We start from the raw sequence: 41,234 nt of genomic DNA on the forward strand, positions 1-41,234 counted from the left end.
CAGCAGCGGGGTCGGGTGCTTCATGCATGTGTCCGGTGGGTCCGGCGCTGGTGAGGACATCCACCAGAACATCGGCCCTGAGCTGGGTGAGAGTCCTGGCCTCGTCGGGGCCCTGCAAGGCCCGGGCTGCGGTATCGACCCGGTGGAAGATCCCGGCCGCGTGTTCGGTGGGTAGGTACGCGGCGAGCCAGGCCATCCCGTCGTGGGCGCCGTTCAGGACCACCTCGCGTTCCCGGAGAGCTTTCCGGTGCCGGCTACTGATGGGTTCGGGGTGAAGTTTTTCGCGTAACCGGTGGGCCTGGCGGCAGAACTTCGCCACCGTGGTCTGACCGGCCAACGCGATCAGCCTGGTTTCATAGGCGGCGGCCAGAGCGGGGTCGGTGTCGGGCATGTCTGTGGCCTCTTCGACAACAGCCCAGGCATGGCGGCGTGAGAGTCTGCCGTCCTCTAACGCGTTCAACGTGGCCGGGTAGTGGCGGGTCAGCAGGGTGCTGTGTTCGACCAGGAACCCGGCGGTCCGCTCCGGCAGGTGCAACGTGGCGCCGATCTCGGCTGCGGCCAGGGTTTTCTCGAACCCGAACGCCCCGCGGCCGCAACGGGTTTGCTCGGTTTGCAGGTCCAGGATCCGGGTGACCAGTTTCGCTTCCTGGGCATCGAGCCATGACCGCGCCTCGGCGACGTCATTCAACGCATCTACCACCTGGGCAGAGTCAAGGCCGGCCGGGGCGGCGAGCCCGAGCTGGCCGGTCAGGGCGGGAGGTTCGTCGCTGGAGCGCACCCGCTCGCCGGGCACGAAGGCCATTCCCCAAAAATCCGATGCCTCATCATCCGAATCGGTCGAACCCGCAGCCTCAGCCTCCGACTCCGGCGGTTCAACAGCGAAAGTTTCAACAGTGGAGGTTTCAACAGGGTGAGGTTCAACAGAGGGTGCTGTCCACACCGCGTCCACACCTAGCGGTCCCTCCGGACCATATCCAGCAGAAGCCCCGGCGTGAGTTCCAGCGGAAGACCCAGCAGAAGCGCCGGCGGGAGTTCCCGCAGTAGACCCCGTGGCCGTGTTCGCGGGCCCGCTGGTCGAGGCGGAATCCGCGCCGGATTCGGGAGGGATTCCCGATCCGGGAGCAGAAGCTGCACTGCTTTTCATACCCCAATTCCATCATCGAGCACCGACAGTATGAGGGGAAAATAGGGGTCCCGGAAAAAACTTTTTCGAAGTTTTTTTGCAGGCTGATTCTTCGCGGCCAGCGTGATGTGTCGAGGTCATAGGGGCCAAGGCTATGCAGGTGAGGCGGGCCCCTCGTAGGTTCCGAAACCCTGAACTCATGAAAAAGCCGCCCGGCGTCGCTGGGCGGCTTTTCACGGGTTCAGCTAGCCGACGTGATCCCGCCAACTGTGCTGAGGATCGAAGCCGAGCACGCTGCGGGCATGATCAATGGACAGCAACGTCTCGTGCTCGCCCACGTCCTTGACCACCTCGACGTCCGGGAACACCTCGGCAGCGAGTGATGCGCTGGAGCGGCTCATCACCGTGTCAGCTGCGGCGATGATGAACGTGTCGAAGCCCGGCCCTGCGTTTTCCAACGCCCGTTGCACGGCCTGCGCGCCGTCGCGACCGTCAATGTACCCCCAGAGATTCCACTTCCGAGCCATAGCGTCGGCATCGAAAGAAGGGAACTTCGCATAATCCTCGGGGTCCATGACGTTCGAGAACCGCAGCGCTGTAATGCTCAACTCGGGATCCCACCGCGTCAGCTGGATCGCCATCTGCTCTTCTAGGTGTTTGACCAGCGAGTAGGTGCTTTCCGGCCGTGCGGTGTACTTCTCGTCGACGGGGATGTAGGGCGGGTCCTCGTCGAAGGGTAGCCCCAGTACGGTCTCGCTGGACGCGTACACAACCTTCTTGATTCCAGCCCGGCGGCAGGCCTGGAACACGTTGTAGGTGGCCGGCATGTTGTTGTGGAAGGTCGCAGCATCTGCGTAGATGCCGGGAGCGGGAATGGCCGCCAGATGAACGACGGCGTCGAAGCCGGTATGTTGATCGTCGACACCCATGAAGGCATCAATGACGTGTCCGTAGTTGGTCAGGTCGATCTTCACGAAGCCAGGACCACGTTCCCCCTGCACGTCCATACCAATAACCTCATGCCCCGCGGCTCTCAGAACCGAGGTGACCGTGCGGCCCAATTTGCCGGTGGCACCGGTTACCGCGAGCCTCATACGGGCCGCTGCTCAGGCGAAACAGTTTTCGCCGGTTCGGTCTCCGCCATCGAACCAACCGCATCGTCAATCTTGGCCATTACAGCAGCGTCGAGGGTCACTCCCGATGCCACAGCATTTGACTTGACCTGCTCAGGCTTCGACGCGCCGATGATCGCTGCAGCAACGTTCTTGTTTTGCAGCACCCAGGCGATAGCCAGTTGTGCCATGGTGAGCCCAACCTCATCGGCGATCGGCTGGAGCTTCTGCACTCCGGTGAGTGTCTCGTCGGACATCCACCGCTCGATCATGTTCGAGCCACCCTTGTCATCGGCGGCCCGCGATCCTTCCTCGGGGGTGCCACCTGGCTGGTACTTGCCGGTCAACACGCCCTGCGCCACCGGTGACCAGACAATCTGGGACAACCCCAGCTCCTCGGACACGGGAACCACTTCCTCCTCAATGACCCGCCACAGCATCGAATACTGAGGCTGGTTGGAGATCAGCTGGAAGCCGAGTTCCTTGGCCAGCGCATGCCCGGCGCGGATCTGGCGCGCATCCCATTCGCTGACACCGATGTACAGGGCCTTGCCCTGGCGAACGATGTCCGCGAACGCCTGCATCGTCTCTTCCAGCGGCGTCTGGTAGTCGTAACGGTGCGCCTGGTACAAGTCCACATAGTCGGTCTGCAGGCGCTCCAGCGAACCGTTGATTGACTCCATGATGTGCTTACGGGAGAGCCCGACGTCGTTTGGCCCCTTCGGCCCGGTGGGCCCCCACACCTTGGTGAAGATCTCCAGGGACTGGCGCCGCTCGCCCTTCAGGGCTTCGCCGAGCACCGTTTCGGCGGCGGTGTTGGCGTACACATCTGCCGTGTCGAAACTGGTGATGCCCACATCCAGGGCCGCGCGCACACACTGGGTGGCGACGTCGTTCTCCACCTGCGAGCCGTGGGTCAACCAGTTGCCGTAGGTGATTTCCGAGATCTTGAATCCACTGTTTCCGAGGTATCGATAGTCCATACATTCGATGCTAGGGCACCACTCGAGAAATGAGGTGGATCACACTGCAGTGTCGTTGCCTAAGGTGACGATTTGCGGCGCGGTGGCCAGACAGTAGCGAAGCTGACCGAGGCAAACAGGGCCAACCGGTACACTGAATTGTCTTTGTTTCACCACCACTGATTGAGGGATTTTGGTTAAGTTCACCGCGCGTCTAGCCACGGCCGAGGAGCGGGACAACTGGGACGCGTTGGTGACGTCGAACCCTAACGGGGGAAACATGCTCCAGTCGGCATCCTTCGCCGATGTGAAGTCTCAGCACGGCTGGACTCCCCGGTTCCTGGTCTTTGAAAGCGCCGAGTACACCACCTACAACCTGGTGATCGAAAAGCGGCTGCCTCTGCTGGGCGCCCTCTGGTATCTCATCAAGGGCCCTGACGTTGCCGATCCTGCCCATGTGCCGGCGGTGCTTGACGCTTGCCGGGAACTGGTCCGTACCGGGCGTCACAACGTGTTCGCAGTGAAGGTGGAGCCCGACATCCCTGCCGACCACGACGTCGACCGGCTGTTTCTCAACGCGGGCCTGATCAAAACGTTCGATCTGCAGCCCAACGACCACACTGCGATCCTGGACACTACCCCCGAGCCGAACCAACTGCTGCGCAACCTGCATTCGCGCGGCCGCAACGCTGTACGTCGTGCCAGCCGTGAAGGCGTCGAAGTGCGCCGGATGGAACCCACTGACGAAAACTTTCGCCAGATGTACCAGCTGATGGCCCACATCGAGGATCGATCGGCCGCCAAGCTCCGCTCGTACCAGTACTACAGCCGGTTTTGGCGGAACTTCGCCGACGCCGGCCAGGGCCGCCTGTACTTCGTCTACGAAGATGGCAAACCCGCCGTTGGCGCGTTCGTCATCAACTACGGGCTCAAAGGCACTTACAAGGACGGCGGATCCAAGCCCAAACGATCCCAGTATGGTGACTCCCATTTGGTGCAGTGGCAGGCGATCACTGACCTCAAGGAAGAGTTCGGGATAGTTGAATACGATTTCTGCGGCACTCCGCCCAGCGACCGGCTCAAGGACCCCACCCATCAGCACCATGGGTTGGGTCTGTTCAAGACCAGCTTCACCAAGACTGTGACGGACTTCGTCGGCTGTTATGACCTACCGCTCAGCGCGTGGAAGTATCGACTCTGGAACGTGATCGGCGAGAAGGTCGCTCGACAAATCTACTGGCGCCGACACCAGCAACCGTTCTACTAAACAAACACTCCCGCTCCCTGCGGGCGCACCGGATGAAGGGGTGAATTCCATGGGAGAGAAGACCGAGGCCGACGACGGCCGCAACCCCAACACCAACCCTGCGCCGGTAGCCGAACAGCTGCCGATCGTTCCCACCGCGGGGACCCCGGCCAGCGTTGCCCAGCCCGCAGCACGTCCGGTTCATTCGCTGCCCGGCACCCCTGGGGGCCCGGGATACGCAGGCCGCTCCGGATCGGCCGGCAAGCCTGGCAGGTCTTCCGGAGCCAAGCCCAAGTCCCGCCCACGTCCGGCAAATAACAAGCCGGATCGCAGGACCTACTCGACGCCCACCGATGCGCTGCCGACCACGCCCCGTTCGGTGCGCCCCGACCGCTCGAATGCCGCAGCCAGGAAGGTACTCCGCCGACTGGTGCAGGGGGAGACTCCGCCCACCCAGGCGATGAGCATCGTTGAACGGCTGGCTGGCAGCCCCTATGCGAATCCCACCATCCAGGTTTCCGGGCCGGACATCAACGCGCGAAGAACCCTCGATTTCGCGCTGAGCCTGGCCGAAACGATGTTCCGGTACGGCGCCGGCGCCCTTGAGGTCGAAACCAGCATCATCGCGGTCACCGCAGCCTTTGGGCTGGACAACATCGAAGTGGACATCACCAACCAGTCGGTCATCCTGAACTATTCGGCCAAGGACCAGACCCCAGTCACCGTGCTGCGGGTGGTTCGTTCCTGGACCAATAACTACGCCGGCCTGCTGAAGGTGCATCAGTTGGTGACCGACGTCGTCAACGGCGGAACCTCGCGGATCGAAGCTGCGGCTCGGCTCGACGAGATCACCCACAAGCCGAAACCCTTTCCCCGGTGGATGGTGACGGCTGCCTTCGGTGTCTTCGGGGCTGCCATCGTGAGTTTCATTGGTGGCGGACCGTTGGAGTCGCTGATCAGCTTTGCCAGCTGCATCGGCGTCGACCTCCTCTTGCGTCAGTTGGGGAAGTGGCGGGTTCCTGAGTTCTTCTCGGTAGCTACAGCCTCGGGTATGGTCACGATCATCGCGATGTTTTTCTGGTGGCTCGATATCGGCATTGCGCCGTCGTTCGTGGTGGTGGGCGGAATCCTGCTACTGCTGCCGACTGGCCGGCTCGTCTCCGCAACCCAGGACGCGATCAACGGATTCCCGGTCACCGCGGCGGGCAGGTATCTATCAGCGTTCCTCGTGTTTGCCGCGATCATCTCCGGGATCGCCGTCGCGTTGGTCGTTGGCGCACTGGTGGGGGTGCCAGAGCTGGCGCTGACGACCGAAGGGTCAATGTATCCGCTGCCGGTGGCGGCAGCCCTGGTGCTGATCGCCGTCGCCATGATCGGAGTCGCAGAACAGACCGACATGAAACTCCTGCTCCCCACGGCCCTGATCGGTGTCACCGGTTTCCTGCTGTACTCGCTGGTGGTCAGCCTGGGCGTGGGCTACCGCCTAGCCCCGGCGATTGCCGCAGTGCTGATCGGGATGCTCGCGAGAATGGTGGCGTTGCGGATGGGCGCGCCCCAGTTGGTCGTGGCAGTTCCGGCGGTCATGTTCCTCTACCCGGGCCTGATGGTGTTCAGGTCGATGTACGGCTTGACGATCGAAACCGAGCTGATTGGGGCTGGCACCAACAGCCTGTTCAATGCGTTGACGATCATTCTTGCCATTGCCGGCGGCGTGGTGCTGGGTGACAACCTCGCCCGTCCGCTGACCAAGGGAGTCAGTAGTAACGAACGCCGGAACCGGCGCCGGTAAGTCAGCGCAACTGCCAGTCCACCGGTTCGGCGCCCTGCTCCGCCAGGAACTTGTTGACCCGGGTGAAGGGCCGGCTGCCGAAGAACCCTCGCGACGCCGACAGCGGGCTCGGGTGCACTGACTCGATCACCGGAGTGCTGCCGAGCAGCGGCTTGATCTGCTGGGCGTCCCTGCCCCACAGCACCGCAACCAGAGGTAGGTTTCTGGCCACCAGGGCTTCCACCGCTGCATCGGTCACTACGTCCCAGCCCAGTCTGCGGTGTGACGCCGCGCCGCCGGCCCGCACCGTCAGGACCCGGTTCAGCAGCAACACTCCCTGCTCGGCCCACCCCGACAGGTCGCCGTGCGCAGGAACCGACGTGCCGGTGTCGGCAGCGAGTTCCCGATAGATATTGGCGAGGCTCCGTGGAAGCGGCCGGGTGCTTCCCGCTACCGAGAAGGACAGCCCGACGGCGTGCCCCGGCGTCGGGTACGGGTCCTGACCCAGGATCAACACCTTGACCTGATCCATCGGGTAACTGAACGCCCGGAGGATGTGCTCGGCTGGCGGCAGGATCTCGTGTCCGCCGTCGACTTCCGTGCGGAGCCGATCGGCGAGCAGGTGCAGTTGCGGCTCGATCGGCGCCAGCGCAGCAGCCCAGGACGGATGGACGACGTCGGCCACCGGAACGGGGGCGGCGAACGGGAATTCCGAGCCGTCCAGAATCGGGGACGCCGTGGGGGAGGGGGCTGGCTCAGGGAAGAGGGCGCTCTGGTATTCGGACACCCTCCCATCCTTGTGCCCGAGCCCGCCAAATGACAACCGTGTTATTCCCAATTACCATGAAGGTCAACGGCAGCGTTCCACTAAGCTGCCTTCAACTAAGGGGCGATAGGCAGTGACTGATGCGGTGCGCGCTGACAGTGCGGTACACCCTGATCCGGAGGGTCACCGTCAGGCGTCTGTGCTGGGAGACCGCGAGCAGCAAATGCTCGCCCTTGAACGCCAGTGGTGGAAGTACTCAGGGGCCAAGGAACAAGCCATCCGCGAACTGTTCGACCTGTCGGCTACCCACTACTACCAAATCCTCAACGCCATGATCGACACCGAGGCAGCATTGGCTCACGATCCGATGCTGGTCAAGCGACTGCGTAGACTACGTACATCGCGTCAGCGCGCGCGCTCAGCCCGCCGCCTCGGCGCTGACATCTGAACGCTCCCGGCGAACCCTTTACAGCGCCAAAACCCAAGGATGACGCATAACTATGAGCCAGTACCCCCGGGACGAGTTCGACAAGATCCCTGAATCCGCATCGCGGCAGGGCGTTCACCGGGAAAGACTGGTTCCTCCGCGGTCCAGTGGGCTGGCGTTGAAAATCCTGGTTGGGGTACTCGCGCTCGCCGTCGGGCTGGCCGCCTACTTTATTCTTCCCCGTCTTGGCATTGGCCAGACGGAGTCATCCGCCAGCCAGACCACCACCGCGCCGGTCTCCGAGACCACCTCGAACGCGTCGCCTGCCCCGGCCGACGACGACGCTTCCGAGCCCGAGCCGACCCCGTCCAATCCGGCGACCCAAGCCCCAACGGGGGCTCCCGCTGATGAGCCCACCGAGGCTGAACCCACTCCCAGCGAGGAACCGGCAGCGATCGACCGGGCCCAGGCAGTAAACGTCTACAACTCAACGGGCATCGGCGGATTGGCCAGTTCGGCAGCCGGCCGGGTCACGGCTGGTGGCTGGACTGTGGGCCAGATCGCAGACTGGGGTGGAGCGCCGCCCCAGACCTCAGTGATCTTCTACAACAACGCCTCCCAGCTGGCGGCGGCACAGGAAGTAGCTGGCATCCTCGGCATCCCAACCCTGGTCGAAACCACCGAAGTGTCTTCGAGCATCACAGTGGTTGTCGGCCCCGGATTCCAATAGGCATTGAGTAGGAAGCACGGTTCCGCGACGCACGAGTGGTCCGTGGTGCCATTTATGACTCAGTGGTGTACGGCGTCACCCGTGCCCAGTGGGAGGGTCTTCACTTGCACTCAGGCAGCCAGAGTGCTAATTATTGAGTTAGCACTCTAAGCCGCTGACTGCTAATTGTTGGCGGGGTTGGATGTGACAAGCACACCACTGTGGTGAGGGTCGTGGCGGGACGTAAAGAGATCGTCCTGCTGATACCCGTCCGTCGCGGGCACCGCAGCCGGTGAGCATAAGTTTGCTGATAAGCAGTACTGTCCCCGAAAGGACCTAAGCCACTATGGCCAAGATCATTTCTTTTGATGAAGAGGCACGCCGCGGCCTTGAGCGCGGACTCAACATCCTCGCCGACGCCGTCAAGGTAACGCTGGGCCCACGTGGCCGCAACGTCGTCCTGGAAAAGAAGTGGGGCGCCCCCACGATCACCAACGATGGTGTATCCATCGCCAAGGAGATCGAACTGGACGACCCGTTCGAAAAGATCGGCGCAGAGCTGGTTAAGGAAGTCGCCAAAAAGACTGACGACGTCGCCGGCGACGGTACCACCACCGCCACCGTCCTTGCACAGGCACTGGTCAAGGAAGGCCTGCGGAACGTTGCTGCTGGCGCCGATCCACTGAGCCTGAAGCGCGGCATCGAGAAGGCTGTTGAAGCCGTCACACGCGAGCTGCTGGCTTCCGCCAAGGAAATCGAAACCAAGGAAGAGATCGCTGCAACGGCTTCCATCTCTGCTGGTGACCAGCAAATCGGCGATCTGATCGCTGAAGCGCTGGACAAGGTCGGCAAAGAAGGCGTTATCACCGTTGAAGAATCCAACACCTTCGGCCTTGAGCTCGAGCTCACCGAGGGCATGCGGTTCGACAAGGGCTACATCTCCGGCTACTTCGTTACCGACGCAGAGCGCCAGGAAACGGTACTTGAAGATCCGTACATCCTGATCGTCAACTCCAAGATCTCCAACGTCAAGGACCTCGTAGCGGTTCTTGAGAAGGTCATGCAGTCAGGCAAGCCCCTGCTGATCATCGCCGAAGACATCGAAGGCGAAGCGCTGGCTACCCTGGTGGTCAACAAGATCCGTGGCACGTTCAAGTCGGTAGCCGTCAAGGCTCCAGGTTTCGGTGACCGCCGCAAGGCCCAGCTGGCTGACATCGCCATCCTCACCGGTGGCCAGGTTATCGCCGAAGAAGTTGGCCTCAAGCTTGAGAACGCCACCCTCGACCTCCTGGGTAGCGCACGCAAGGTTGTTGTCACCAAGGACGAGACCACCATCGTCGAAGGTGCAGGCAACGCCGAAGAGATCGCCGGACGCGTCAGCCAGATCCGCGCCGAGATCGAGAACTCCGACTCCGACTACGACCGCGAGAAGCTGCAGGAACGTCTAGCCAAGCTGGCCGGCGGCGTTGCAGTCATCAAGGCCGGAGCTGCAACCGAGGTTGAGCTCAAGGAGCGCAAGCACCGCATTGAGGACGCAGTCCGCAACGCCAAGGCAGCAGTCGAAGAGGGAATCGTCGCCGGTGGCGGCGTTGCTCTCATCCAGGCCGGCGCCAAGGCTTTCGCATCACTGCAGCTCGAAGGCGACGAGGCAACCGGCGCGAACATAGTTCGCGTTGCCATCGACGCTCCTCTGAAGCAGATCGCCTTCAACGCCGGCCTTGAGCCAGGCGTCGTTGTCGACAAGGTCCGCGGACTGCCTGCAGGCCACGGCCTGAACGCAGCAACCGGCGTGTACGAAGACCTGCTGGCAGCCGGAGTCAACGACCCCGTAAAGGTCACCCGCTCTGCACTGCAGAACGCGGCATCCATCGCTGGTCTGTTCCTCACCACCGAAGCCGTAGTAGCTGACAAGCCTGAAAAGGCTCCAGCCGGCGGCGGCGGCGGCGACGAAATGGGCGGCATGGGCGGTATGGGCGGCTTCTAGTCCCCACCGGCGAGGTGTCACCACCTCGCCTTGCTGAATCTGGAAGGACGGTACCCTCACGGGGTGCCGTCCTTCCGGCGTTAACCGGGAAGCTCGGCCTGCCGGTCACCGTGGGCAGGAGGGTAGTCCAGGCTCAGTACAGGAACATCCGCGCATTGCTCAGTTCGGCGTCGGCGTATTGCTGGGTGGCCACCGTCAGGGCATGATTGATCTCCGCCAACGACTCCTCTACCCGGGCCTGGGTGGCACGCCATTGAGCCACAGCCTGCTGGAAATTCGCGGCGGCCTGCCCCTTCCACAGCATCTCCAGTTCCAGCAGGCCCGCCTGCATCGTATTCACCTCGGACTGCAGCCGGCCGATGGTTCCCTGCACTTCGCTGCCCTTTGCAGCGAGTGCATCTGTGTCGACCTGAAAGTTTGCCATGTGCTTCCTCCTCATTGACGGCCACTCCCGGACCATTGCTGGTTAGCTTCGACCCTAGGCCGGACGCTCAGGGGTTCCGGGAGGGAAAGCCGGAAAAGTGGGCAGCGCCCATGCCTAAAAGGCTGTGGAGGAGGAGTCATCCGATTCGAGGGCGCTATACCGCAGCCGGATGGACAGGGTGGCTCCGCCGCCGGAGGTCTCCTCCAACCGCACAGAGCCGTCATGCTGGGCCACCAGGGCAGCAACAATCGCCAGCCCCAGGCCGGTGCCGCCGGTCTCGCGGTAGCGGGATGAGTCGGCGCGGTAGAACCGCTCGAAAACCCGCGCCGCGTCTTCCTCGGAGATACCCGGGCCGTGGTCCCTGACCTCGATCACCGAGTCCATCCGACCGTGGATCACCGGCGCCACACCAATCGCGACTTCGATCGGGGTGCCATCGGGGGTGTACCGCAAAGCATTGGTCATGAGGTTGGCCACGACCTGACGGAGCCTGGCCTCGTCCCCAACGGTTGGTGCCGAATGCGCAGGACCGCCGTCCAGACCAATGACGGTGATTTCACGATCAGGGGCAATCGCACGGGCATCGAGCGCTGCATCGTTGCCGAGAATGACCAGGTCCAGTGGTTCGGATTCCAGCGGGCGCTGTTCGTCGATCCTGGCGAGCGTCAGCAGGTCCTCAACCAGCTCACCCATCCGCTTGGCTTCACTTTCGATCCGGCCCATCGCCGCCCGCACGTCGTCGTCGTTCTGCAGCGCTCCGTGCCGGTACAGTTCCGAGAACCCTCTGATAGTTACGAGCGGGGTGCGCAGTTCGTGGGACGCGTCAGCGACGAAACGACGCATCTTGCGTTCGGATTCCGTTCGGGCCGAGAACGCTGTCTCGATATGGGCGAGCATGGCGTTGAGTGAACGCGACAACCTCCCCACCTCAGTGGCCGGCCGTTCCACCTCGACGCGTCGGGAAAGGTCGCCGGCGGCGATCGCCGCAGCAGTCCGTTCCACCCGACCCAGTGGCCTGAACTGACGGGTCACGGCAACGAAGGCGATACCGCTGGCCACCATCGTCGCCCCGAGGCCGACGAAGAAGATGATCTGCCCGGCCTCCTCCAGTGATTTGTTGACCGTAGCCAGGCTCGAAGCAATGGCCACGCTGCCCTGGCCGTTGCTCAGTGCATAGAGCTTCACCCGCCAGCCAGGGCTGCCGGGAGCGCTCCCTGGCACCGTAAAGCCCTTCTGCTCCCGGGCGGACACTTCCTCGACCGGAATTTCGGGGATGACCGGAAAGTCCGCCGATTCCTCGGACAGGGTTCCCCTGAGCTTCTGGCCGTCCACGTCCCTGAGCTCGCCGTAGAACCGTAGCAAGGTTCCATCGGTGGCACCGTCGGGAAGGATGTTTTGCGCCACGGCGTCGGCGTTGGCCCGGATATCCAGATCCATTTGCTCAATCAGGCTGCCGCGCAGCATCGAGACCGTGACAATGCCGGTAATCGCAACAGTGACCACCATGAGCAGAGTCATGGTGGCCACCAGTTGGGTGCGCAGCGATGCGGCTTTCCACCGATCAATCACGTGGGCCGGCACCTACCGCTTGTCAGAGGTACGCAGCAGATAGCCGACGCCCCTCTTGGTCTGGATCAGGGCCACCGCGTCAGGGTTCTTGTCGATCTTGCGCCGCAGATAGGAGATGTAGGACTCGACAATCGAGGCATCCCCGTTGAAGTCGTACTCCCACACATGATCGAGGATCTGGGCCTTTGAGAGCACCCGGTTAGGGTTCATCATCAGGTAGCGCAGCAGCTTGAACTCGGTGGGGGAGAGATCGATGACCTCACCCGCCCGGCGTACCTCGTGGGCGTCGTCGTCGAGCTCCAGATCGTCCACGCGGATCACGGCGTCGTCATCGTCCATGGGCTGGGTGCGGCGGAGGACGGCACGGATCCGGGCCACCACCTCATCGAGGCTGAACGGTTTGGTGACGTAATCGTCGCCGCCCACGGTCAGCCCGGTGACCTTATCGTCGGTGTCGTCTCGAGCGGTGAGAAACACAACGGGGAAGTGCCGTCCGGCGGCACGAAGCCGGCGGGTCACTGTGAAACCATCCATGTCCGGCAACATGACATCGAGTACTGCCAGGTCGGGGTTATGGGTCTCGGCAGCGGCCAGCGCTTCGCGGCCGTTGGCGGCAGCGACGACGTCGAAACCCGCGAAACGCAGGGAGGTGGAGAGGAGCTCACGAATGTTTGGCTCGTCATCCACTACGAGGAGTTTTGCTTCAGGTCCAGTCTTTTTCACAGTTCCCAGTATCCTCCCAGACACTGGGAGTTGTCTGGATAGTGCGTGAAAGCTTCCCGTATGTCAGCCCTGAGGAATGTCCGCGGCGTCCATGATCCGGTAGGCATAGCCCTGCTCGGCCAGGAACCGTTGCCGTTTTGCGGCGAAGTCCTGGTCAATCGTGTCCCGCGCGACCACGGTGTAGAACCTTGCGGCCCGACCATCGGCCTTGGGGCGCAGCAGGCGACCCAGTCGTTGAGCTTCCTCCTGCCGGGATCCAAAGGACCCGGACACCTGGATGGCGACCGAGGCCTCGGGGAGGTCGATGGAAAAGTTGGCTACCTTCGACACCACAAGAGTGTGGATTTCCCCGTTGCGGAACTCGCCAAACAGCCGCTGCCGTTCCTTCACGGAAGTGTCCCCCTTGATCACCGGGGCATTCAGGCGCTCGCCGAGCTCGTCCAACTGGTCGATGTACTGGCCGATCACCAGCAGCTGCTCGCCCTGGTGCGAGGCGACCAGCTTTTCGACCACGCCGCTCTTGGTCTCCGACGTGGCGCACAGGCGGTACTTGTCGCCGTCCTCGGCCATCGCGTAGGCAACCCGCTCGTCGCGCGGCAGATCCACTCGCACCTCCACACAGTCGGCCGGCGCGATGTAGCCCTGCGCCTCGATGTCCTTCCAGGGGGCGTCATAGCGTTTGGGGCCGATGAGGGAGAACACTTCGCCCTCCCGGCCATCCTCCCTGACCAGGGTCGCGGTCAGGCCGAGTCGGCGTCGTGCCTGCAGATCGGCTGTAATGCGGAAGATTGGGGCAGGCAACAGGTGCACCTCGTCATAGACGATCAGCCCCCAGTCATTCGCGTCGAGGAGTTCGAGGTGCGGGTAGAGGCCACCCCGCCGCAACGTCAGCACCTGATAGGTGGCTATGGTGACCGGCCGAATCTCCTTGACCGCGCCCGAGTACTCACCGATCTCGTCCTCGGTCAGGGACGTGCGCTTCAGCAGCTCATCCTTCCACTGGCGGGCGGAGACGGTGTTGGTGACCAGGATCAACGTGGTGGTCTGGGAGGTCGCCATCGCTGCAGCGCCCACCAGGGTTTTGCCCGCACCGCAGGGGAGTACGACGACGCCCGAGCCGCCCGACCAGAAGTTTTCCATGGCCAGCTTCTGATAGGGGCGCAGCGTCCACCCGTCCTCGAGCAGGGCGATGGGGTGGGGTTTGCCATCCACATAGCCGGCAAAGTCCTCCGCCGGCCAGCCCAGCTTCAGAAGCAACTGTTTGAGCTGACCGCGCTGGGAGGAGTGCACCACCACCGTTTCTCCGTCGATACGCGGGCCCAGCAGGGGCTGGATCTTCTTGGCGTGCAGCACCTCTTCAAGGACCGGGTAGTCGTTGGTGCGCAGGACCAGCCCATGCTGGTCGTCCTTCTCAAGGCGGAGCCGTCCGTACCGAGACATGGTCTCTTCGATGTCCACCAGCAGCGCGTGGGGTACCGGGAACCGTGAGTATTTCAGCAGGGTGTCGAGGACATGCTCGGCGTCGAGCCCTGCCGCACGGGCATTCCACAGCCCGAGCGGAGTCAGCCGATAGCTGTGGACGTGTTCAGGGGCGCGTTCCAGCTCAGCGAACGCCGCGATCGCGTGCCGTGCTTCGGTGGATTGTTCGTGGTCCACCTCAAGCAGGATGGTTTTGTCGCTTTGGACGATCAGCGGGCCGTCAGGCATCAGTTACTGCCCCTTCATCGATGGAAAGTAGTTCAACGTCCATGATCCGGTGGATCGAGACGACTTTTTCGACCTCGTTGGCCGGGTCAATGACCCGGACCCTGCCGCCGGATACAGATAGTGGAACAAGGACCTGCCGGGTGGAATTCCCTTGGCTGTCGGCGAACCCGAGCCGGACCGGGCGTCGCAGCCGGATTGCCTTGCGGAGGGTCTCGAGCCCCAGCAGGGTGTCACTCTCAGTGGTCGACATTCCGTCCGCAGGTGCCACCCCGGCACCGCGAAGCACTGCCACCTGGTTGGCGATGTCCTCCGATGAGAGGGTCCAGGGGTTCAGCGTCACCCGCGACGACGCCGCCGTCACGCTTCCCGGCCCGCCTGCGGGGCCGGACCGTCCGGGACTGGATGGCACAGCCAAGCCCTCGAGGGCGGGGGCGTACCCCAGGTCACGCAGGACCGCCGCGAGCTCTGGCCCGGACGCCTGGGAAATCACGACTGTCGGCGCGAGCTGCACCAGGCCAAGTGCTGCGGCCCGGGGATCGGTCAGGAGGGCTGAAAGCGCCGCATCATCGTCGCTGCGAACATAGCTGCTGGCCCTGCCCACCCGGAGACGGCCGTACCTCGACGCGGTGTCGTCGACCAAATACTTCAACGGCTGTGGAACGTCGGTGGCCGAATGGCGTGCCAGGAACGACAGAATCGTCGAGGCATCCTGGCCGTCGTCGAACGCGCGGCGCAGCGACTCCGCCGAGAACCGGTAGATGCTGGCCGGCCCCTGGCCCTCGGGGGTGGAGAGGAGGGCCAGTTCGGTGGCGACCTCGGGCTCGAGATATCCGGGGGCAACAGCGGTCAGGTCTGCCTGCAACATGAAGTGCCGCAGCGGGGCGGGCAGGGCGCCGCGCAGGACGGCGGCGGCGTCGTCGTGCCTGCTGGCTGCGGTCAGGGAGCCTAGCTCAGTCAATGCGCCGGACCCCATCAGGCCAAGGCGGGACGCCTCCGTGAGCATGCCCGGAACCAGCCGGGCAAAGCGCCGCTGCAGGCGCGGCTGGCTCCACGTAAGCCACTCGACGACGTCGCGGGTCTGCAATACGGCCGACATGGCGCCGTCAATTGGGTGCCCGCTGGCGTCGTCGCTGAGGGCAGCCAGCGCCGCCAGCATCCGGGACCGGATGTGGGGGGCGTCGGGTCGGCCGGCCTCGGCCGCCAAAGCGTTCACCGTGGCACCGGCGGTGAGCTGGGTTCCTACCAACGACGGCGCGCGTTGCGCATCCAGCCACGTGGTCGCCAGACGGTGCCACTGCTCCACCCGGTCCTGCGCCAGCCAGAGAGTGCCTGGTTCAATGCGCCAACGGGAGGTGTCGACGTCGAGTACCAGCAGGCCGGCGAGGGCCGCGAGCTCCACCAGCCAGGCAGCCTGCTCGGTGTCGACCCGCAGGGCATCGGCGAGCCGCCGGATTTCCCGGACGCCCACCCCGCCGGACCGCAACGTGGTGATCGGGAAAACCTCGACGGCTGCGACGAGATCGGTGACCAGACGGAGGGTTTCGGCGACCGCGCTGTGCGCGGCGTTATCCCGCAGACTGTTCCGGATGGTTCGAAGCTCGGGAACCGGGGGGTCACAGCGCAGCTGCTCGATGATGGAATGACCACGCGCTGCCCGTCCCACGGCGCGGGGGAGCTCAACATGGCTCGCATCCAGGCGGGCGAGGAGCCCGTGGGTGAGTAACCACTGAATCGGTGAACCCGGGTCCTCAGCGCTCACCGGGGAGGCACCGACCGCCGAGACACTGAATTTGCCGAGCAGGTCCCTGGTGCGTTCGGGTGCCAGGGACAGCAGGGCCTCCCAGCCAGCGGGAGTCGAAACGACGTCGTGGAGGACCTCGGCTGCGGCGTCGGCTGTGGTGGCCTCGCCGATCTCCAGCCCGAGCTTGCGGAGCCGGTCGACGCCGACGGGCAGCTGTTTGGCGTACCCGGGGAGAAGCCGGACCAGCTGGGTGATCTCCCGGCCCAGTCCGGCAGGGTAGGGGCCCAGGGCCTCGGCCAGGGAGGCAACGGGAAGGTAGAACCGGCGGTTCTGGTCAGCGGCCGAAGCCTCCGGCGGGGCCGGGGCGCGGCGGAGCAGAGCGAGCGCATGTAAATGGGCCAGGAATCCGTCCAGGATCTTCACGGTCGACCCCTTGATGTCCGACCGGAGCCAGGCCGCAGTGGTGCTTTGCCCGGTGTCACCATGAGTTGAAAGCTGCACGGCAGTGAGCACGTCCAGCTGGGGTTCGCTCAGGTTTTCCAGCGCCCGCTGGACGCTGACCCGGGTGGAAGCGCGGGCGGCGAGGGCGGCGAAATCGGGGACCGGTGGGAGAACGAGGTCCGGGCGCGCTGTGAGAAGGTCACGGAGCCGTGCGTCGCTGCGTGCAGCCAAATCGGTGGCCAGATCGCGGATAGCGGACATTATGACAACGTTACCCCGTTTGCCTGTGCTCGCCCCGCCCGATCACCCGGTGGGAGCCCGCGGCAGGAGCTGGAGTCAGGCCCGCCTGCGGGTCCGAAATCCCGAGATCACCATGAGGATCATGAGGATAAAGGCCACCGGAAGGCAGATGTAGGCTCCGGCAACAAAGCCTGGCCACACGGTGCCCTGGAAAAAGGCAGTGATCAGCACGGCAGTAAGCGAAAGCAAGCCGATGATCGCCAGGGCCACTGCTGTCACCATCAGGATCAGGCGCGGCAGGTTCCGCTCCGGAGTGCTGGATCCGTGGTCTGGAAGGGGGCGGGGTGAGGTATTTGCCATAACGCTAACAGCGTACAAGGTGTGCCCCTTTCATGAAGCACACTGGTAGAGAGGATATTCTGGAAGGCAGAGACTTTCCCGACGAGACGCTGGCCCCGCCGCAAGGACATGGGCACCAGATCCTTTTCCAAGGATCGGCACGGTCACAGCAGTGTCCGACGCAGCACCTACAGAACGAGGTAACGACGTGCCTATTGGCAAGGTCAAGTGGTTTGACGCTGAAAAGGGTTTTGGTTTCCTGGCTACCGACGACGGTCAGGAGGTCTTCCTTCATGCCTCGGCGCTGCCCGCAGGAGTGACCGAGGTGAAGGTGGGCACCAAACTGGAGTTCGGCGTCGCCGACGGCCGCAAGGGACTTCAGGCGCTCTCCGCCCGCATCCTCGAGGCGCCGGCCTCGGTTGCGAAGGCAACACGTAAAAGCGCCGATGATATGGCCGTGATCACCGAGGACCTCATCAAGTTGCTCGACGACGTCTCCAATGGGCTGCGCCGTGGCCGGTACCCCGACAAGTCGCACGCCGGCAAGGTCGCAGCGGTCCTCCGCGCGGTCGCGGACGATCTGGACGCGTAGGCCGAATCGTGGATTCAGACCTGGAAATCGTCGCTCATTCAGCGGACGTCGCTGACCCGGCGATCGCGGAGGCGGCCGACGACGCAGTGGTTCCGCCGAAACGTCGTGCACTCCGGAAGCCGTCCAAGCCCGACGCTCTATTGGCAGATGCTGTGGAATTCGCGCGAAACGGTGTGAACGAGATTGCCGAGCAGGGGCAGGTCGGCACCCATGTGGGCGCCTATCCCGACGCCGAACGGGTGGTGACCCACCGGTTCGAAGCCCACCTGCCCGGCTACGGCGGCTGGCACTGGTTTGCCACCCTGGCCCGGGTACCCCGCGGTAAGGAACCGACGATCTCCGAGGTTGGCCTGCTGCCGTCCGAGACGTCATTGCTGTCCCCACCCTGGATTCCCTGGGCCGAGCGGGTACGCCCCGAGGACTCCGCCAAGGACGAATCAGTTTCCCCTGACGCTGCTGGAGGAGAATAACCAGTTGACTCACGGTAGTTGCGGACGAGGCCGAGCGGAACTCACCTGATGGGGATGTTCCGCTCGCTGCATATCCATAACTACCGGGTCTGGTTTTTCGGAGCACTGGTCTCCAACATCGGCACCTGGATGCAACGCACCGCCCAGGACTGGCTGGTGTATGACATCCTCACCGATCAGGATGCAGCAGCCATGGGCATTGTCATGGCGCTCCAGCTCGGCCCCCAACTGCTCGTCGCCCCCTGGGCAGGTCTGATCGCAGACTCGGTGGACCGGCGGAAACTACTGATTATCACCCAGCTCTCGATGGCGGCACTCGGCGTCGGACTCGGGCTGATGGTGGTGCTCGGGGCGGCCGAACTCTGGCATGTGTACGCCTTTGCCCTCGCCCTCGGATTCGTTTCCGCGGTCGACGCGCCAGCACGGCAGACATTCGTCTCCGAATTGGTCAGGGACGACTATCTCCCCAACGCAGTCGCTTTGAATAGCGCCTCTTTCAACGGTGCGCGGATGGTTGGCCCAGCGGTGGCGGGTCTGCTCACCGTGGCGGTGGGCCCCGGCTGGGTATTTATGATCAACGCGCTCACGTTCGGCGCCATGATCTTTGTGCTGATGACCATCAGACGGTCCGAGTTGCGAGTCCTGGAGAAGTCTCCGCCGGGCAAGGGCCGGATTCGGGAGGGCTTCAGATATGTGCGTAACCGGCCCGACCTGATGATGGTGATGCTCGCGATCTTCATCGTCGGCACCTTTGGACTCAACTTTGCCGTCTACATCGCGGCGATGGCACGCACCGAGTTCAACAGTGGCGCCGGAGTGTTCGGCGTGCTGTCATCGGTGATGGCCGTCGGCTCGGTAGCGGGCGCTCTGCTCTCGGNCGGCCCGCCGCAGCAAACCGAGGCTCCGGTTCATTTACGGGGCGGCAGCAGCTTTCGGGGTCGCCTGTGCCGCAGCAGCGCTGGCCCCCACGGTCTGGCTGTTCGGTCTCACCCTGATCCCGGTGGGCCTGTTCGCGCTGACACTCATGACCAGTGCCAATGCGTACGTCCAGACCACCACCGAGCAGGTGATGCGCGGCAGGGTCATGGCGCTGTATTTCGCCATTTTCCTCGGCGGCACACCGCTCGGCGCACCAATCGTCGGCCTGGTCTCCAACACTTTTGGTCCACGGTGGAGCCTCGCCGTCGCCGCAGCGGCCGGCATCATTGCGGCGCTGGCTGGAATGATCTGGGCCTGGCGGGCCCACCATCTACGGCTTCGCTACGATCCGGCCCCACGGCGTCGGCTGCGGATTGAAACTGACTTCGGGAAACCTCTCACCGATCCCTAAGATCCCTGCCAGCCACAGGCTTTTGGGATCTTAGGGGGCGGCGGAGGGCTAGCGTCCGCCGATCACGAAGTCGATGCAGGCCAGCAGGGCTGAAATATCGTCCGGTTCAATCGAGACGAACGTCGCGATGCGCAGCTGGTTCCGGCCCAACTTCCGGTACGGCTCGACGTCGACAATGCCGTTGGCACGCAACACCTTCGCGAGTGACGCAGCGTCAACGGAGTCGTCGAAGTCGATGGTCGTAATGACATTGGAGCGGTCCTCGGCGCGCGTGACGAAGGGGGTGGCGACGTCGGACGCTTCCGCCCACTGGTAGACCCGCCCCGCGGACTCCGCGGTGCGGGCCGCAGCGAACTCGAGACCGCCGCTCTGGTTCAACCATTCGACCTGGGCGTTGAGAGTCACCAGGGTGGCCAGGGACGGGGTGTTGTAGGTCTGGTTGAGTAAAGAGTTGTCGATGGCCGTCTGGAGGTTCAGGAAATCAGGGATCCAACGGTCGGTCGCCGCGATCCGGGCTGCGCGCTCCAGCGCGGCCGGCGAGAACAGGCCAAGCCACAGGCCGCCGTCGGACGCGAAGTTTTTCTGGGGCGCGAAGTAGTAGACGTCGGACCCACTGACATCCACGTCCAGGCCGCCGGCGGCCGACGTCGCGTCGATGAGGACCAAGGCATCCGGTGCGGCGCCGTCGACCCGGTGCACCGGTGCTGCCACACCGGTGGAGGTCTCGTTCTGCGGCCAGGCGTAGACGTCCACGCCTGTTTCCGCTGCAGGGGTGGGGCGCGTCCCCGGGGCCGAGGTGATCACCGAGGACGCCTGGAGGAAGGGCGCCTTGTTGGTGGCGGAAGCGAACTTCGCCCCGAATTCCCCGAACGACAGGTGCTGGGCCTTGTCCTGCACCAGCCCGAAGGATGCAACATCCCAGAACGCTGTTGACCCACCAACGCCCAGCACCACCTCGTAGCCGGCCGGCGCGTTGAACAGCTGGCTCAGGCCTTCCCGGACCGAACCGACAAGGTTGCGCACCGGCGCCTGACGGTGGGACGTGCCAAGCAGGGTCCGTCCGGCCTGCGCGAGGGCCTCCATCTGCTCGTCGCGCACCTTCGACGGGCCGGCTCCGAAACGCCCGTCGGCGGGAAGGAGGCCAGCGGGGATCAATTGGTCCGGGGAAATGCTCATGGTCTCTCCAAGGGGGTAAGCGTGCGACACAAGACGGGATACATTCTGCCGCACTACCCGGCCCTGGCGGCATTTGTGAACATGCCCCGACCGGGCACCCGGTTGCCGCTGATTGCCGCGGCCTCTGGTAAATGGGTTAACCTTGGTGAGCGTAGAACTTGTGTTCGGCGCTGGCGATATGTGCCGCGCTCCCACCGCGAAAGCTGCCCGCTGTTCCATCCCGCACCAGTGCCTAGGAGCTGAACCGCATGACGGACCTCATCGATACCACTGAGATGTATCTGCGGACCATCCTGGAACTGGAGGAGGAAAACATTGTTGCCCTCCGCGCCCGGATCGCTGAACGGCTCCGCCATTCCGGTCCTACCGTCTCCCAGACCATCGGCCGGATGGAGCGCGACGGGCTGGTGATCGTCTCGGGCGATCGCCACCTCGAATTCACTGACCTTGGCCGCCGTCGCGCCATCGGGGTGATGCGCAAGCACCGCCTCGCCGAACGTCTCCTCTCCGACGTGATTGGCCTGGATTGGGCTTATGTCCACGAAGAGGCCTGCCGCTGGGAGCACGTGATGAGCGAGCGGGTTGAACAGCGGTTGTACGAGCTGCTGGGAAAGCCCACCGAGTCTCCATACGGCAACCCTATTCCGGGGCTTGAGGCCCTGGGCGGCCCGCCAACCCAGGGCTTCACCGACGGTGTCCGCAGCCTCCTGTCGGTGATCGGCGCCAATCCTCAGGGGTCAGTGATTACCCTTGTCCGGCTGGCCGAGCCCATTCAGGTGGACCCGGAACTGCTCTCCCAACTCGATGAGGGTGGGTTGCGGCCCGGAACGGTCATCGGCGTGCAGGCGGCCGGCGACTATGTGTCGGTCAGGGTCGAGGGTATCGAGGGCGCGCTGGAGCTCCCGCCGGAGGTCGCCGCACACGTGTTCGTGTCGGTCGCCGGGCCGGCTCTCTAACCCTCCACGGCACAATATTGCCGCAAGTTATCCACAGGAAAAGATAACGAACGTATCTCTTTTGCTTCTGGTCGTGGATGATGGAAAGCTGACGTTGATACATCAGCGTTATCCAAACCGCACGCCTAACCCTGTCAGCGGATTTGGATGCTGAGACCCGTGACAGGGGCGGAGGACCCATCAGACGGCGGCTGATAAGCCGCCTTGGGGTGAAGTCCGGACGCGGTGCTGCTTCGGCGGACCGGTCAGGGCCGAGTTTCTTCCCGAACTCGAATCCGACAGCTAACTTCGCAGGCATATACGAAAGGGACCCTTTGTCGAAGCACCATGCTTCGGGACGCCGCCGTGCCGGCGCCCCAGTACCTGCCGTGCGTCCTCGGGACGCGCAACGACTCGAACGACGACGACGAGCAACCCGGGTCAGGGGCGACTTTTCGCTCACCGGGATGAGCCAAAAATTCGCCATCGCCGCAGCCGCGTCCGGGCTGGTGCTGACCGTTACGCTACCCACCACCGCGGGGACGGCCCCGCAGGACGACAATGCGGCCGCCGTAGCCGTTGCGCCCACCGTGCAGGCGACTGTTGCGCCCCGGGAAATCAGCGTTCCCGACGCGGCGCTGGTCGACTTCAGCCGCACCGCATTGCAGAGCACCTTTGACGCAGACGCCAAGCTCAGCGAGATCATGACCGCTGCAGACTCAGCGGCTGTACCTGCAGCGGCCCGCGGCTCCCTGTCAGCTCCCATGGACAAGCTGATTGTCACGTCCCCGTTCGGTTACCGGGTCAGCCCGATTACCGGTTTGGGTGGGGAACTCCACTCAGGTCAGGACTTCAGCAGCTCGTGCGGCACTGAAGTGTTCGCGGCAGCGTCCGGCACTGTCACCTTTGCCAGCTGGCACCCCTATGGCGGTGGAAACCGCGTGGTCATCGATCACGGCAACGGGCTCGAATCCACGTACAACCATCTCTCGTCCAGCAGTGTCCAGGAGGGGCAGTCAGTGGACCGCGGTGAGGTTGTCGCCCAGAGCGGTAGTACCGGTGCATCCACCGGCTGCCACCTGCATTTTGAAGTGATGGTTGACGGTCAGGCCGTGGACCCCATGGGCTGGCTGTAACCAAGGACACACCGTTTCGTGACCGGAATGTGACATTGCGGTCAATCTCATGTACCGTCAATCTCGTGCCAAATTCTAATAGGTTTGGCACCCTCGAGCAGATCGCCTAGCTCTGCCACTGCCTGAGGTTCCGTTCGCACAATTCGCATGGCAGAGGCGGGGGAACCAATTAGTGGATTTCGCAAGAAATCCTTGGGGTTAAGTCGTCTGATTCCACTGGGAATCAGAGGGCCGGGTGACTCCCATCCGAATCCGACAGCTCACCTCGCAGGCAATTGGGAGAGGCAATCGAACGTGTCAACTAGCTCTTCTCTGGGCCGCCACAGGGCCGCCCGTACGCACACCAGCCCCCTGACAGCCATCTCAAGCGCCGTCTCCTCGAACGCTGGTTCCGTCGGCCGCCAGGCAGCAGTCATCGTCGCAGCGTCAGGGCTCGTCCTGACCGCCGGACTGCCAGCCCACGGGTTCGGTGAGTCCGAGCGTGTCGTTCAGCTCTCCACCCCCCTGATCTCGATTGCTGCTACGGCTGACGCCGTAAGCGCTCCCGCCACCGCCGAGATCACCTTCGAGCGTGCAGCCGTGTCGGCGACGCCCGCCGCCGTAGCTGCTCCAGTCGTCGAGGTGCAGGCCGACGTCATCGAGCCAATAACAGCCGCCGCTGAGCCGGTAGCCGAAATGGTGGCAGAGCCCGCCGTGCAGGAAGCAGCGCCAGTCGAGGCAGCGCCAGTTGAGGCGCCCGCAGCAGAAGCAGTAGTCGCACCAGCTGCGCCAGCCCAGACGCCCGCAGCCGAAAAGCCAGCCCCCAAGGCTGCCCCTTCCGGTAACATCGCCGCTGGTCTGGTCGGATCCGCCTACTCCCAGATCGGTGTCGGGCAGGACTGCACCGCCATGGTTGAGAAGGCACTTCGCTCCGTCGGCAAGTCCGTTGGCGACATTGCGCCTGGCGATTTCTTCGCCTTCGGATCAGTTGTTGGCTCTCCAGCGGCGGGCGACCTGGTAATCACCGCCGGCCACGTAGCCATCTACGTCGGAAACGGCCAAGTCATCAGCGGTGGCCTGAACGGCATGAACACCGACCTCCATTCCCTTTCCGACCTCCCCGGCGCTAGCTTCGTCCGCGTTAGCTAAGACCACACCGAACCCTGGAGAACGCAAAAATGACAACTCGCACAGCTATTGCACGTCACCGTGCCGATAAGCGCCACAACACCAACTTCTCGGCTCTGGCCAAAGCAGTAACCGAGAACGCTGGCGGCATGGGCCGTCAGGCAGCTGTAATCGCCGCAGCATCAGGCCTTGTCCTGACCGGTGGGGTATCGGCCAACGCTGCTGAGCTCTCCCTCGAATCAGCCGAACGGACCACCCTGACCTCCGCGCTGGAGATCCAGGCCGCTCCAGCCGCCGTCGAAGCTCCCGCAGACGCCGACATTGCGTTCAACCGCACCCCGGTCAAAGCCGTAGCAGCCCCAGCAGTCGTCGAAGCCCCAGCAGTCACTGTTCAGGCTGAGACCGTTGTGGAGATCGAAGAGGCTCCGGCCGTGGCCCCGGCCGCTGAGCCCGAAACCGTAGAGCCGGTTACCGTAACACCTGCAGTGAACGTCGAGCCGGAAGCGCCCGTCCGGACCACTCCAGCACAGGCCGCTCCGGCAGCCGAGGCCCCCGTCGCGCAGAAAGCCCCAGCCGCATCCTCAGGGAAGGCAGCAACAATCGCGGCCGCAGCACAGGCTCAGCTGGGAGTCACCCAGGACTGCACCCGTCTGGTGAGCAACGCCCTGGCAGCAGCAGGGATCAACTTCCACGGCTGGCCAGCCGGGTACCTGTCCCTCGGACGCACGGTCAGCGCCGGCGAAGCCATCCCAGGTGACCTCATCTACTACACAGATGGCGGAGCCGGAGTGGCCCACATCGCTGTGTACATCGGTGGCGGCCAGGCAGTCCACGGTGGGTTCAACGGCAACCAGACTGTGGTCGCTCCAGCCGACCTTGGTTCGGGCCCAGTCTTCATCCGCGTCGGCGGCTAGGAACACCCCGCATGACGACAAAAGACCCGGAGGAATTTCCTCCGGGTCTTTTTGTGCGTCTGGCAGCCGCCCGGACTGTCAAGGCGATCGGTCCGCGACGACACGCGTGGACCAGCTCCATCAAAATTAGCTAACCGAGCGTCAGCCGAACTACCCTTACTCAAAAGGAGTCAGGATTTCGGCCTGCGACCCCGGCGATAGGGGTAGAGGCCTGATCGGCAAAGAGGAATGTGCATGCGCACTCTCGTTCTGAATGCTGGATATGAGCCGCTGGCGGTAGTGACCTTCCGCCGGGCGCTGGTCCTTGTGCTGGCCGGCAAAGCCAGCGTCGTCGCGGAAGGGGAGGAACCGGTCATCGGACCCAATGAGATTCTCGGGCGCCCCTCGGTCATCCTGCTGAACCGGTACGTGAAAATCCCCTACCGGCAAAGTCTTGTGGTCACCCGCAGGGGTGTGCTGCGCCGCGACAACCATCTGTGCGCCTACTGCGGCAAAAGCGCCTCCACCATCGATCACGTGTATCCACGCTCCCGCGGCGGGGACTCCAGCTGGGAAAACCTCGTAGCCTGCTGCCTCAGGTGCAACAACGACAAGGGTGACAAGACGCTCGCCTCTCTGGGGTGGCAGCTGGGGGTCACCCCACAACCGCCCCGAGGTCCATCCCACCACTTCCGTGAGATCGAGAAGCCAGCCCCGCAGTGGAGCGCCTTCCTCCGGTCGGAGAGCGCCGCTTGAGCGCTCAGGTACCCGTTGCCTTCAATGCCGTAGTGCTCTCGGGTGGCAGATCCTCACGCCTGGGAGGTACACCCAAGGCCCATCTCGAGCACAAGGGGCAAAGCCTGCTTGACCTGACCTGTCAGGCCGCGGCAGCTGCACGACGGATCGTCGTCGTCGGGCCAGACGACGTCGAAGGCGCAACCTTCCGGGCTCGACCGGTGTCGCGCGAGTTTGTCCGCGAGTCGCCACCGTTCGGCGGGCCGGCCGCGGCGCTGGCTGCCGCCGTCGACCATTTACAGGACGACTCGACACCGTGGCTGCTGGTGCTGGCGTGCGACATGCCGCGCATCGCGGAGGCGATTCCTTCGCTTCTGAAAGCGGCGGTCGATCGTCCGGATTCCTCGGCGATGGCGCACGACGGCGGCCGGGACCAGCCGCTGGCCGCCCTCTACCGTTTTGCTGACCTGCGGTTAGCGGTGCAGGAGATCCACGCCTCCGGAGGGGCCCAGAATCTATCGATGAAGGCACTCCTTGCTAGGGTGCAATGGAGAGCAATTGACGTTCGGCCGGGCAGTACCGCCGACGTCGACACCTGGGCTGACGCTCAATCCCTCGGTGTCTCAGGCACAGCACCGACCTAGATTCAGGAGCAGCGATGAAAAAACAGGATCAGATCCTTCAGGAATGGAGTGCCCAACTCATTGAGGCCTTCGAGCTTCAGGGCACCACCATCGATATCGATGCCATCCTTTCCCTCGCGGGGGACGCAGCCCATTCAATAGTGCGCCCGGCAGCGCCGCTGACCACCTTCATTGCTGGCTATGCCGCTGGCCTCGCCGTGGCCAGCCAGCAGGCTACCGAGGCGGTAGCCATGGAGTCAGCGATTGAGGCTGCCCGTCGCCAGTGTCCCACCGAAGACGCGGCCACCCCACCAACGGCGGAGGCCCAGTGAGCGAATCCCCCATGAGTGAATCCCCAGTGAGTGATACTGCCACCGACAACTCCACCGGCCGGAACCTCGACTGGGAGCAGGCGCGACGCGTCGCCTACGACGCCGGAACGCCAATGGCCAACCAGACAGTCCCGCTCTCCGAAGCGCTTGGACAAACACTGGCTGAGCCGGTCACGGCTTTACAGGCCATCCCGCACTACGCGTCGTCGGCCATGGACGGTTGGGCAGTCAACGGCAATCCACCGTGGCAACTGGTTAGTCATGCACCAAAGGAAGAGCACCCCTGGTCGCGTCCTGCCCCGCACCAGGATTCGGGTGCGGGACCGCTGGTTCCCGGTGAGGCGACATTCATCCTGACCGGCGGCGTGGTACCGGAGGGGACCACCGGGATCCTCCGGATGGAGCACGGCGCCGTCCGCGGTGATTCCCTGGACCGCAACGAGCGGGCCCGGCCGGACGAGCCGAGGCCCCAGGAACACATCCGACCGGCCGGCGAGGAGGCCCCTCAGGGCAGCGAGACCATTCCCGCGAACGTCACCCTGAACCCGGCCCAGATTGCCCTGGCCGCGGTCTGTGGCTACGACAACCTTCCAGTGCTGAGGGCACCGCGGGTGTCCTTGCTGCTGACCGGCGACGAGGTCATCGAAGCCGGGCTCCCCGAGCCGGGGCAGGTCCGTGACACGTTTGGTCCCCAGCTTCCCGGTCTGGTCCAGATGATGGGTGGGCACGTCGACACCTCGGGCCGTGCCAAGGATGACCTCGACGACGTCGTCGCCGCCATCAGCGCCGAAGCGCTCGATGAACTCTCCCTCGCTCGCGCCTCCGGTGACGTCCTCATCACCACCGGCGGGACGGGCAGTTCCTCGGCTGACCACATCAGGCGCGCGTTGGAGACGCTCGAGGCAGAGTTCATCATTGACGGCATCGCGATGCGGCCCGGCCACCCCACGCTGCTGGCCCGACTGCAGGACGGCCGGTTCCTGGTAGGTCTCCCCGGCAATCCCCTGGCCGCGATGATGGCCATGTTTACCGTGGTGGGCCCGCTGCTGGCAGGCCTGCGCGGAGCGCCGTTCCCCGAAACCGACGAAGTTACCGTCGGGGAAGCATTCGATGAACTTCCCGGTCGGAGCCGGGTGGTGCCCTACCGGCTGGAATCCGGCCGGGCCGTCGCGGCTACTCACCAGCGCTCCGGCATGCTGAGAGGCCTCGCCTCCGCGGCCGGGGTCATGGTGGTGCCGGCTGACGGCTGCGTTGCGGGAGACAGGTTGCCAGCGCTGCGCCTGCCGTGGATCAGCTAAAACTCCACCTGATAAAACACCGGCGCCCTCATTCAGCTGAATGGGGGCGCCGGTGTTTTAGGCTCAGAGCGGTTCAGCTCAGGCGATCTTCTCAAGCCGGATGATGACCGACTTGGACGTCGGTGTCCCACTGACGTCAGCCGTGGAATCCAACGGCACCAGCACGTTGGTCTCGGGGTAGTAGGCGGCCGCGCAGCCCCGCGGGGTGGCGTAGGTGACCGCCCGGAAGTTCTCGGCCCGGCGCTCAACGCCATCGGAGAACTGCGAGACCAGGTTCACCATTTCTCCTTCGGCGATCCCAGCAGCTGCCAGATCGTCCGCATGCACCAGCACCACACGTCGTCCGCCGTGGATGCCGCGGTACCGGTCATCCTTGCCGTAGATCGTCGTGTTGTACTGATCGTGCGACCGTAGGGTCTGCAGCAGCAGCCGCCCCTCGGGGATCTTCGGGTACTCGAGGGCGTTGCCGGTGAAGACCGCCTTGCCGGACGGAGTGGTGAACTTCCGGCCGTCACGGGGACCATTCGGCAGGACGAACCCACCCGTTTCAATCCGGGTGTTGTAATCCTCGAAGCCAGGGATGACCGCCTCAATGTGGTTACGGATGACCGAGTAGTCGGCCTGCGCCGCAACCCAGTCGATCTGCGGGGCGTTGTCGCGGAACGGGCTCTCCGGGCGAGCGAACAACCGGTCACCGAGCTCACACACGATCGAGATCTCCGAGCGCACATCCGGTCCCGGGGGACGAAGCCGTCCACGCGAGGCATGCACCGCACTCATCGAGTCTTCGACCGTCACCCGCTGGTCGCCGGTGGCCTGGGTGTCCCGATCCGTCCGGCCCAGGGCCGGCAGAATCAAGGCACGACGGCCGGTGATCAGGTGCGAACGGTTCATCTTCGTCGACACCTGTACGGTCAGGCGCGTGTTGCGGAGCGCCTTGTCGGTCACATCGGAGTCCGGAGTGGCGCGCACAAAGTTGCCTCCCATCGCCATGAAGACCTTCGCGCCGCCGTCGCGCATGGAACGGATCGCCGCAACAACATCGACGCCGTGCTTACGCGGCGACGCGAAGTTGAAGTGCGAGTCCAGACTGTCGTGGAAACCGTCGGGCATGCGCTCGAAGATGCCCATGGTGCGGTCGCCCTGCACGTTTGAGTGTCCCCGGACCGGGCAGACGCCCGCTCCAGGCTTCCCGATATTGCCCTGCAACAGGAGGACGTTGACGACGTCGCGCAGTGTCTTCACCGAGTGCTTGTGCTGGGTCAGACCCATCGCCCAGCACACCACGGTGCCGGGGGACGCGATCATCCGATCGCCGACCGAGGTGATCTGAGACTTGGCGATTCCGCTGGCCTCGACGATCTCGTCCCAGGACACGTCACGCAGTTCCTGCAGGTACTCTTCCAGGCCAGTGGTGTGTTCCTTGATGAACTCGTGGTCGAAAACCGTCCCGGTCTTCTCCTCCTGCTCCAGCAGGTACTTGCCGAGACCCTGGAACAGGGCCTGGTCGCCGCCGAGGCGGATCTGGAGGAAATCGTCGGAGAGCTGGGTGCCGCCGCCGAACCTGGTGCCGAGGATGCCGGAGATCTTCTGCGGATTTTCGAAGCGCAGCAGCCCAGCCTCGGGCAGCGGGTTGATCGCGACGATCTGCCCGCCGTTCTTCTTCGCCTTTTCCAGCGACGTCAGCATGCGGGGGTGGTTGGTGCCCGGGTTCTGGCCCGCGACCAGGATCAGCGGGGCCTTGTCGACGTCTTCGAGGGACACCGTCCCCTTACCGATGCCGATGGTCTGGGTCAGCGCGGAGCCCGAGGACTCGTGGCACATGTTCGAGCAGTCCGGCAGGTTGTTGGTGCCGATACCACGCACCATCAACTGGTACAGGAATGCCGCCTCGTTGGAGGTACGGCCGGAGGTGTAGAAGACCGCTTCGTCGGGACTGTCCAGTGCCGCCAGCTCTTCGACGATGATGTCGTAGGCCTGATCCCAGCTCACCGGACGGTAATGGGTGCCACCCTCTTCCAGGAGCATGGGATGGGTGATGCGGCCCTGCTGGCCCAGCCAGTACTCATCGCGCTCGTTGAGCTCGGCAACCGAGTGCTTCTCGAAGAACGACGGCGTCACGATGCGGCGCGTCGCTTCTTCGGCGACAGCCTTGGCGCCGTTTTCGCAGAACTCGGCGGTGTGCCGTTTGTCACCCTCGGGCCAGGCGCAGCCCATGCAGTCGAAACCCTTTACCTGGTTCACTGCCAGCAGCGTCTGCGCGCTGCGCACCGGACCCATCTGGTCCAGGGAAATCTTCAGGGAGTTCAGAACGGCGGGAAGTCCCACCGCTTTTCTCTTGGGCTTACCGACCTCAATTTCGGCTTCGTTGATTCCATCTTTGGGCGCACGAGTCGCCATAGCCATCACATCCTAGGGTCAGAAGTCCACTAGTCTCATCCTAGGACAACGGTAGGAGTGCAAATTGAAGAAGCGCGTCAGTCAGCGCCGCCAGATCACCCGGTTCCGCCTCGGCGCAACCGAAAATGGCATCAGCCGGCGCGAGGATATTCTCGCCGGTGAGGAACCGCTGGAGATCCGCTTGGGAGCAAAGTCTTTTTCGGTGACCATGCGCACACCCGGCGACGACTTTGACCTGGTGGCAGGATTCCTGGTCTCTGAGGGCATCGTCTGGGAGCCCGGGCAGCTGGTCAGTCTCCGCTACTGTGCAGGAGTGGACGACGCCGGTCAGCAGACCTTCAACGTGGTCGAATCCCAGCTCAGACCCGATGTGGTACTTCCGGACACCACGATGGAACGCCATGTGTACACGTCCAGTTCCTGTGGAATCTGCGGTACAGCCTCGATCGATGCGGTGCGCAAGTCGTCCCGTTTTGACGTGCACGACGACGACGCCCAGGTCACGCTCCCGGCGCTCGCCGGGCTGCCCGACCGGTTGCGTGAATCACAAAAGCTGTTCGACTCGACCGGTGGCGTGCACGCTGCGGGGCTGTTCACCCGCGACGGCGAATTGTTATGCCTTCGTGAGGACGTGGGCCGGCACAACGCGGTCGATAAGGTGGTGGGCTGGGCGCTGCGGGAGGGAATGCTCCCCCTGAAGGGAACCATCCTCCAGGTGTCCGGGCGGGCCTCCTTCGAGCTGGTGCAGAAGGCGCAGCTTGCGGGGATCCCCGTGCTGTCGGCCGTCAGCGCGCCGTCGTCGTTGGCTGCCGACCTCGCCGAGGAAACCGGCATCACCCTGGTGGGCTTCAGCCGCGGCACCTCACTGAACTGCTACACGCACCCGCAGCGGATCGCAGCCTAGCCACCACCGACGTCAGGGGCCTCGCGCATGGAACTCGGTATCTACAGTTTCGGGGACATCCACCCCAACCCGGTGACGGGAGAGCGGGTTTCGCCGCAGCAGCGGATGGCGGACCTGCTGGAGCGGGCCCGGCTCGCCGACCAGGTGGGACTGGACTATTTCGGCATCGGTGAACACCACCGCCCGGACTACGCCGTGTCGTCGGTGGTGCCCGTGCTCGCCGCGGCCGCCGCGCAGACCACCAGGATCCACCTCGGCTCGGCGGTCACAGTCCTGAGCACCGAGGACCCGGTGCGGGTGTACCAGCAGTTCGCGACCCTCGACCTCCTCTCCGGAGGCCGGGCTGAGCTCACGGCCGGGCGGGGGTCCTTCATCGAGTCCTATCCGCTGTTCGGGGCGGAACTCGGGGACTACGAAGAGCTCTATGAGGAGAAAATCCGGCTGCTGCTGCAGCTCGACGCCGCTGAACGCATTACCTGGACCGGCAAGTTCCGTGCCGCCTTGGATGATGCGTTGATCCTGCCGCGGCCCACCTCAGGGCACCTCGACATCTGGATCGCTACCGGCGGCACACCGGCGTCGTCAGTGCGGGCTGCACGCCTGGGCACACCCGTGATCTTCGCCTTGCTTGGCGGAGCCGTGGGGAACTTCGCCCAGCACGCGCAGCTCTATCGCGAGACAGCTGCCCGGGCGGGCCATGACCCCTCGACCCTGAAGGTGGGCCTGAGCGGCGTCGGGCTGGTGTTGAGGAAGGACGCCCCAGCCGTCTTCAAGCCGTACTGGCTGGACACGATGAAGCGGATTTCATCGGAGCGGGGCTTCCCGATGCCGAGCGAGGTCACCTACAACATGCAGGCGGCACGCACCGGGGCGATCTTCGTGGGGAACCCCGAGGAAGTGGCGGAGAAGATTGTGCTGGCCCACTCACAGATGCAGCACGACCGCCACATTCTGCAGCTCGACTGGTCCTCCGTGCCGCAGGCGCAGGTACTCGAGTCGATTGAACTGCTCGGCACCGAGGTGCTGCCCATGGTGCGCCGTGAGCTCGGTGTGGTGGCGCCGTAGCGGTGAGCACCAAAGTGTCTCACCCAAGGCTGACATACAGCGAAAGTTGCCCACGGATGTCCAGGTTCCTCACCGAAACGGGCCAAGCGGGCACGACGACGATGCTAGCCGGGAATGCGTTCGCCGGCTTCCACCGGGACGCCGATGCGGTTACCGTCGATCGGCCGCGGGCAGGTGCCATACGGGGTGAACGCGCTCGGGTAGTTCAACGCACGGTTGAAGTCGAGCTGGACCCGACCGTCAGGTGACACCCGGTCGGTGACAAGGAAACGCCACCCGGCAGTGGTGTCCTTGTTCGTCGCATCATGGAACGCCACTTTCAGGGAGCCGTCCCGCTGCTGTTCGGCCATCAGGGTATGTTCATCGCCACCGATGACAAAGGAAACCGTTCCGGTCGCCTGGGCGACGTCGTCGACCTCGGGATGGGCGGTCCGGATCGGTATCTCACGCGCCGCCGGAAAGGCAGTGTAGCGGCCCTCGGCCACCGCGAAGGAGTCGTACTCGAAGACGGGCACGCCGTCGAACCCGGTGAATGTGGGGGCCGTGTTGTCGCGGGTCCGCACCACGTAGCGGTTGCCGCGGACCGCGAGTTCCACCACTGTGTCCTGATAGCGCACCCAGTTAAGGGAATCGCCGTCGTCGAGGAGCTGGGTGATCGTTCCACTGACTGGCGCCCCGGTGCTTGCGAGGGTCAGGCCGTCAGCGACCTGGGCGGTCAGGGTGGCGCCCTCGGCGGAACCGGGCAGCCCTGCACTCCAGAGGCCGGGCACCAGTTCCAATGCCGTCGGCTCAGTTGGTAGCCACTGCAGGGACGTCAGGGTCAGCCAGCCATGGCCGACGGCGAGGGAGCCGTCGCGCTGCTCACGGAAGCTGCGCCACTGCTGGAGGTGAGTCCGGTCAGGGGTGTGCTGGGTCATGGGAAATCTCCAAAAAGTCGCAGAACGGGTCAGAACGGGTGGAGGAGGCGCTGGACGAACCGTTTGGTCCGCTCCGCTTTGGGCGCCCGCAGCACGGTGTCGGGGTGGCCGCGTTCGATCACCACGCCGCCGTCCATGAAGACCACTTCATCGGCAACTTCGCGGGCGAAGGCCAGCTCATGGGTAACGATCACCATGGTCCATTGCTCGTCGGCTAGTTCCTTGATGACACCCAGGACTTCACCCACGAGCTCCGGGTCGAGCGCCGAGGTGGGTTCATCAAAGAGCAGCAGCGCCGGTTTCAGGGCCAGGGCCCGCACAATACCGACCCGCTGCTGCTGCCCGCCCGACAGTTCAAACGGGTACTGGTCCTTCTTGTCGGCCAGTCCCACCCGGGCGAGCAGCGCCTCGGCGTCCCGGACGGCGTCGGCCCTGCGGGTTTTCTTGACCTGCATGGGTCCTTCGATGACGTTCTGAAGGACGGTCATGTGGGGAAACAGGTTGTAGTGCTGGAAGACCATGGCGCTCTGGTCGCGCAACGCCGACAGGTCCCTGGCTTTGACCTGCCCGCCGAAATCCACCGATGGTCCACCCGCGACCGAGACTGTTCCGCCGTCGGGCGTCTCGAGCCCGTTGAGGCAGCGGAGCACTGTGGTTTTACCGGAGCCGGACGGCCCGATCAGGGCAGTGACCTGACCGGGCCGGACCGCCAGGTCGATCGACTTCAGCACCACGTTGTCGCCGAACGATTTACTGAGTCCGGTCACGGTCAGCAGGTTTCCCGGCTCACCGGAGCGGCCGGCAGCGGGCTCAGTGTGCGACATAACGATCCAACCTCTTCTCCAGATAGGACTGCCCGCTGGAGAGAACGAGGCAGAACACCCAGTAGACCAGCGCGGCCTCCAGATACAACATCATGAATTGCTGGCTGAACGCTGCGATCTCCTGCGCCTGGCGGAACAGCTCGGTCACCAGGATCAGTGATGCCAGGGAAGTGTCCTTCACCAGGCTGATGAACGTGTTGGATAGGGGTGGTACCGACACACGGGCGGCCTGCGGCAGGATAATCCGGCGCAGGGTCCGGGTGCGGGACATGCCAATGGTGTGCCCGGCCTCCCATTGGCCCTTGGGGACGGACAGGATCGCCGCACGGATGATCTCCGCCGCGTAGCCCGCCACGTTCAGGGAGAACGCGATGATGGCGCTGGGCCAGGGATCAATCACCAGCCCGATCGAGGGCAGCCCATAGAAAATGACGAACAGCTGCACCAGCAGGGGAGTGCCCCTGATGATCGAGACGTACACCCGGGCCGCTCCTGACGCGAACCGGTTGCTGCTCAACCGCATCAAAGCGATCACGAGCGCCAGGAGCAGGCCGAGGACAAACGACGACAGGGACAGCGGGATGGTGCCCGTCAGCCCGCCCAGGACCAGAGGCCAGAGCGAATCCCAGAACAGTGTCCAGTCGATGGTGTTCCTCCGTGTGGCTAGCCGGTGCTATTCGGTGACGTCGGAGCCGAAGTACTTCTCCGAGATCTCGGCAAGCGTACCGTCTGCACGCAGACTGGCGAGGGCCTCGTCGACTGCGGCAATCAGGTCGTCGCTGCCCTTGGTGAAGGCGAAGGCACTCAGGGATTCCTCATCGGTTTCAGCGGCGATCTTGATCGCGTCGGTGGGGTTGGTCTGCTGGTAGTCCAGGTAGGTCAGCGTGTCGTTGATCGTGGCGTCCACCCGCCCCTGTTCCAGGAGTGCGACTGACTGCGCCCACCCTTCGACTGCCTCAATTTCGGCACCGCTTTCCTGCGCCAGTTCGTGCCAGTTGCTGGTCAGCGACTGGGCGGTGGTCTTACCCTCAAGGTCCTCGAAGGAGGTGATCTCGGTGTTGTCGGCGCTGGTGACGATCACACCGGTGCTGACCGTGTAAGGATCGGAGAAGTCATAGGTTTCCAGGCGCTGATCGGTAATTGACACCTGGTTGGCGATGACGTCGAACCGGCCGGCATCCAGTCCGGCGAAGATGGCGTCCCACTGGGTTTCCTCGAACTCCGCCTCGACCCCGAGTTCCTCGGCGACGGCGGTGATGACTTCGACGTCGAACCCGGTCAGATCGCCCGCGCCGCCCTCATGGAAACTGAAGGGACGGTAGGTTCCCTCGGTGCCGACGGTGATGACGCCGGCATCCTGGATTTCCTGCAGCGTGGTGGGTCCCGCAGAGGCGCTGCCGTCAGCTGGCTCCCCGGTGGTTTCTCCGCCGCCGCAGGCCGCCAGGCCCAGGGTGAGAGCGGTGGCTGCGCCAAGAATTGAAAGACGACGGGTCAACATTTTTGCGGGTCCTTAATAACTGGGGATGGTTCAGGGGTCTCCTGCCGTTGTACAGGGCATGGTTGTGCGGGCACAACGTGCGGAGCCACATAGTGCAACAAAGCCCTCAGCGGAATTAGTTCCGGTCGCCGGTGTGATCCGTGCGACCTTGGGCCGCTCCGGACTCGTCCCCGGGGGTTGCGGGCATAAGCTGAACACCAGAGCAACGGAGGCTTATACATGAGCATGGAAGGCGCTGCCTGGAATTCCCTGTACCGGATTTCCACCGCCAAGGACAGCAACAACAAATTCTCGAAGGAAACGCTGAAACGCATCCTGAGATTTGCTGTGCCGTACCGGACCAAACTGATCTTCTTCATCGCGTTGTCGGTGGTGTCCGCGTTCCTCGCGGTCGCGACGCCGGTCCTCGCTGGCCAGGTGGTCAACGAGATCATTGCCGGCACCGGGCTTGAGACAGTCATCTGGCTGGCCGTCGTCATCGCGCTGGTAGCGGTTGCCGACGCCGTGGTGTCCATGGCGACCCGCTGGTTCTCCTCGAAGATCGGTGAGGGAGTCATCCTGGACCTGCGCACCACCGTTTTCGACCACGTACAGAAAATGCCGATCGCCTTCTTCACCCGGACCCGGACGGGCGCGCTGGTGAGCCGGCTCAACAACGACGTGATCGGCGCGCAGCAGGCCTTCAGCGGCACCCTCTCCGGGGTGGTCAGCAACATTGTGGCGCTCGCCCTCACCCTGGTGGTCATGCTGACGACGTCGGTCCTGGTCACCGTGCTGGCCGTCATCATGCTGCCGATCTTCCTGTTGCCCGCCCGCCGGATGGGCAACCGCCTCGCCGCCCTGCGTCGCGAGGCAGCCGACCACAACTCGGCGATGAGCACGCAGATGACCGAGCGCTTTTCCGCCCCCGGCGCCACCCTGGTCAAACTGTTCGGCCGCCCGGACGAGGAGTCGCAGGAATTCGCGGTCCGCGCCGCACGGGTCCGCGACATTGGCGTCCGGATGGCCATGCTCCAGTGGGTCTTCGTCACCGCACTGATGCTGGTCTCCGCGCTCGCCCTCGCCCTGGTGTACGGCCTCGGCGGTGCCCTGGCCCTGAACGGTGCGTTGAACACGGGTGAGGTGGTCACGCTCGCGCTGCTGCTCACCCGCCTGTACGCACCCCTGACCAACCTGGCCAACGCCCGGGTGGAAATCATGAGCGCGCTGGTCAGCTTCGAGCGCGTCTTCGAGGTCCTCGACCTGGACCCGCTGATCAAGGAGAAGCCCGACGCGGGACGTATCCCCGACGGTCCGGTCTCAGTGGAGTTCGACGACGTCCGGTTCGCCTACCCCTCGGCGGACAAGGTGTCCCTCGCCTCACTGGAGGAGGTCTCCACCCTGGATACCCGGGGCGGCGAGGAGGTGCTGCACGGGGTGTCCTTCCGGGTGGAACCGGGCCAGACGATCGCCCTGGTGGGAACATCGGGTGCCGGCAAATCCACGATCGCGCAGTTGCTGTCCCGGTTGTACGACGTCGACAGCGGCGCGGTCCGCCTCGCTGGCACCGACGTGCGGGACGTGACCTTCGAATCGCTCCGGCACACCATGGGCATGGTCACCCAGGACGGCCACCTCTTCCACGAGACCATCAAATCGAATCTGCTACTGGCACGGCCCGGGGCGACCGACGAGGAGATCTGGGACGCCGTCCGGCGTGCCCGGCTCGAACCGCTGCTGAGGTCACTGCCCGATCAGCTGGACACCATGGTGGGGGAGCGCGGCTACCGGCTTTCCGGCGGCGAACGCCAGCGCATGACGATCGCCCGGCTCCTGCTGGCCCAACCCCGGGTGGTCATCCTGGACGAGGCGACCGCCGCACTGGACTCCACCTCCGAGGCGGCAGTCCAGGCAGCGCTCAGTGAAGCACTGGAGGGGCGGACCGCCGTCGTCATCGCCCACCGGCTCTCGACCATCCGCACCGCCGACCAGATCCTCGTGATCGAGGACGGCCAGATTGCCGAACGCGGAACCCACGACGAACTGCTGGAGCGTGGCGGCAGGTACGCGGAACTGCACCGCACCCAGTTCGCGGTCAGGAAGAACGTGGCGCCGGGGCTCTAAAGGCCTGTGCGCCGGTTCAGGTGGCAGGGGCGGCGGTGCCTGCCGCGCCGCCACGGGGGCGCGGGTCCGGAATGTGAAGCAGAGGAAGCGCTGCGTTGACCATTGGCCCTATTAAGAGGGCAAAGGCGACGGTGCCGACGCCGACGGTGCCGCCGAGCACCCACCCGATGGCCAGCACAGTGAGTTCGATGAGCGTACGAACCTTCCAGATCTTCCAGCCCCACTTCCGGTGAATACCGGTCATCAACCCGTCCCGGGGTCCGGGGCCCATCCGGGCACCGATGTACAGTCCGGTTGCCAGCGCCAGGAGGGTGAGCCCACCGGTAAACAACAGGATCTGCGCCCAGAGTTCCGTCGGCATCGGAAGTATGGCCAGGCCCACCTCTGCGCTGGGGCCCACCAGCGCCACGTTGAGTACCGTCCCGATGCCCGGCTTCTGCCGGATAGGAATCCAGAGCAGGAGCACCAGCAGCCCAATGATGTTGGTGGCGACGCCGAAGGGGAGCCCCGACTGGAGTGCGACACCCTGCCCGAGTACGTCCCACGGTGACACGCCGATCCCGGCCTGGATCATCATGGCAATGGCAAAGCCGTAGCAGAACAAGCCAACCAGTAGCTGGGGGACGCGTCGGAGGAAGAGGTGGCTCATAGGGGCCGACATTACGCCCCGCGGCTGCTTCTCAACGATTCCGTTTCGGCGGTCCGGGAGAGGCGCGTCAGCAACGTCAGATCCTTCTGAGGGCCGCTGACCCGCCACCGGTACTGCCAATGATCCCGACCCACCAGGACGAACTCTCCCCGGTAGACGTCGGGTGAGCACTGATGTACGGGCGAATCCTGGCCGGTGGAGAGGTCGAGGCAGTGGAAAAAGCGGCCGTCCGGGAAGAACACCTCTGCTGACTGGGGTTCGACTGTCGGCCGCCAGAACAGTTCGCGGGTCGCTGGTGTGGGTGAGGACCCTGCCCAGGTGAGGGAGCCGCGCTCGCCGTGGCGAAGGGCGCCGTCGTCGAACGAGAAGGTCGCGACGCCGGTGAACCGGCCCGTCAGACCGGAGGAATGATCCGCCAGTGAACGCTCGACCGCCCAGGAGCCGTGCAGATAGTTGAGGAGCGTATCAGCGGCGCCGAGGCGAAACGGTTCATTCATCGGGCTACCCGTCGACGGTGGTGCCCCTGGCCGGAATCGAACCGACGACCTTCCCTTTAGGAGAGGGACGCTCTATCCTACTGAGCTACAGAGGCGGGTACAGCGGTACCAGCTTACCTGCTTTCGGGCGCTGTCCCATTCGGGTCGGTCCGCAGCGCCGGGAGCTTGCCGCGCACGCTGCCCGGAAGCAGGACCGCCAGAAGTCCTGCGATGGCTGAGAGCCCCAGCAGGACCCAGCGCGCGATGGTGAGCGCCGAGGCCAAGGCAACCTGGCCGTCGTCGGGCGCTGTGGCCGCCAGCATCGAATCTATTGCCACGTTCTCCCACAGGTCCACCACCGCGAACAGCAGCGGCGGGGCCCAAAGCAGCCAACGCAGCCAACGGCGATCAACATTCAACTGGATCAGGAGAAGCCACGCGATGCCGAAGATGAGGGGGAACAGTGTTCCCGCAGTCTTATGGAGGTAGCTGAGCTGGCCGAGAGCGTCGTCGTCCATGGCCGCCTGCAGATCGGCCACGTGGGCCGGGCCATAACCACCAAACATCATGTCGGGCATCGTCAGCCCCTGGGCGAGCTGGCCCAGCTGGCCCAGTGCGAGGAGATGGTAGTACCCGAACAGGAGAACTGCCGTGGCAGCCGCGGCGATCAGGAGCATGTTCCCGTTGCTGCGTGGTGGAACCGCGGTTGGAGCGGCGTCGGGAATGCCAGCCGCGGCCGGTCCGTGCTTCTTGGCGATCTGCGCTCGGGTCTTGGACATGGAGTGATTATCCCAGCTGTCCGGATGAAATCAGATCCCACCATGTGAAACTGCGGATATTCTGTGAACTACATCACGTTTTGGTGACAAATATGCCATTCGAAGCATCTGTGATTGCAAACACACCACGCTTTGCGGTTGTTTAGATGAATGGCAATTAACCAAGCACTACCTATGACCAGCGTTGCGGATGAAATTGGCTGGCTGGCTGAGGTCGAGGATGCGATCGATTCGGTTTTCGCTCCCGTAACTGAGGTGTTCTCCAACATCGTGTTCTTCCCCATCACCATTGGGGAGGTCAGCTTTCCTATAGTTGTCGCGTGGCTGATCGCCGCGGGCATCATCTTCACCATCTACTTCGGCTTCGTCCAGTTCCGGCACCTCAAGGTGTCCTACGAAGTGGTCCGCGGCAGGTATTCCTCAAAAGACGACCCGGGAGAGGTCCCTCACTTCCAGGCCCTGACCTCAGCACTGTCCGGCACGGTCGGACTTGGCAACATTGCCGGTGTCGGCGCGGCCATGGCCCTCGGTGGGCCTGGCGCAACATTCTGGATGATCCTGGCCGGTTTGCTTGGTATGGCCACTAAATTCGCTGAATGTACCCTCGGCGTGAAGTACCGCGAGGTCCACCCTGACGGCACCGTCAGCGGCGGGCCGTTCAAATACCTCCCCATCGCTTTCGAGAAGTTTGGCCGACTGCCCGCAAAGATCCTGACGGGTATCTTTGCCGTCGCCATCCTCATCTTCGGTGTGGCTGGTGGCAATATGTTCCAGGCCAACCAGACCTTCGCCCAGGTGCAGAACGTCACCGGCGGCGACGACGGATTCCTCGGCAGCGCGGGCGCTGCCCTGATCTTCGGTATTGTCCTCGCCGCACTTGTCGGCGCAGTGATCCTCGGTGGCATCAAATCAATCGGTGCTACCACCAGCCGGCTCGTCCCTGCCATGGCAGCCGTCTACATCACGGCCTGCCTCTTCGTGATCGTCGTCAACATCGGCAACGTCCCAGCGGCCTTCGGCTCCATCATCGAGGGTGCTTTCGCCCCCGCNNGGCAGGCGGCTTCATTGGTGTCATGATCGTCGGCTTCCAGCGTGCTGCATTCTCCAACGAGGCCGGCCTGGGCTCCGCAGCAATTGCCCACTCGGCAGTCAAGACCCGCCGTCCGGTCAGTGAAGGCTTCGTCGCGATGTTCGAACCGTTCATCGACACGGTGGTTATTTGCACCATGACCGCACTCACGATTGTCATTGCCAGCGCACCAAGCCTGCAGGCCGGAATCGACCAGGTGCAGGCCGGCGACGGCGCTCCCGACGGCGTGATCCTCACCTCGGATGCCTTCGCATCGGTCATTTCGTGGTTCCCGATTGTGCTGGCCATCGCTGTTGCCCTGTTCGCCTTCTCCACCCTGATCACCTGGTCGTACTACGGGCTGAAGGCCTGGGAGTACCTCTTCGGACGCAGCAAGGTGTCCGAAATCATCTACAAGTGCGTGTTCCTCTTCTTCACCGTCGTCGGCACCGTCCTGACCTTCGCCCAGGTCCTGAACTTCGCCGACGCCGCACTGTTCGTCTGTGCTTTTGTGAACCTGCTTGGTGTGTACATGCTGCTGCCGGTCATCAAGCGCGAGATGAAGGCCTACCTGGCCGACCGCAAGAGCGGCACGTTGCTGCAACTCGGTATCGACCATGACGATATCGAAGAAGCCAAGCC

The 41,234-nt window shown here is 64.1% G+C and carries 37 protein-coding genes, 1 tRNA gene, 2 pseudogenes and 2 riboswitches; of the genes and pseudogenes, 20 read left to right on the forward strand and 20 right to left on the reverse strand.

Annotated features, from left to right (window positions below):
* From B384_RS19805 to B384_RS0114440, 3 genes are all read right to left on the reverse strand, one after another.
* Positions 1–949: DUF222 domain-containing protein (locus B384_RS19805; protein ID WP_019483813.1), on the reverse strand; the 949-nt coding region annotated here is incomplete at its 3' end.
* A 419-nt stretch (positions 950–1,368) separates the two neighbouring features.
* Positions 1,369–2,217, reverse strand: a complete 849-nt coding sequence (locus tag B384_RS0114435) for an NAD-dependent epimerase/dehydratase family protein (RefSeq protein ID WP_019483814.1) — start codon at positions 2,215–2,217, stop codon at positions 1,369–1,371.
* Positions 2,214–3,218 carry an aldo/keto reductase family protein gene (locus B384_RS0114440; RefSeq protein ID WP_019483815.1) on the reverse strand — a complete coding sequence of 335 codons (1,005 nt, stop codon included), beginning with the start codon at positions 3,216–3,218 and terminating at the stop codon, positions 2,214–2,216. Before B384_RS0114440 ends, B384_RS0114435 begins: the two co-directional genes overlap by 4 nt.
* Positions 3,219–3,390: 172 nt before the next feature.
* Between B384_RS0114440 and B384_RS0114445 the strand changes: the two genes are divergently transcribed.
* Positions 3,391–4,464, forward strand: coding sequence for a lipid II:glycine glycyltransferase FemX (locus B384_RS0114445; protein ID WP_026041208.1), 1,074 nt, complete (start codon positions 3,391–3,393; stop codon positions 4,462–4,464).
* 49 nt (positions 4,465–4,513) lie between these two features.
* Positions 4,514–6,232: a threonine/serine ThrE exporter family protein gene (locus tag B384_RS0114450; RefSeq protein ID WP_019483817.1), complete on the forward strand. Its 1,719-nt coding sequence runs from the start codon at positions 4,514–4,516 to the stop codon at positions 6,230–6,232.
* A gap of 1 nt (position 6,233) precedes the next feature.
* On the opposite strand, the gene B384_RS0114455 is transcribed toward B384_RS0114450, so the two are convergent.
* A complete protein-coding gene (locus B384_RS0114455) occupies positions 6,234–6,998 on the reverse strand; it encodes a uracil-DNA glycosylase (RefSeq protein ID WP_019483818.1) in 765 nt (254 codons plus the stop codon).
* A 124-nt stretch (positions 6,999–7,122) separates the two neighbouring features.
* Between B384_RS0114455 and B384_RS0114460 the strand changes: the two genes are divergently transcribed.
* The 3 genes from B384_RS0114460 to groL all read left to right on the forward strand — a co-directional run bounded on the left by B384_RS0114460 (position 7,123) and on the right by groL (position 10,097).
* Complete coding sequence (locus B384_RS0114460; RefSeq protein WP_050995015.1) at positions 7,123–7,425, forward strand: DUF3263 domain-containing protein; 303 nt, start codon at positions 7,123–7,125, stop codon at positions 7,423–7,425.
* Between the two features lie 52 nt (positions 7,426–7,477).
* Positions 7,478–8,134, forward strand: coding sequence for a LytR C-terminal domain-containing protein (locus B384_RS0114465; protein WP_019483820.1), 657 nt, complete (start codon positions 7,478–7,480; stop codon positions 8,132–8,134).
* A 325-nt stretch (positions 8,135–8,459) separates the two neighbouring features.
* Positions 8,460–10,097 (forward strand): chaperonin GroEL, encoded by a 1,638-nt coding sequence (gene groL / locus B384_RS0114470; protein ID WP_019483821.1) that lies wholly within the window; start codon positions 8,460–8,462, stop codon positions 10,095–10,097.
* Between the two features lie 133 nt (positions 10,098–10,230).
* On the opposite strand, the gene B384_RS0114475 is transcribed toward groL, so the two are convergent.
* The 6 genes from B384_RS0114475 to B384_RS0114500 form a co-directional block, all read right to left on the reverse strand.
* Positions 10,231–10,521, reverse strand: a complete 291-nt coding sequence (locus B384_RS0114475) for a WXG100 family type VII secretion target (protein WP_019483822.1) — start codon at positions 10,519–10,521, stop codon at positions 10,231–10,233.
* A 114-nt stretch (positions 10,522–10,635) separates the two neighbouring features.
* Positions 10,636–12,090: a sensor histidine kinase gene (locus B384_RS0114480; protein WP_024477368.1), complete on the reverse strand. Its 1,455-nt coding sequence runs from the start codon at positions 12,088–12,090 to the stop codon at positions 10,636–10,638.
* Between the two features lie 12 nt (positions 12,091–12,102).
* Positions 12,103–12,813 (reverse strand): response regulator transcription factor, encoded by a 711-nt coding sequence (locus B384_RS0114485; RefSeq protein ID WP_019483824.1) that lies wholly within the window; start codon positions 12,811–12,813, stop codon positions 12,103–12,105.
* Positions 12,814–12,876: 63 nt separating this feature from the next.
* On the reverse strand, positions 12,877–14,520 hold the full coding sequence (locus B384_RS0114490; RefSeq protein WP_019483825.1) for a DNA repair helicase XPB: 1,644 nt from the start codon (positions 14,518–14,520) through the stop codon (positions 12,877–12,879).
* Positions 14,513–16,963, reverse strand: a complete 2,451-nt coding sequence (locus B384_RS19095) for a helicase-associated domain-containing protein (RefSeq protein ID WP_019483826.1) — start codon at positions 16,961–16,963, stop codon at positions 14,513–14,515. Before B384_RS19095 ends, B384_RS0114490 begins: the two co-directional genes overlap by 8 nt.
* A 75-nt stretch (positions 16,964–17,038) precedes the next feature.
* Positions 17,039–17,302, reverse strand: coding sequence for a hypothetical protein (locus B384_RS0114500; protein WP_019483827.1), 264 nt, complete (start codon positions 17,300–17,302; stop codon positions 17,039–17,041).
* 187 nt (positions 17,303–17,489) lie between these two features.
* Between B384_RS0114500 and B384_RS0114505 the strand changes: the two genes are divergently transcribed.
* From B384_RS0114505 to B384_RS19105, 3 genes and pseudogenes are all read left to right on the forward strand, one after another.
* Positions 17,490–17,873 carry a cold-shock protein gene (locus tag B384_RS0114505; RefSeq protein ID WP_019483828.1) on the forward strand — a complete coding sequence of 128 codons (384 nt, stop codon included), beginning with the start codon at positions 17,490–17,492 and terminating at the stop codon, positions 17,871–17,873.
* Positions 17,874–17,881: 8 nt separating this feature from the next.
* Positions 17,882–18,343 carry a DUF3027 domain-containing protein gene (locus B384_RS19810; protein ID WP_019483829.1) on the forward strand — a complete coding sequence of 154 codons (462 nt, stop codon included), beginning with the start codon at positions 17,882–17,884 and terminating at the stop codon, positions 18,341–18,343.
* A gap of 48 nt (positions 18,344–18,391) precedes the next feature.
* Positions 18,392–19,673: pseudogene (locus B384_RS19105) on the forward strand (MFS transporter).
* A gap of 48 nt (positions 19,674–19,721) precedes the next feature.
* Here B384_RS19105 and serC read toward each other — a convergent pair.
* Positions 19,722–20,849, reverse strand: a complete 1,128-nt coding sequence (gene serC / locus B384_RS0114520) for a phosphoserine transaminase (protein ID WP_019483830.1) — start codon at positions 20,847–20,849, stop codon at positions 19,722–19,724.
* A gap of 248 nt (positions 20,850–21,097) precedes the next feature.
* Between serC and B384_RS0114525 the strand changes: the two genes are divergently transcribed.
* The 8 genes from B384_RS0114525 (at position 21,098) to B384_RS19110 (ending at position 27,908) form a co-directional block, all read left to right on the forward strand.
* On the forward strand, positions 21,098–21,805 hold the full coding sequence (locus tag B384_RS0114525; RefSeq protein WP_019483831.1) for a metal-dependent transcriptional regulator: 708 nt from the start codon (positions 21,098–21,100) through the stop codon (positions 21,803–21,805).
* A gap of 138 nt (positions 21,806–21,943) precedes the next feature.
* Positions 21,944–22,117, forward strand: a riboswitch (cyclic di-AMP (ydaO/yuaA leader).
* Between the two features lie 134 nt (positions 22,118–22,251).
* The gene (locus B384_RS0114530; protein ID WP_019483832.1) at positions 22,252–22,920 is read left to right on the forward strand and encodes a M23 family metallopeptidase; all 669 of its coding nucleotides are present in this window, start codon (positions 22,252–22,254) and stop codon (positions 22,918–22,920) included.
* 125 nt (positions 22,921–23,045) lie between these two features.
* Positions 23,046–23,209: riboswitch (cyclic di-AMP (ydaO/yuaA leader) on the forward strand.
* Between the two features lie 5 nt (positions 23,210–23,214).
* Entirely contained in the window at positions 23,215–24,048 is an 834-nt protein-coding gene (locus B384_RS0114535) for an NlpC/P60 family protein (RefSeq protein ID WP_019483833.1), read from the forward strand.
* A gap of 29 nt (positions 24,049–24,077) precedes the next feature.
* Positions 24,078–24,941, forward strand: coding sequence for an NlpC/P60 family protein (locus B384_RS0114540; RefSeq protein ID WP_019483834.1), 864 nt, complete (start codon positions 24,078–24,080; stop codon positions 24,939–24,941).
* A gap of 234 nt (positions 24,942–25,175) precedes the next feature.
* Complete coding sequence (locus B384_RS0114545) at positions 25,176–25,676, forward strand: HNH endonuclease (protein ID WP_019483835.1); 501 nt, start codon at positions 25,176–25,178, stop codon at positions 25,674–25,676.
* Entirely contained in the window at positions 25,673–26,299 is a 627-nt protein-coding gene (gene mobA, locus B384_RS0114550) for a molybdenum cofactor guanylyltransferase (protein WP_019483836.1), read from the forward strand. The genes B384_RS0114545 and mobA overlap by 4 nt, the downstream gene beginning before the upstream one ends.
* Before the next feature lie 14 nt (positions 26,300–26,313).
* On the forward strand, positions 26,314–26,610 hold the full coding sequence (locus B384_RS0114555) for a DUF6457 domain-containing protein (protein ID WP_019483837.1): 297 nt from the start codon (positions 26,314–26,316) through the stop codon (positions 26,608–26,610).
* An 11-nt stretch (positions 26,611–26,621) separates the two neighbouring features.
* Entirely contained in the window at positions 26,622–27,908 is a 1,287-nt protein-coding gene (locus B384_RS19110) for a molybdopterin molybdotransferase MoeA (protein ID WP_156809121.1), read from the forward strand.
* Positions 27,909–27,986: 78 nt separating this feature from the next.
* Here the strand turns inward: B384_RS19110 and B384_RS0114565 are convergent, their stop codons facing one another.
* On the reverse strand, positions 27,987–30,308 hold the full coding sequence (locus B384_RS0114565; RefSeq protein ID WP_019483839.1) for an FdhF/YdeP family oxidoreductase: 2,322 nt from the start codon (positions 30,306–30,308) through the stop codon (positions 27,987–27,989).
* Positions 30,309–30,372: 64 nt separating this feature from the next.
* Between B384_RS0114565 and fdhD the strand changes: the two genes are divergently transcribed.
* Together fdhD and B384_RS0114575 are read left to right on the forward strand one after the other, a co-directional pair.
* A complete protein-coding gene (fdhD, locus tag B384_RS0114570) occupies positions 30,373–31,212 on the forward strand; it encodes a formate dehydrogenase accessory sulfurtransferase FdhD (RefSeq protein ID WP_019483840.1) in 840 nt (279 codons plus the stop codon).
* Between the two features lie 27 nt (positions 31,213–31,239).
* Positions 31,240–32,277 carry an LLM class flavin-dependent oxidoreductase gene (locus tag B384_RS0114575; RefSeq protein ID WP_019483841.1) on the forward strand — a complete coding sequence of 346 codons (1,038 nt, stop codon included), beginning with the start codon at positions 31,240–31,242 and terminating at the stop codon, positions 32,275–32,277.
* Positions 32,278–32,381: 104 nt separating this feature from the next.
* Here B384_RS0114575 and B384_RS0114580 read toward each other — a convergent pair whose 3' ends face one another.
* The 4 genes from B384_RS0114580 to B384_RS0114595 are packed head-to-tail and all read right to left on the reverse strand — an operon-like array spanning position 32,382 to position 35,516.
* Entirely contained in the window at positions 32,382–33,194 is an 813-nt protein-coding gene (locus B384_RS0114580; protein WP_019483842.1) for a DUF1684 domain-containing protein, read from the reverse strand.
* Positions 33,195–33,223: 29 nt separating this feature from the next.
* Positions 33,224–34,018: an amino acid ABC transporter ATP-binding protein gene (locus tag B384_RS0114585; protein ID WP_019483843.1), complete on the reverse strand. Its 795-nt coding sequence runs from the start codon at positions 34,016–34,018 to the stop codon at positions 33,224–33,226.
* Complete coding sequence (locus B384_RS0114590) at positions 34,005–34,664, reverse strand: amino acid ABC transporter permease (RefSeq protein ID WP_024476481.1); 660 nt, start codon at positions 34,662–34,664, stop codon at positions 34,005–34,007. The genes B384_RS0114585 and B384_RS0114590 overlap by 14 nt, the downstream gene beginning before the upstream one ends.
* 27 nt (positions 34,665–34,691) lie before the next feature.
* Positions 34,692–35,516 (reverse strand): amino acid ABC transporter substrate-binding protein, encoded by an 825-nt coding sequence (locus B384_RS0114595; RefSeq protein WP_019483845.1) that lies wholly within the window; start codon positions 35,514–35,516, stop codon positions 34,692–34,694.
* Between the two features lie 219 nt (positions 35,517–35,735).
* On the opposite strand from B384_RS0114595, the gene B384_RS0114600 reads away from it, so the two are divergent.
* Positions 35,736–37,619, forward strand: coding sequence for an ABC transporter ATP-binding protein (locus B384_RS0114600; RefSeq protein ID WP_019483846.1), 1,884 nt, complete (start codon positions 35,736–35,738; stop codon positions 37,617–37,619).
* Positions 37,620–37,635: 16 nt separating this feature from the next.
* Here B384_RS0114600 and yczE read toward each other — a convergent pair whose 3' ends face one another.
* The 4 genes from yczE to B384_RS0114620 all read right to left on the reverse strand — a co-directional run bounded on the left by yczE (position 37,636) and on the right by B384_RS0114620 (position 39,523).
* Positions 37,636–38,268: a membrane protein YczE gene (gene yczE / locus B384_RS0114605; protein ID WP_019483847.1), complete on the reverse strand. Its 633-nt coding sequence runs from the start codon at positions 38,266–38,268 to the stop codon at positions 37,636–37,638.
* 11 nt (positions 38,269–38,279) lie between these two features.
* Positions 38,280–38,765, reverse strand: a complete 486-nt coding sequence (locus B384_RS19115) for a DUF6314 family protein (RefSeq protein WP_019483848.1) — start codon at positions 38,763–38,765, stop codon at positions 38,280–38,282.
* Between the two features lie 18 nt (positions 38,766–38,783).
* Positions 38,784–38,860: transfer RNA gene (locus B384_RS0114615), tRNA-Arg, on the reverse strand.
* Positions 38,861–38,878: 18 nt separating this feature from the next.
* Positions 38,879–39,523, reverse strand: a complete 645-nt coding sequence (locus tag B384_RS0114620) for a hypothetical protein (protein ID WP_019483849.1) — start codon at positions 39,521–39,523, stop codon at positions 38,879–38,881.
* Between the two features lie 174 nt (positions 39,524–39,697).
* Here B384_RS0114620 and B384_RS19120 point away from each other — a divergent pair.
* Positions 39,698–41,234: pseudogene (locus tag B384_RS19120) on the forward strand (alanine/glycine:cation symporter family protein); the annotation flags it as partial.

Source organism: Arthrobacter sp. TB 23, assembly GCF_000294595.1.
Taxonomy (GTDB): domain Bacteria; phylum Actinomycetota; class Actinomycetes; order Actinomycetales; family Micrococcaceae; genus Arthrobacter_D.

Coding starts and splice junctions, on each gene's coding strand:
- serC (WP_019483830.1), bottom strand. CDS start 20,849: ATGAGCATTTCCCCGGACCAATTGATCCCCGCTGGCCTCCTTCCCGCC.
- B384_RS0114475 (WP_019483822.1), bottom strand. CDS start 10,521: ATGGCAAACTTTCAGGTCGACACAGATGCACTCGCTGCAAAGGGCAGC.
- B384_RS0114530 (WP_019483832.1), top strand. CDS start 22,252: ATGAGCCAAAAATTCGCCATCGCCGCAGCCGCGTCCGGGCTGGTGCTG.
- B384_RS19110 (WP_156809121.1), top strand. CDS start 26,622: ATGAGTGAATCCCCAGTGAGTGATACTGCCACCGACAACTCCACCGGC.
- B384_RS0114465 (WP_019483820.1), top strand. CDS start 7,478: ATGAGCCAGTACCCCCGGGACGAGTTCGACAAGATCCCTGAATCCGCA.
- B384_RS0114620 (WP_019483849.1), bottom strand. CDS start 39,523: ATGTCCAAGACCCGAGCGCAGATCGCCAAGAAGCACGGACCGGCCGCG.
- B384_RS0114440 (WP_019483815.1), bottom strand. CDS start 3,218: ATGGACTATCGATACCTCGGAAACAGTGGATTCAAGATCTCGGAAATC.
- B384_RS0114565 (WP_019483839.1), bottom strand. CDS start 30,308: ATGGCGACTCGTGCGCCCAAAGATGGAATCAACGAAGCCGAAATTGAG.
- B384_RS0114545 (WP_019483835.1), top strand. CDS start 25,176: ATGCGCACTCTCGTTCTGAATGCTGGATATGAGCCGCTGGCGGTAGTG.
- B384_RS0114450 (WP_019483817.1), top strand. CDS start 4,514: ATGGGAGAGAAGACCGAGGCCGACGACGGCCGCAACCCCAACACCAAC.
- B384_RS0114575 (WP_019483841.1), top strand. CDS start 31,240: ATGGAACTCGGTATCTACAGTTTCGGGGACATCCACCCCAACCCGGTG.
- B384_RS19115 (WP_019483848.1), bottom strand. CDS start 38,765: ATGAATGAACCGTTTCGCCTCGGCGCCGCTGATACGCTCCTCAACTAT.
- B384_RS0114540 (WP_019483834.1), top strand. CDS start 24,078: ATGACAACTCGCACAGCTATTGCACGTCACCGTGCCGATAAGCGCCAC.
- B384_RS0114555 (WP_019483837.1), top strand. CDS start 26,314: ATGAAAAAACAGGATCAGATCCTTCAGGAATGGAGTGCCCAACTCATT.
- B384_RS0114490 (WP_019483825.1), bottom strand. CDS start 14,520: ATGCCTGACGGCCCGCTGATCGTCCAAAGCGACAAAACCATCCTGCTT.
- B384_RS0114580 (WP_019483842.1), bottom strand. CDS start 33,194: ATGACCCAGCACACCCCTGACCGGACTCACCTCCAGCAGTGGCGCAGC.
- B384_RS0114600 (WP_019483846.1), top strand. CDS start 35,736: ATGAGCATGGAAGGCGCTGCCTGGAATTCCCTGTACCGGATTTCCACC.
- B384_RS0114435 (WP_019483814.1), bottom strand. CDS start 2,217: ATGAGGCTCGCGGTAACCGGTGCCACCGGCAAATTGGGCCGCACGGTC.
- B384_RS0114525 (WP_019483831.1), top strand. CDS start 21,098: ATGACGGACCTCATCGATACCACTGAGATGTATCTGCGGACCATCCTG.
- groL (WP_019483821.1), top strand. CDS start 8,460: ATGGCCAAGATCATTTCTTTTGATGAAGAGGCACGCCGCGGCCTTGAG.
- B384_RS0114500 (WP_019483827.1), bottom strand. CDS start 17,302: ATGGCAAATACCTCACCCCGCCCCCTTCCAGACCACGGATCCAGCACT.
- B384_RS19095 (WP_019483826.1), bottom strand. CDS start 16,963: ATGTCCGCTATCCGCGATCTGGCCACCGATTTGGCTGCACGCAGCGAC.
- B384_RS0114595 (WP_019483845.1), bottom strand. CDS start 35,516: ATGTTGACCCGTCGTCTTTCAATTCTTGGCGCAGCCACCGCTCTCACC.
- yczE (WP_019483847.1), bottom strand. CDS start 38,268: ATGAGCCACCTCTTCCTCCGACGCGTCCCCCAGCTACTGGTTGGCTTG.
- B384_RS0114585 (WP_019483843.1), bottom strand. CDS start 34,018: ATGTCGCACACTGAGCCCGCTGCCGGCCGCTCCGGTGAGCCGGGAAAC.